The sequence below is a fragment of the Actinacidiphila sp. bgisy167 genome, assembly GCF_965342175.1.
Taxonomy (GTDB): domain Bacteria; phylum Actinomycetota; class Actinomycetes; order Streptomycetales; family Streptomycetaceae; genus Actinacidiphila.
In genome coordinates this window covers 1-55,134 of the sequence record NZ_CBDRBL010000037.1, presented here as the reverse complement: position 1 = coordinate 55,134, position 55,134 = coordinate 1, and the positions used below count along the sequence as shown (strand labels likewise).

Annotated in this window: 29 protein-coding genes; 15 read left to right on the top strand and 14 right to left on the bottom strand. The window is 74.1% G+C overall.

The window, feature by feature from the left end; all coding sequences use genetic code 11:
- Positions 1-45: 45 nt before the first annotated feature.
- Complete coding sequence (locus ACRWND_RS16410) at positions 46-3,852, bottom strand: GH92 family glycosyl hydrolase (protein ID WP_431949907.1); 3,807 nt, start codon at positions 3,850-3,852, stop codon at positions 46-48.
- Between the two features lie 376 nt (positions 3,853-4,228).
- Here ACRWND_RS16410 and ACRWND_RS16405 point away from each other — a divergent pair, with 376 nt between their 5' ends.
- Both ACRWND_RS16405 and ACRWND_RS16400 read left to right on the top strand, forming a co-directional pair.
- Complete coding sequence (locus ACRWND_RS16405; RefSeq protein ID WP_431949905.1) at positions 4,229-4,732, top strand: hypothetical protein; 504 nt, start codon at positions 4,229-4,231, stop codon at positions 4,730-4,732.
- A gap of 17 nt (positions 4,733-4,749) precedes the next feature.
- The gene (locus ACRWND_RS16400) at positions 4,750-4,950 is read left to right on the top strand and encodes a hypothetical protein (protein ID WP_431949903.1); all 201 of its coding nucleotides are present in this window, start codon (positions 4,750-4,752) and stop codon (positions 4,948-4,950) included.
- Positions 4,951-5,093: 143 nt separating this feature from the next.
- Here the strand turns inward: ACRWND_RS16400 and ACRWND_RS16395 are convergent, their stop codons facing one another.
- On the bottom strand, positions 5,094-7,130 hold the full coding sequence (locus ACRWND_RS16395; protein ID WP_431949901.1) for an alpha/beta fold hydrolase: 2,037 nt from the start codon (positions 7,128-7,130) through the stop codon (positions 5,094-5,096).
- Positions 7,131-7,578: 448 nt separating this feature from the next.
- Between ACRWND_RS16395 and ACRWND_RS16390 the strand changes: the two genes are divergently transcribed.
- Complete coding sequence (locus tag ACRWND_RS16390) at positions 7,579-8,442, top strand: hypothetical protein (protein WP_431949899.1); 864 nt, start codon at positions 7,579-7,581, stop codon at positions 8,440-8,442.
- Between the two features lie 248 nt (positions 8,443-8,690).
- Here ACRWND_RS16390 and ACRWND_RS16385 read toward each other — a convergent pair whose 3' ends face one another.
- The 3 genes from ACRWND_RS16385 to ACRWND_RS16375 all read right to left on the bottom strand — a co-directional run bounded on the left by ACRWND_RS16385 (position 8,691) and on the right by ACRWND_RS16375 (position 11,100).
- Positions 8,691-9,083 carry a hypothetical protein gene (locus tag ACRWND_RS16385; protein ID WP_431949897.1) on the bottom strand — a complete coding sequence of 131 codons (393 nt, stop codon included), beginning with the start codon at positions 9,081-9,083 and terminating at the stop codon, positions 8,691-8,693.
- 258 nt (positions 9,084-9,341) lie between these two features.
- The gene (locus ACRWND_RS16380) at positions 9,342-10,061 is read right to left on the bottom strand and encodes an FAD binding domain-containing protein (protein ID WP_431949913.1); all 720 of its coding nucleotides are present in this window, start codon (positions 10,059-10,061) and stop codon (positions 9,342-9,344) included.
- A 205-nt stretch (positions 10,062-10,266) separates the two neighbouring features.
- Positions 10,267-11,100 (bottom strand): siderophore-interacting protein, encoded by an 834-nt coding sequence (locus tag ACRWND_RS16375; protein ID WP_431949895.1) that lies wholly within the window; start codon positions 11,098-11,100, stop codon positions 10,267-10,269.
- A 78-nt stretch (positions 11,101-11,178) separates the two neighbouring features.
- Between ACRWND_RS16375 and ACRWND_RS16370 the strand changes: the two genes are divergently transcribed.
- Genes ACRWND_RS16370 through ACRWND_RS16360 form a run of 3 tightly spaced genes read left to right on the top strand, consistent with a single transcriptional unit; the run spans position 11,179 to position 15,116 of the window.
- Positions 11,179-12,051, top strand: coding sequence for an ABC transporter ATP-binding protein (locus ACRWND_RS16370; RefSeq protein ID WP_431949893.1), 873 nt, complete (start codon positions 11,179-11,181; stop codon positions 12,049-12,051).
- Positions 12,048-13,025, top strand: coding sequence for an ABC transporter substrate-binding protein (locus ACRWND_RS16365; RefSeq protein WP_431949891.1), 978 nt, complete (start codon positions 12,048-12,050; stop codon positions 13,023-13,025). The genes ACRWND_RS16370 and ACRWND_RS16365 overlap by 4 nt, the downstream gene beginning before the upstream one ends.
- A 6-nt stretch (positions 13,026-13,031) precedes the next feature.
- The gene (locus ACRWND_RS16360; RefSeq protein WP_431949889.1) at positions 13,032-15,116 is read left to right on the top strand and encodes an iron ABC transporter permease; all 2,085 of its coding nucleotides are present in this window, start codon (positions 13,032-13,034) and stop codon (positions 15,114-15,116) included.
- Positions 15,117-15,477: 361 nt separating this feature from the next.
- Here ACRWND_RS16360 and ACRWND_RS16355 read toward each other — a convergent pair whose 3' ends face one another.
- Complete coding sequence (locus tag ACRWND_RS16355) at positions 15,478-16,821, bottom strand: lysine N(6)-hydroxylase/L-ornithine N(5)-oxygenase family protein (protein WP_431949887.1); 1,344 nt, start codon at positions 16,819-16,821, stop codon at positions 15,478-15,480.
- 81 nt (positions 16,822-16,902) lie between these two features.
- Here ACRWND_RS16355 and ACRWND_RS16350 point away from each other — a divergent pair, with 81 nt between their 5' ends.
- Both ACRWND_RS16350 and argB read left to right on the top strand, forming a co-directional pair.
- Entirely contained in the window at positions 16,903-17,850 is a 948-nt protein-coding gene (locus ACRWND_RS16350; protein ID WP_431949886.1) for a methionyl-tRNA formyltransferase, read from the top strand.
- A gap of 86 nt (positions 17,851-17,936) precedes the next feature.
- Positions 17,937-18,707 (top strand): acetylglutamate kinase, encoded by a 771-nt coding sequence (gene argB / locus ACRWND_RS16345; protein ID WP_431949911.1) that lies wholly within the window; start codon positions 17,937-17,939, stop codon positions 18,705-18,707.
- Positions 18,708-18,731: 24 nt separating this feature from the next.
- Here argB and ACRWND_RS16340 read toward each other — a convergent pair whose 3' ends face one another.
- Positions 18,732-19,976 (bottom strand): MFS transporter, encoded by a 1,245-nt coding sequence (locus tag ACRWND_RS16340; protein WP_431949884.1) that lies wholly within the window; start codon positions 19,974-19,976, stop codon positions 18,732-18,734.
- Positions 19,977-20,112: 136 nt separating this feature from the next.
- Between ACRWND_RS16340 and ACRWND_RS16335 the strand changes: the two genes are divergently transcribed.
- On the top strand, positions 20,113-21,057 hold the full coding sequence (locus ACRWND_RS16335) for a LysR family transcriptional regulator (protein ID WP_431949882.1): 945 nt from the start codon (positions 20,113-20,115) through the stop codon (positions 21,055-21,057).
- A gap of 150 nt (positions 21,058-21,207) precedes the next feature.
- Here ACRWND_RS16335 and ACRWND_RS16330 read toward each other — a convergent pair whose 3' ends face one another.
- From ACRWND_RS16330 to ACRWND_RS16315, 4 genes are read right to left on the bottom strand one after another with little or no spacing between them, the layout of a single operon-like run.
- Positions 21,208-22,401 (bottom strand): ABC transporter permease, encoded by a 1,194-nt coding sequence (locus ACRWND_RS16330; protein ID WP_431949880.1) that lies wholly within the window; start codon positions 22,399-22,401, stop codon positions 21,208-21,210.
- Positions 22,398-23,111, bottom strand: a complete 714-nt coding sequence (locus ACRWND_RS16325; RefSeq protein WP_431949878.1) for an ABC transporter ATP-binding protein — start codon at positions 23,109-23,111, stop codon at positions 22,398-22,400. The genes ACRWND_RS16330 and ACRWND_RS16325 overlap by 4 nt, the downstream gene beginning before the upstream one ends.
- Complete coding sequence (locus tag ACRWND_RS16320) at positions 23,108-24,232, bottom strand: hypothetical protein (RefSeq protein ID WP_431949876.1); 1,125 nt, start codon at positions 24,230-24,232, stop codon at positions 23,108-23,110. The genes ACRWND_RS16325 and ACRWND_RS16320 overlap by 4 nt, the downstream gene beginning before the upstream one ends.
- Positions 24,216-24,830 (bottom strand): hypothetical protein, encoded by a 615-nt coding sequence (locus tag ACRWND_RS16315; protein ID WP_431949874.1) that lies wholly within the window; start codon positions 24,828-24,830, stop codon positions 24,216-24,218. The genes ACRWND_RS16320 and ACRWND_RS16315 overlap by 17 nt, the downstream gene beginning before the upstream one ends.
- Before the next feature lie 123 nt (positions 24,831-24,953).
- Between ACRWND_RS16315 and ACRWND_RS16310 the strand changes: the two genes are divergently transcribed.
- From ACRWND_RS16310 to ACRWND_RS16300, 3 genes are all read left to right on the top strand, one after another.
- Positions 24,954-25,652, top strand: coding sequence for a response regulator transcription factor (locus ACRWND_RS16310; RefSeq protein ID WP_431949872.1), 699 nt, complete (start codon positions 24,954-24,956; stop codon positions 25,650-25,652).
- Entirely contained in the window at positions 25,649-27,442 is a 1,794-nt protein-coding gene (locus tag ACRWND_RS16305; protein WP_431949870.1) for a sensor histidine kinase, read from the top strand. The genes ACRWND_RS16310 and ACRWND_RS16305 overlap by 4 nt, the downstream gene beginning before the upstream one ends.
- Before the next feature lie 810 nt (positions 27,443-28,252).
- Positions 28,253-28,813, top strand: a complete 561-nt coding sequence (locus ACRWND_RS16300) for a hypothetical protein (protein WP_431949868.1) — start codon at positions 28,253-28,255, stop codon at positions 28,811-28,813.
- A 121-nt stretch (positions 28,814-28,934) separates the two neighbouring features.
- Here ACRWND_RS16300 and ACRWND_RS16295 read toward each other — a convergent pair whose 3' ends face one another.
- The 3 genes from ACRWND_RS16295 to ACRWND_RS16285 are packed head-to-tail and all read right to left on the bottom strand — an operon-like array spanning position 28,935 to position 31,840.
- On the bottom strand, positions 28,935-29,777 hold the full coding sequence (locus ACRWND_RS16295) for an ABC transporter ATP-binding protein (protein ID WP_431949866.1): 843 nt from the start codon (positions 29,775-29,777) through the stop codon (positions 28,935-28,937).
- A 3-nt stretch (positions 29,778-29,780) separates the two neighbouring features.
- Positions 29,781-30,842, bottom strand: coding sequence for a FecCD family ABC transporter permease (locus tag ACRWND_RS16290; RefSeq protein ID WP_431949864.1), 1,062 nt, complete (start codon positions 30,840-30,842; stop codon positions 29,781-29,783).
- Positions 30,839-31,840, bottom strand: a complete 1,002-nt coding sequence (locus tag ACRWND_RS16285; RefSeq protein WP_431949909.1) for a FecCD family ABC transporter permease — start codon at positions 31,838-31,840, stop codon at positions 30,839-30,841. Before ACRWND_RS16285 ends, ACRWND_RS16290 begins: the two co-directional genes overlap by 4 nt.
- A gap of 226 nt (positions 31,841-32,066) precedes the next feature.
- Here ACRWND_RS16285 and ACRWND_RS16280 point away from each other — a divergent pair, with 226 nt between their 5' ends.
- From ACRWND_RS16280 to ACRWND_RS16270, 3 genes are all read left to right on the top strand, one after another.
- Positions 32,067-53,993 (top strand): non-ribosomal peptide synthase/polyketide synthase, encoded by a 21,927-nt coding sequence (locus tag ACRWND_RS16280; protein WP_431949862.1) that lies wholly within the window; start codon positions 32,067-32,069, stop codon positions 53,991-53,993.
- Positions 53,993-54,199 (top strand): MbtH family protein, encoded by a 207-nt coding sequence (locus tag ACRWND_RS16275; RefSeq protein WP_431949860.1) that lies wholly within the window; start codon positions 53,993-53,995, stop codon positions 54,197-54,199. Before ACRWND_RS16280 ends, ACRWND_RS16275 begins: the two co-directional genes overlap by 1 nt.
- A 280-nt stretch (positions 54,200-54,479) precedes the next feature.
- A complete protein-coding gene (locus ACRWND_RS16270) occupies positions 54,480-55,028 on the top strand; it encodes a DUF1062 domain-containing protein (RefSeq protein WP_431949858.1) in 549 nt (182 codons plus the stop codon).
- Positions 55,029-55,134 lie beyond the last annotated feature (106 nt).

The following is a 55,134-nucleotide window of genomic DNA, read 5'->3' as shown; positions in this document are numbered from 1 at the left end:
CCCCCCCCCCCCCCCCCCCCCCCCCCCCCCGTCGCTCCGAGCCGATCAGGCGAGCAGTTCCACCTCCGCCAGGGTCGACTCGGCGTCCAGGACCAGGCGGTAGTGCGTGTAACCGCCCGGCGAGGCGACCGAGAAGGCCCGGGTCTGGCGGTCCCAGGTGAAGGACTCACCGGAGCGCCTGTCGAGCGTCTTCCAGTGCTCGCCGTCCGAGGAGCCCTGCAGCGTCCAGCCGGTGGGCGCCTTGGCGCGGTCCGCCGACGAGGTCAGCGTGTACTGGACGGCCTTGGTGCGCCCGGCGACCGGGAGGTCGACGGCGGTCACCGCGGCGGCCGTCGCCGAGGTGTTGTCGAACAGCGCGCCGTCGCCCGTGACGGCGTCCGCGCGGGGCGCGGGCACCTTGTCGTCCTGGGTGATCGAGACCGGCGCGTCCTTCTTGCCGGTGCCCCAGGAGGAGGGCTTGGGGCCCATGTCGAACTCCAGGACGCCGCCCTTGGCGAGCAGCGAGTGGGGCAGGGAAGTCGACTTCCAGGGGCGGCCGTCGACCTTGAGCCCCTGCACGTACACGTTGCGCGTGCTGTTCTTCGGCGCCTTGACGACCAGGTCCTCGCCGTTCTCCAGGTGGACCGTCGCCTTGGTGAACAGCGGGGAGCCGACGGCGTACTCGCCGCTGCCCATCACCAGCGGGTAGAAGCCGAGCGAGGAGAAGAGGAACCAGGCCGACTGCTCGCCGTTGTCCTCGTCGCCGTGGTAGCCCTGCCCGATGTCGCTGCCGGTGTAGAGGCGCGACAGCACCTCGCGGACGTTCTTCTGCGTCTCCCAGGGGCGGCCCGCCGCGTCATACATGTACGTCACGTGGTGGGCCACCTGGTTGGAGTGCCCGTACATGCCCATCCGCACGTCCCGCGCCTCCGTCATCTCGTGGATGACGCCGCGGTAGGAGCCGACGAACTCGGGCGAGGCGGTCTCCGGGGTGGAGAAGTAGGTGTCGAGCTTCTTCGCCAGGCCGTCACGGCCGCCGTACAGGTTGGCCAGACCGCGGCTGTCCTGCGGGGCGGTGAAGGCGTAGCCCCAGCCGTTGGTCTCGGTGTAGTCGTAGCCCCACACCCGCGGGTCGTACGTCGCGGAGTCCACCCGCCAGTTCCCCCCGGCGTCGCGCCCCTGGAAGAAACCGGCCTGCGGGTCGAAGAGGTTCACGTACTCCTGGGCGCGGTTGAGGAAGTACGCCGACTCCTCCTTGTAGCGCTTCTCGCCCGTCTTCTCGTAGAGGGCCTTGCCCATCTCGGCGATGCCGTAGTCGTTGAGGTAGCCCTCCAGCGCCCACGACAGGCCCTCATGGGTGTCGGTGCTGGTGTACCCGAGGAAGGGGGAGGTGTCCATGCCCTTACGGCCGACGCCCGACTGCGGCGGGACGACCGTCGCGTTCTTCACGGCCGCGTCGTACGCCGCCTCGGCGTCGAAGTCCACGCCCTTGACGTAGGCGTCGGCGAAGGCCACGTCCGAGGACGTGCCCGTCATCAGGTCCGCGTAGCCGGGGGACGACCAGCGCGACGTCCAGCCGCCGTCCTTGTACTGCTGCACGAAGCCGTCGACCATCTCGCCCGCCTGGCCGGGCGTCAGGAAGGAGTACGCGGGCCAGGTCGTCCGGTAGGTGTCCCAGAAGCCGTTGTTGACGTAGACCTTGCCGTCCACGATCTTCGCACCGGTGTGCGTCGGGGTGTCGGGACCGGTCATCGCGGTGAACGGGGACGCGTACTGGTACTTCCCGCCCACTTTCTCGAAGCCCGAGTTCGGGTACAGGTACAGCCGGTAGAGGCTGGAGTAGAGCGTCGTCAGCTGGTCCGGAGTGGCGCCCTCGACCTCGACGCGGCCCAGGAGATCGTCCCACTGCTTCTGCGCGCGGGACGTGACCGCCTCGAAGGAGGTGCCCTGAGGGATCTCCTGGCGCAGGTTGTCCTTCGCCTGGTCGACGCTGATCAGCGAGGTGGCCAGGCGCAGCGTCACGGTGCGGTCCTCGCCCGCGTCGAAGCGCAGGTAGCCCTTCACACCGCTCGACGTGCCCTCCGTGACCGGCGCGTCGAACTCCCCGTACACGAACAGCCGGGTGGCGCCTGTGGACAGCCCCGACTTCACGTCGGAGTAGCCGGTGAAGGTGCCGGTCTCCTTGTCGAGCGTCAGGCCGGCCTGCTCGGTGACGTTGTCGAAGAGCACGCTCGCGTCGTCACCGGGGTAGGTGAAGCGCATCGCGGCCGCGTGGTCGGTCGGCGCCATCTCCGTCTTCAGGCCGTTCTCGAACCGCACCCCGTAGTAGTAGGGGCGGGCGGTCTCGTTCTCGTGCCGGAAGGGCAGCGCCCGCGCGCGGCGGTCCGTGTCCGGCGTCCCCGAGGCGGCGGACGGCATCACCTGGAAGGTCTGCCGGTCGCCCATCCAGGGGCTGGGCTCGTGGCTGGCGCTGAACGCCTGGATCGTGGGCAGGTTGTCGGCGTTGTTCGCCTTGGCGTAGTCGTACAGCCAGTTGAGGGTGCCCGCGTTGGTGACCGGGGTCCAGAAGTTGAAACCGTGCGGCACGGCCGTGGCCGGGAAGGTGTTGCCGCGCGAGAAGTCGCCGCTGGAGTTGGTGCCGCGGGTGGTCAGCGCGTAGTCCGACAGGTGCGCCTTCCGCTTCGGCTGCGGGAGCGGCTTCAGCGCCACGTCGTCCAGCCAGCCGCGGAACTGCGACGGGCCCTTGGGGGAGTCGTACGCGAGCACGATGCGGTCGACGGTCTTGCCGGCCGCGACCGACCCGATCCGGGAGACGACGTCGTTCCACTGGTTGACGTAGAGCACCTTGGACGCGCCCTGCCCCTGCGGGGTGAGGGGGAAGCCGTGCTGGTCGGTGGCGCCCAGGCGGCTGAGCGAGGTGCCGTCGGTGAAGACCAGGTCCACCGCGACGTTGGTGGCGTCGTAGTCGAGCTCGCCGTCCGCCATCGCCGGGTAGATCCGGTACGACAGCGCGGTGTCCCGGCGGACGGGCACGTCGACGTCGAAGACCTTGTTGTACGAGTACGCACGGCCCTCGGCGGTGTGCCGGCCCGCGTAGCGCAGCGCCCGCTTGCCGGTGAAGCCGGCGCCCGACTTCGCCGTCGGCGAGCCGATCGGGCCGCGGTCGACGAGCGAGAGCATGTCCGGCGGCACGGGCACATTGTCCTTGCCCGTCGAGAACTGCAGGTCGGCGAGCTGGATGATGTTCGTCGAGCCGTTGTTCTTGGTGATGTCGATCCGGAAGTGCTGGTACTCGGCGGGCGCCGCGAGGTCGTACGAGTTGGTCTTGAACCGCTCGGAGAAGGACTCACCGGAGCGGGTGTCCAGGGTCTTCCAGTCCTTGCCGTCGGTGGAGCCCTGCAGGGTCCAGTCACGGGGGTCGCGTTCGGGGGCGTCGTTGGCCGACGTCAGCGCGTAGCTGACGACCTTCGCGGGGGCGTCGAGGTCGAACTCCACCCAGCCGGTGGTCGCGAAGACCAGCCACTTGGTGCCGGACTCCGCGTCGACGAGGTTCTCCTTCACCTCGCCCGCGTCCGTGTACTCGTCGTTGGCGCGGACGGCCTTGACGTGGTCGTTGAGGTTGCCGGGTATGCCGGTGCTGTAGCCGCCGTCCACGCCTGAGGCCCGCTTGGACCCGTCCGGCGCGGTGTCCACCGTGTCGCGCCAGTCGGGCGCGGGGTCACCCGACTCGAACGACGAGGTGAAACTGCCGACGTGCGACGGGGGTTCGGGAACGGCGACCGCCGCCTGCTGCGTGGCCGCGGCCAGAGCCAGTGCGGTCGCCAACACGACCGCCGAGGAACTCCATCTGTACCGGGCAGCTCTCTGCTGCATATGCACCCTCTCTGCGCCTGGACAACGTTGTCAAGTTCGCTGTGCAAGGGCTAGTAGGGGGTCAAGGGGCGTTTGATGTCAAGGGTGTTGATGCGATTCCCGGGCCGGCGGTGGTATATGGGCGGTTGTGAGCTCGCCACCGGGCCGCCGACGGGCCGTGGCGCGCGCCGACGTGGGCGGTTCGGTGGACCCAGGGCCGGGGTCGCGGGTGCGGCGCGGGACGCCCGGCGAACCACTCCTCCAGTGCGCGTCCACGTGGTGACGGCTGCCGCCGGCAGCCCCGAGGCGCAGACACCCGTGCCCCGCCCGCGACGGGCGCCGACTGGTAGCCTGAGGTCTTCGCCGGTCACCCGGACGGAGTCCCCGACAGGTCCTGATGTCCCGTCAACTGTCACTTCTGAGCGCGCTCGACGCCCTGGACCTCGCCTTCGCCGGCGAAGCGCCCTTCCCCGTCACCGGGTGCCTGCGCTGCTACAGCGAGCACGATCTCGCGCTGCTCTCCGGGCCACTGCACGACATACCTGACGAGCTGGTGGTTTCGGTCGCGGTGAAGACGCCCGACCACTGGGCCGACTTCCCGCGTCTGTACCGCCGTCTTGTTCCCCGGATCGTCCGCCCTCTCGTCACCGGCCGACACCACATCGATGCGGAGATCGTCGCGTCCCGGCTGCTCCATGCGGAGTGGACCATCTGGGACGCGCGTCTGACCGAAGTCCTGGGCGACGTCTGGGACGTCCGGTGGGAGACTTCCTTGCACGCCTGCCCCGGTCCCGTGCCGATCCGGGCAACGCTCGGCGTCGTCACCGTGGTCACCGGCGGGCTGTCCCCCTGGCTGGACGATGGACCGGCGTCCGCACCACGACCGCGGACGCCCAACTGACCGCGCTCCTCGACGACGTGCTGGTCGAGTCCCAGTTCGCCGACCTGAGCTTTGGCTTCTACGACGAGTACCACGCCACCGCGGAGCTCGTGGAATGGCTTGTCACCGATGTGCGCGAGCGCGTCGCCCGCGTCCGCCCCGATGCCCTGCGCCGCCTCGAGTGCTTCCGCTCCGGGTCGTGGTCCGACGCTGCTCCCCCTGCCGATGGCGAAAGCTGAAGCGGCCGGCGGACCTCGTCTCACCTCCGCCGCCCACCACGACCCGCTGATGACCACGACTCCCCACGGGCCCTGGTGACGGCGCACGCCGCCGGCGCCCGGTACGGACCGGGCCCCGGCGGCGTGCGGGGGAGCGGGGGGTGTCAGACCAGGTCGGGGCGCTGCCACTCCTCACCCAGGACGTGGTGCGCCAGGAAGTTCAGCACCGTCGTATACCACAGCCGGACGTTGTTGGGCTTGAGGATCCAGTGCCCCTCGTCGGGGAAGTACAGGAACTTCGCCGGGACCTCGAACCGCGCCAGGTCGTTCCAGAGCGCCAGGCCCTCGCCGATCGGCACGCGGTAGTCCTTGTCGCCGTGGATGACCAGCATCGGCGTGGTGATCCGTGCGGCCCGCAGGTGAGGGGACTCGCGCTCGTACCGCTCGGTGGTGACCAGCGGGTCGCCCTGGCGCCGCATCCAGTACGCCGGGAAGTCGGTGACCTGCGCGAAGCTGTACATGTTCCACAGGCTCGCGTGGGTGACGATCGCCTTGAAGCGGTCGGTGCGGGTGGCGATCCAGTTGGCCATGTAGCCGCCGTACGAACCGCCCATCATCGCGGTGCGCTCACCGTCCAGGTCGTCCCGCAGCAGTGCTGCGTCGGTCAGCGCCATCACGTCGTCGTACGGAGTGCCGCCCCAGTGCGTCCAGCCGCGCTCGTGCATGTGCTGGCCGTATCCGGTGGACAGGGCCGGGTCCGGCATCAGGACCGCGTAGCCGGCGGCCGCCGCCACCCACGGGCTCCAGCGCCAGGACCAGGCGTTCCAGCTGTTCTGCGGGCCTCCGTGCACCCACAGCAGCAGCGGCGCCGGGTTCTCGGGGCCCGCGCCGTCCGGCAGCACGAGCCAGGCCCGCAGCGCCGTCCCGTCCTCGGCGGTGGTGTGCACCTCGGTGAGGCCGCCCGGCAGGACCGTGTCCTGCCCGGGGCAGGGCAGGGCGACGGGCTGCTGCCCGGCCGCCGCGGCGTCGAGGCGCACCGGAGTCGGCGGACTGTCGACGGCGGAGCGCAGCGCGTACACGGTGCCGCCGTCCGGGCTCACCACGACGTCCGAGTACGTTCCCGAGGCGGTGAGCGCGACCAGCTCGCCGCTGCCGGCGGAGAGCCGGAACACCGGGCCGTGGCCGTTCTCGTCGGCGGTGAAGTACACCACCGGGGCGCCGTCGTCATCGGGCACCGGGGAGACGACCGGCGCGCCCGGCCACTGGTCGAAGTCGGGCAGCAGGTCGCGTCCGGCGTCCTGCTCGTCCGTGGCGCTCGCCAGCCACAGCGTGACGTCGCCTGGGGCGTCCCAGGTCACCCGCCGGCTGCGGGAGCACACCAGGTCCCGGCCGTCGGGGGTGAACGCCGGGGCGTCGAACTCCGCTTCGGGGGACTCCAGCATCCGCAGCGGCTTGCCCGTCTCGGCGTTCGCGACGACGACCACGGAGCGGATCTCGTCGGGGAGCGAGCCCACCGCCGTCGCGTACGCCACCAGGGACCCGTCGGGGGAGAGCGCGACGCCCTGGGCGATGGCGGCGCGCCGCGCGCCGCAGTCCACGGCGGCGGCCCCGCCCTCGGCGGCGTCCGCGACGGTGAACATGTGCGGGACGGCGGGACCCAGATCCTGGTCCCAGTACCTCACCGGCACCGACTCGTGCAGGATCGCCGACACCTTGGCCTTGCGGCGGGCCTCGCGCAGCCGCTCGTCGTGCTCCGCGTCCGTCGCGCCCGGCAGGAGGGAGGCCCCGAAGGCGATACGCGCGGAGCCGGTGGCCGTGGTGTACTCGCCGATCCCGCCGGCCCTGGCCAGGAGCTGAGACGCCTCGCCGCCGCCCGCCGGCAGGCTCCACAGCGCCGCCTCCTGCTTGTCCTCCTCGCCCTCACCGGGGTCGGCGACCGGACGCGAGGACAGGAAGAGCAGCGTGCCGTCGGGCAGGAACCGGGGCGCGGACTCGCCGCGCCCGGAGCGGGTGAGCCGCCGCGCCGGGCGCTGTCCGGCCGGATCCACCTCCCACAGGGCGCCGACGAACCGCGTACCGTCGGCGGACAGCTCCTGAACGGCGGTGACCAGACGCGTCCCGTCGGGTGACAGCGCCAGCGAGGAGACGCGGGGCAGCGCGAGGAACGTCGCCAGGTCGTGGAATGCAGTGGATTCGGCCATGAGGATCATCCTGCTTCTTCCAGGCGGCCCCGCACCAGTGCTTTTGCCGGCAAAACCTGGTCAAGGAGGCGGAGCGCGGCCTCTCGGGAGGGTGCGCCGCACCGAGGCCGCCCGGCGCCCGAAGGGCCGGCACGGACGAACACCTTGTGTCGCCGGCCGGACACACCTGGCCGCGGGTGACCGACGCGACCGCGAGAGACGCCGAGGGCGGCCCAGGAGGCCGAGGAGGATCTCCTGTGCGTGCGGCTTCCTGCTGAGGTTCTGCCTTTCGAGGCCACGACGGGCGCCGACCTCGTCATGGACGGCGGCCGCCGGTGTCGAACGCGGCGTCCGGGCCGGGGCCACCCCAGGCCGCTGCGTCCCTCGATCGAACGTCCCGTCGAGCGGGCCACTTCGGCGGCCGACCGCACCGGCCGCCGCAGCCCGCGCAGCGGCTAGCATCACTCCCATGCCGACACCCGAGGGGAACGGGCGCGCCGAGGGGGCGGACCCGGGTCCGTGGCGCGTCGCCGTGATGGACCGTCGCAGCGAGGTCGGGCGGCCGCCGTACCCGTCGCCGCCCGACGGGCGGCCGCTGGCGCGCCGGGACGACCTGCGCATCCAGGGGGCGACCGGGAGGATCAGCTGTGTCGACGCCTCCGGACGGACGCGCTGGACCTATGCCTTCGACGGACGCCCCAACGCCGCGCACGTCTCCGGGGGCAGGGTGCTGGTCACCACCGACTCCCTCGAGTACACGCCCTGGGGGTTCCTCGGCCCGGCCCTCCTGCTCGACCTCGCGGACGGCACCCTGATCGCCGAACTGCGCGGTGCGCGCGGCGCCGCGCTGCGGGGCGGACGCTTCCTGCTCGGGCTGGAGGGCTACGACTTCTTCGACACCTGGGAGCACGACCGCGACGGCGCCACCGTGGACTCCTGGCGCAGCTACGGCCACTACGTCGTCGGAACCGGCGTCCGTGTCGTCGAGGCCGACCGGAGGCATCCCACCGGGAGCCGCGTCGTCCGTCTGCTGCCCGGAGGCGGGATCGAGCGGGGTCCGCGGCTCACCGCCTCGGTGGTGCCGCGACCGGTGGTGCTGGAGGACGGCACGATCCTGGTGCTCGACGCGGGAGTGCTCCGCGCCGTCGACCGCGGCCTGGCGGGCACCGTCCTCGCCGAGCTGCTGCCGCTCGCCCCCGACAGGGCGTCCGGGTGCATCAGCTCGCTGCGGCGCGACGGCGACCGCCTCACCGCGGTCATCGCCGAGCCCCGGCCGGGCCACCCGACGACGCACACCGTTCACACCTGGACCCTCGCCCTGACCCGGCCCTGACCACGCGGGCCGGGAAGCGGCGTCAGCAGCGGGAGGCAGACGCGTGTCGGCCGTCACCCATGGACAGGCCCTCGAACGTCTTGAGAGGGGCACGCTCGCGCTTGCTCCGCGGTGTCGCGGGGCGCCCTGCCCCTGCGGGCGTCCGTGATCCGGGGGCGGCGGCGAAGGCGCCCGGCGGGAGCGGCGCCGGAGCCGGTCGTGGCGGCCGGCGGGTGACCGATCCCGCCGGCCGGCCTCACCCGTCGGGTTCAGAGTTCCGCCGCGCATGCCTCCAGCCTGGCGAGCAGCCGCGCCAGCGCGGCGTTCCACCGCTCGGTGCCCCGCTGTTCCTCCAGGAGGGCGCACAGCGCCCGGACCTCGTCGGCGGCGAAGGACTCGCGACCGGGGTTGTACTCGAACTGCAGGAACGCCACCCGCAGCTCGAAGTACCGGCAGGGGTCGACGTCGCGGAGCCAGCGGTGCAGCGCCAGCGCGGCGACGCCTTCCGCCCGGGCGCACCGGAGGCTGACCGACGGTTCCAGGACGAACTCGACCGTGGTGACGCCGTCGCGTGTGATGAGGCACATCCGCGCCGGGTCCGCCCCGCCGCGGTCCACGTCGAACCCGGCCGCGTACCCCGGGTCCTCCCGTCTGTCAGCCATCTCTTCCCTCGCCTCTTCCGATCCGGTGGGGGCGGGCGTGTGCCGTACTCCGGCGTGCGGCACGCGCTCTCGCACACCTCAACAACCGGGAACGCCCGGGCATACCCGATGTGGCGGAAGAGATCGCAAAATCTGCGAGGCTCCGCGGAAGCACCGTGCCGACGATTCCGTGCGGCCTCAAGCACGGGCTCCTCGCGGGCCCGCCGCGGAGACCCGGGCCCGGCGCGGACTGCCCGGGACCGCGCGGGCCCGGCGCGCTCAGGAGCCGCTGAGCCGGCCGGCGAGTGCGGTGACCTGCCGGCGCGCCGTCTCCCACGCCGCGGGGCCGAGCGCGGCGAGGTCCGTCTCCTCCAGCGCCCGCAGGGCCGCTTCCGTGTCGCCGTCGAACGGGACGCTGCCGCAGCGCACTTCGTAGCCCTCGCGGGTGGCCACGCGCAGGCCGCGTCCGCCGCCGTCGACGTGCACTGCGGAGGCGACGACCGGGGGCGGGGGTCCGCCCGCCTCGCCGGGCGCCTTGTCGTAGGCGCTGACCAGTGGCTCCCGCCAGCGGATGCCGAGCAGGAGGTGCTGTTTGGCCACGGCCTCGGACAGGTCGGTCTCCTGGGTCCGCTCCGGCTCCAGCGTGACCGCTCGGGAGTCGAGGACGAGCGCGGCGGGCAGCAGGCAGCGCAGAGTGCTGCCGACGAGGTTGCCGCCGACGGTGGCCGTCCGCCGCACGGCGCCGGTGCCCACGCCGGCGGCCGCCCGGCGCAGCGCCTCGGGAACCCGGTCGTCTATCCGGTTCAGGACCACCGCCGCGCCGAGGGCCTCGCGTTCGATCACGCCCGCCTCCGGCAGGTCGCGCAGCGACATGGCCCGTTCGGGGAACCCGTCGCGCTGCCAGGTGGCCCATACGAGCGTCGCCCCGCCGACGGGCACCGCCCCCTGGGCCATGAACTCCTGAGCTTCGGACACGGACGTGGGCAGGTGCAGCAGCACGGCGATCGCCCCGCCTTCCGGGAGCCGGTGACCGGACGGCGAGCCTTCCGGTCGCGTGGGTGTGTGGGTGGGCGCCACGCATTCTCCCCGTACGGGCGGGAGCGCGTACAGGGCTCAACCGTTCTCCTTGTGCGCCCGTTCGTGCGGGGAACCGCCGGATCCGCGCGTGGGACGGCGGGGGAGCCGCCCTGACCCGTGGCGGCGGTCAGGCGCCCTCGTGGCGTGCTTCGTGGCGTGCTTCGTGGCGCCAGAAGCCGGAGAAGGTGATGCGGTCCTTGGGCAGGCCCGCGCGGTGCAGGTGCCGGCGGCCCTTGGTGGCGAGGCTCTGCTCGCCGACGACGAAGGCGTATCCGCTGGGCTTCGCCGGTGTGTGCCGCCGCAGTTCGGCGAGGGCGGCCGCGCCGGGAACGGCGTGCGGGTCCTCGCGCACGACCCAGGTGACGGCCATTCCGGCGGGGGCGTCGAGCTCGCGCCGGTCGTCGGGGGTGGGCACCTCCTGGATCAGCCGGCCCACGGTGGCGCGGGGGAGGGAGCGCAGGATGCCGGTGGCGGCGGGCATCCCGCTCTCGTCGGCCACGACGAGGACATCCGAGGCGTCCTGCGGGCAGTCGAACATCACGCCCTGGTCGAGGAGCGCCAGCGCGTCCCCGGGCCGGGCGTCGCAGGCCCATAGCGCGGCGCGGCCCTCGAGTTGGCCGTTCGGGGCGCGGTGCACGACGAACTCGATGTCCATTTCAGGGGTTTCGGGCCGGAACGCGGCGACGGTGTAGTTCGAGTAGTGCGGGCGCTCAGCCGTGGGGATGGCGAGGTAGGGCTGCCACCACCGCGCTCCGGAGAACTCGGGCAGCCTCAGGGTGTCCTGGTGGGGGAGCTGCATGAAGAGGCGGAACCAGTGGTCGTAGCCCTTCCACGGGAAATCGGCGAGGTCCGGGCCCGTGACCGTCACGCGGTGAAGGGAGGGGGTGACGCGCTCGGTCCTGACGACCTCGGCGCGGAACATCCTGGGGTTCTGCGGCATGAGCCGCGGGGTCTTCGCCATGTAGGAAGGTTAGCCTAACTTAACGTATGCGGGAGGGGTGGTTCATGGAGTTAGTTAGGTTAGGCTAACCTTCCTTCCGTGAGTTCTTCGGAAGAGACCGCCACGGTCCGCGTCCCGCGCGGACTCGGGCTGGCGGCACACGGCGTGACCGCGGCGTACGACGGGACCGACGTGGTCCACGACGCGTCGATCACCCTGCGGCCCGGCCAGGTGACCGCCCTCGTGGGCCCCAACGGCAGCGGCAAGTCGACGCTCCTGCGTACGGTGGCGCGCCTGCAGGGCGCCCGCCGCGCCACGCTGACCCTCCACGCGCACGACGGGACGACCGCCGACGGCCTCGCCCTGACGGCGCGCGAGTTCTCCCGCCGCGTGGCCATGCTGACGCAGGGTCGCCCCACGCCGAGCGGGCTGACGGTACGTGACGTCGTGGACTTCGGCCGCTACCCCCACCGAGGCCGCTGGGGACGCCCCGACCCGGGCGGCCCGGCCGCGGTGGACCGGGCGCTGGCGATGACCGGTGTCGCGGACCTCGCCGACCGCGGCGCCGAGCACCTCTCCGGCGGACAGCTCCAGCGCGTCTGGCTGGCGAGCTGCCTCGCCCAGGAGACCGGCGTGCTCCTTCTCGACGAGCCCACCACCTACCTCGACCTGCGCTACCAGGTCGAACTCCTGGACCTGGTCCGGGACCTGGCCGACCGGCACGGCATCGCCGTCGGCGTCGTCCTGCACGACCTGGACCAGGCGGCCGCCGTGGCCGACCGGATCGCCCTGCTGCGGGCCGGCCGGATCGTCGCCGACGGCCGCCCCGAGGACGTGCTGACACCGCGACTCCTCACCGACGCCTACGGGATACGGGTCGACGTCGACACCGACCCCCTGACCGGCCTGCTGCGCACCCGCGCCGTCGGCCGCCACCACGCACGCAACGAAAGGCCCCTGACCACCCCATGAGCCGCTCCATCGCCATCACCGCCGCGGCGTCCGCTGCCGCCGTCCTCGTCCTCGCCGGCTGCGGCACGACCGAGCCGGCCGCGGACAGCGCCGCCAAGGACACCCGGCGCATCACCCTCACCGACGCGAGCGGAACGAAGGTCACCCTCGACAAGCCGGCCGAGAAGGTCGTCGGCACCGAGTGGAACGTCGTCGAGTCCCTGGTGACGCTGGGCGTCGACCCGGTCGGCGTCGCCGACGTCAAGGGCTATAGCGCGTGGGACTCCGCCGTCCCCCTGAAGAACCAGCCGAAGGACATCGGCACCCGCGGCGAGCCGAGCATGGACACCATCGCCTCGCTCTCCCCGGACCTGATCGTCGCCACCACCGACCTGCCGACCGCCGCCGTCAAGCAGTTGAAGAGGATCGCCCCGGTCCTGGAGGTCCGCTCCGCCGACGCCTCCGACCCCGTCGGGCAGATGAAGGAGAACCTCGACCTCATCGCCGAGGCGACCGGCACCGCCGCCGCAGCCGACGCGGCGAAGAAGGCCTACGACACCAAGGTCGCCGAGGGCCGCAAGGCCCTCGCCGACGCGGGGCTGGCCGGTGCGCGGATCGCCTTCGCCGACGGCTACGCCGCTTCCCACCAGGTCTCCGTCCGCCCCTTCACCAGCGGCTCCCTCATCGGCGGCGTCAACACGGCGCTCGGCCTGGAGAACGCCTGGACGGTCAAGGGGGACAAGGACTACGGTCTGGCCACCACCGATGTCGAGGGGCTCACCGAGCTCGGCGACGCGCGGTTCGCCTACATCGGCAACGACATCGAGGGCCGCGACGTCTTCACCGACGACCTCGCGAAGAACTCCGTGTGGAAGTCGCTGCCCTTCGTCAAGAAGGGCGAGGTGCACCGACTGCCCGACGGGATCTGGATGTTCGGCGGTCCGCGGTCGATGGAGGCGTACGTCGACGCCCTCGTCGGCGCCCTGACGAAGTAGCGCACCGTGGCCGTCACCGCTACGACCCCCGCCACCCGTCCGCACACGGCCGCCTCCCGGACGGGAGCGGCCGCGGTGACGGCCGCGCTCGTGCTCCTGGTCGCCGCCCTCGCGGTCGCCGACATCACCCAGGGCACCGCGGCCGTCGGCCCCGCCGAGGTCTGGAAAGCTCTCACGGGCGGGGCCGCCCCGGGCGACGCGTCCGTCGTGATCGCCTCCCGCCTGCCCCGCATGACCGCCGGACTGCTGGTCGGCGCGGCCCTCGGCATCGCCGGGGCGTCCCTGCAGGCCGTCACCCGCAATGTGCTGGCCGCGCCCGACACGCTCGCGGTGAACGCCGGTTCGTACCTGGCCCTGGGCGTCCTCATGGTCACCGGGACGTCCCTGCCGCTGCTCGCCTCCTCCGGTGTGGCGTTCGCCGGCGCACTCGCGGCGGCGGCCGTCGTCCTGTCGCTGTCCGGACCGGCCGCCGGCACCGTACGCCTCGTCCTGGCCGGCAGCGCGCTGACCCTGGGCCTGACCTCCGTCACCGAGGGGCTGATCCTGCTCTTCCCGCAGCAGACCGACGGCCTCTACCAGTGGAGCCAGGGCAGCATCAGCCAGAACGGCTTCGACGGCGTGGCGCAGATGGCACCCGTCGCCACTGTCGCTGTCGCCGGACTGCTCCTGGTGGCGCCCCGCGTGGACGCCCTCGCCCTGGGCGACGACGCCGCCCGCGGGCTCGGCGTCCCCGTCCGCGGCACCCGGATCACCGTCGTGGTCCTCGCGTCGCTGCTGTCCGCGGCGGCCGTGACCCTCGCCGGCCCCGTCGGCTTCGTCGGCCTGTGCGCGCCGGCCCTCGTACGACCGCTGGCCCGGCGCCTGCGACCGCTGACGCGCGGCCGCTCCGCACTGCCCGTCATGGGCCTGGCGGGCGCCGGTCTGGTGCTCGGCGCGGACGTCCTGCTGCGCGCCGTGATCCCGGCGCAGACCGCCGTCGCCGTGCCCACCGGAGTCGTCACCGGCCTGCTTGGCGCGGTGTTCCTGGTGGTGATGGCGCTGCGCGCCCCGGACCCGGCGGGGGTGAGCGCGCCGGAGCGGACGCGCATCCCCGGACGCGCCGCCTTCCTGACGACCGTGGGCCTCCTGGTCGCCGCCCTGGTGGGGGTGACCGCCGCCGGAGTGCTGCTGGGGGACACCGCGCTGCTCCTCGGCGACGTTTTCAACTGGGCGCGGGGCACGGCCGGCCGGACGGTCTCCTTCGTCCTCGACACGCGGGTGCCCCGGGTGCTCGCCGCGCTCCTCGCGGGGGCGGCCCTCGCCCTGGCCGGCACGCTGGTGCAGGCCGTCACGCGCAACCCCCTCGCGGAGCCCGGTGTCCTCGGCGTGTCGGGCGGCGCGGCGCTCGGCGCGGTGCTGTTCGTCACGACCGTCCCGGCCGCGGGGGCGTGGAGCGTGGCGGGCGCCGCGTTCGCGGGCGCCGCGGTGACCGCCGGCCTCGTGTTCGGGCTCGCGGCGCGCGGCGGCTTCCGGCAGACCCGACTCGTCCTCGTCGGCGTCGGCGTGTCCACGGCCGCGGCGGCCCTGATCAGCCTGCTGATCGTGCTCACCGACCCGTTCAACGCGACGAAGGCCCTCACCTGGCTGTCCGGTTCCACCTACGGGCGGACCGTGCCCGACGCGCTGCCCGTGGCGGCCGCCCTCGTGCTGGGTCTGGCTGTCGCGGTCGCCCGCCGCACCGAACTCGACCTGCTGGCGCTCGACGACGACACCCCGGCACTGCTCGGGCTGCGCCGAGGGCCGGCCCGGCTCGGATTCCTCCTCACGAGCGTGCTGCTCACAGCGACCGCCGTGGCCGCCGCGGGCACCATCGGTTTCGTGGGGCTGGTCGCCCCGCACGCCGCCCGGGCTCTGGTCGGGCGCCGGCACGTCAGGGTCGTCCCGGTCGCGGTGCTCCTGGGCGCCGCGCTGGTCTGCACGGCGGACCTCCTCGGGCGCACCGTCATCGCCCCGGCCCAGCTCGGCGCGGGACTGATGACCGCGGTCGTCGGCACGCCGTACTTCCTGCACCTGCTGCTGCGCACCCGGCGCGCGGCCTCGCCGGGGAAGTAGCGCCGGGACGCGGGGAGGAGAGACGCCCGAACCGGGGGCGCCTCCTGCCGGCGCGGGGGGCGGCGCGGAGCCGTCGGGCGGGCTCCTCCATGCCCCCGGGCGTCATCAGGATGCGGCGGCGCAGCACATGCGACCGGTCGCGGGCGCCGGCCAGTGTCTCGACGAGGAAGCTCTGGTCGGCCGGCTCGATGACGGTGTCGCGGTACGGGTCGACGGCGGCGATTCGATGCCGTTCTCGGCGGCCTCGTCAAGGCCGCCCTCGTCTGATGCCGCGGGCAGAGCGGCGCGGACCGAGGGGCGCGGGCAGGAAGAGCGCTACGCCCTGGGGGCCGCCGGCCGACCGGCGGCCCCCGAAGCCGTTTCAGACGCGGGCCGCGGCCGCCGCGGCCGCCTCGTCCAGGCGGGCGGCGAGCGAGGCCAGGATCTCGCCGGCCCGGACCGCGGTGGTCGACAGCAGCGTGGAGGACAGCCCGTGCGTGTGCTCGGTGCCGCCCTGCACATAGATGCCGGCCCGCACCTCGGGGGCGACCTCGACGCGGTGGTCGCGGCCCACGCGCAGCGCGTCGCCGTCGTCGCGCAGGCAGAGCTTGGCGGACTCCCCGAGGAGCGAGCCGACGTCCTGCGAACGGTAGCCGGTGGCGTGCACGAGCACGTCCGCCTCCAGGACCTGCCGCTCGCCGGTGGGCAGGAACTCCACCGTCACCTCGAGGCCCTTGTCGGAGACGTCCACGTCACGTATGCGGGAGACGTTGAGGAAGCGCAGCCGTTCGCGGCCCTGCACCTTCTCGCGGTAGGAGGTCGCGTACAAAGCCTCGATGAGGTCCATGTCGACCACCGAGTAGTTGGTGCCGCGGTGGTAGTCGTAGAGGGACTGCTTCACCTCCGACGGGGAGCCGAAGTAGAGGTCCACCGCCTCGGGGTCGAAGATCCGGTTGGCGAAGGGGCTGTCGTCGGCGGGCGTGTAGCCGTACTTGGCGAACACCGCGCAGACCTCCGCCTCGGTGAAGGCGCGGTGCAGGAAGTCGACCGCCTCGGCCGCGCTCTGCCCCGCGCCGAGGACGACGGCCCGGCGCACCGGGGCGCCGGACGCGGTGAGTTCGGCGGTCCTGGGCAGCAGCTGGCTGGTGTGCCAGACGCGGTCCGACAGCTCGGTGCCCGGAGGCAGGTGCGGCTCCAGGCCGACGGCCACGCTGATGTTGCGGGCCCGGTGCGTCACCGTCCGCGCCGGGTCCTCCGGGTCCCGGCAGGTCACGTCGAGGTGGTCGACGCCGCCGCCGGCGCCGCGGACCGGGGCGACCGACAGCACGTGCGAGGAGTAGTCGACGACGTCCGCGACGCGGGCGGCGGCCCACTCGAAGTAGTCGTGGAACTCCACGCGGAGCGGGAAGAGCGTCTTCTGGTTCAGGAAGTCGACCAGCCGTCCCCGCTCGCGCAGATAGCACAGGAAGGAGAAGTCGCTGGTCGGATTCCGCATGGTGACCAGGTCCTTGAGGAAGGACACCTGCATCGTCGCGTCGTCGATGAGCATCCCCCGGTGCCACCCGAAACGCGGCTGGCGTTCCAGGAACCGGGCGTTGATCCGCCGGGAGGCGGGGACCCGGGCGTTGTGCTCCCCGATGGCTATGGCCAGCGCGAGATTTGACGGCCCGAAACCGATTCCCAGGATGTCGTGGATGGTGTCCGGACCAGTGCGCGGTGCTGTCACCGTTGCATCGCCTCCCTCAGCGCGGCACATCTTAGATAAGGTAAGGCTAACCTTGCAATCATCGCTGAAGGGAAGACCGCCATGCGGGTCGTCATGTTCGGTTATCAGACCTGGGGACACCGGACGCTGCAGGCCCTGCTGGAGTCGGAGCACGAGGTCGCCCTCGTCGTGACGCACTTCAGGAGCGAGCACGCGTACGAGAAGATCTGGGACGACTCGGTCGCCGAACTGGCGGAGAAACACGGCGTGCCCGTGCTGCTGCGCACCCGCCCGGACGACGCCGAACTGCTGGAGGCGATCAAGGCGGCGGCCCCCGACCTCATCGTCGCCAACAACTGGCGCACCTGGCTGCCGCCGGAGATCTTCGACCTCCCTCCGCACGGCGCCCTCAACGTGCACGACTCGCTGCTCCCCGCCTACGCGGGCTTCTCCCCGATCATCTGGGCGCTCATCAACGGCGAGGAGCGGGTCGGCGTCACCGCGCACCGCATGAACGGCGAACTGGACGCGGGCGACATCCTGTTGCAGCGCTCGGTCCCCGTCGGCCCGGAGGACACCGCCACCGACCTCTTCCACCGCACCTGCGACCTGATCGCGCCCCTGGTGCGCGAGTCCCTGGATCTGATCGCCTCCGGCCGCGCCGAGTGGACGCCCCAGGACCGCTCCCGCGCGAGCTTCTTCCACAAGCGCTCCGTCGAGGACAGCCGCATCGACTGGAACTGGCCGGCGCAGGACCTGGAGCGGCTCGTGCGGGCGCAGTCCGACCCGTACCCCAACGCCTTCACCTACCACCGCGGCGAACGCATCCGGATCGTCTCCGCCGCCGTCTCGCAGGCCCGGTACGGCGGCACGCCCGGCCGCGTCTTCATCCGCGAGGGCGACGGGGTCGTCGTCGTCGCCGGCGCGGACGCGCGCGGCGGCCACCGCGAGGGGCTGCTGGTGCGCACGATCCGCACGGACGACGGCGCCGAACACGCTGCCACCGACTGGTTCCGCACCATGGGCGGCTGCCTGACGGACCGCCCGTGACGACGGCACCGGTCACCCCGGGGACGCCGGCCGCCCTGCGCGCGTTCGCGGACCGCACCGTCGTCGTGAAGGTGGGCGGGCACGCCATGGGCGGGGAGCCGCTGCTGCGCGATGTCGCCCGGGACGTCGTGCGCCTCCGGGAGGCCGGCGTGCGGATCGTGGTGGTCCACGGCGGCGGCCCGCAGATCAGCGCCCAGCTCGACCGCGAGGGCATCGAGGACCGCTTCGTCGGCGGGCTGCGGGTCACCACCGCCGAGGTGCTGGACGTGGCGCGCATGGTGCTGGCCGGCCGGGTGCAGCGGGACCTCGTCGGGCTGCTCAACGAGCACGGCCCGTACGCCGTGGGGCTCACCGGCGAGGACGCGCGCACGCTGACCGCGCGGCGCCGCTACGCCGACGTCGGCGGCGAGCGTGTGGACATCGGCCTCGTCGGCGAGGTGACCGAGGTCAACACGGCGGCCGTGGACGTCCTCCTGGACCACGGCCACATCCCCGTCGTCTCCTCCCTCGGCCGGGGCGCGGACGGCCAGGTCTACAACGTCAACGCGGACGCGGCGGCCGGCGCCCTGGCCGCCGCGCTCGACGCGGAGGCGCTGGTCGTCCTCACCGACGTGCCCGGGCTGTACGCCGACTGGCCGCGCCGCTCGCGGGTCGTGGAGCGGATCACCGCGACCGAACTGGCGGCGGTGCTGCCGGCGCTCGACGGTGGTATGGCGCCGAAGATGGAGAGCTGCCTGCGCGCCGTCCGGGCGGGCGTCCGCGCGGCGCGGGTGCTGGACGGCCGCGTCCCGCACGCCCTGCTGCGCGCGCTGACCGCGGGACCGGGGGGCGCCGGCACGACCGTTCTGCCGGGGTAGTCCGGTCGGTGCGCCGGGGGCGCCTCATGAGTGGCCGACGGACGGTTCCGACAGAGGATGAGGCGTCCGGTCGCGCCGGGGCAGCAGGAGCGGGGTGGCGAGGGCGAGCACTCCCGCGACCGCGAGAGCGGTGCGCGGGCCGGTGGCGTCGGCGAGCAGCCCGCCGAGCGCGGTGAGGACGGCGACGGCCGCCTGCTGGCCGATCGCCCAGGCCGTCAGGGTGCGGGAGACGAGGTGCGCGGGGGTGTGTTCGAGCCGGTAAGCGGCGAGCACCGGGCTGTACAGGCTCATGGTGACGATGATCGCCGACTCGACGGCCATCACGGTGGCGAGGCCGAGGACGCCGGGACGGACGAGGGCCAGACCGACCAGCCAGCAGGCGCGCAGCGTGCCGGCGGTCCGCAGGACCCGGTCGCGGCCGAAGCGGGCCACGGCGCGGCGGGCCAGCCGGGAGCCGATGAGTCCGCCGAGACAGGGCGCTGCGAAGGCGAGGCCGTACTGCCAGGGCGGGAGACCGAGCCGGCGCAGCAGGAGCACGGCCAGCAGGGGCTCGGTGGCCATGACCAGACCGGCGACGGCCATCTGGTTGAGCCACAGCGGCCGCAGAGCGGGGTGGCCCAGGATGTGCCGCCAGCCGTCGAGCAGCGCGCCCGCCCGGACCGGGCTCCCGCCGGTTTTTCGCGGCACGTCCTCCTGGCCGCGGATCGCGGTGAGGCCCAGCGCGGAGAGCAGGTAACTGACCGCGTCGGCCGCCACGGTGACGACCGGCCCGAACAGGCCGATCGCCGCCCCGCCGAGCGGCGGCCCCACCACGATGGAGCTCCAGTTCGTTGACTCCAGCCGCGCGTTGGCGACGAGCATGTCGTCCGGCCGGAGAAGGGCCTTGAGGTAGGCGCCGCTTGCCGCGTTGAACGCGATCTTGGCCGCGGCGACCACGGCCGAGACCGCGAGCAACTGGACGAAACCCAGCAGGCCGAGGGCGTAGGCGACCGGGATGGACGCCATGGCCGCGCAGCGGGCCAGGTCCATCGTGATCATGACCCGGCGCTTGCGCCGGAACTCCACCCACGGCGCGAGCGGCACCGCGATCAGCGCACCCACCGCGGGCCCCACCGCGGACAGCGCGGACACCTCGGCGGGGCCGGCGTGCGCCACCAGCACGGCGACCAGCGGCAGAGCTCCGAACCCCAGACCGGACCCGTACGCGCTCACCGCGTAGGCCGCCCGCAGCCAGCCGAACGACCGGCCCAGCGGTCTCCTGCCCACCATGCCCGGCGTCTCCCTTGACGTGCACCCGCACAAACCGACGTTGACCGACCAGAGCCAAGTCGGCAGGTGGGCTGCACGTCAAACAACCGACCTGGCCGTACGCCACAACCATCGGTTGTTCCGTAAGGTGGCCGGCGTGGATCTCGAAGCAGTACGGACCTTCGTCGCCGTCGCGGAGTCGGGCCAGTTCCAGAGGGCCGCCGTCGACCTGTCGGTCACCCAGCAGGCCGTCTCCAAGCGCGTCGCCGCGTTGGAGAGCGACCTCGGCGTGCGCCTGTTCACCCGCGCCGCCCGCGGCGCGGAGCTCACCATCGACGGGCAGGCGTTCCTGCCCCACGCACGCGAGCTGCTGCGCGTCGCCGAGCGCGCGGGCGAGTCCGTGCGCCCCGGCCGCCGTCCGCTGCGCGTCGACGTGATCGCCTCGCGCAGCGCGCAGTCGAGGCTGATGCGCGCATTCCACCGGGCCTTCCCCGAGATCGCCCTCGACGTGGTGATGCTGTTCGACATCGACAAGGCCGTCAGTGCGCTGCGCTCCGGCGCGATCGACGCGTCCTTCCGCGCCGTCGCCGCGCCCGGCCGTCCCCTTCCCGAGGACATCGAGGCCGTCCGCGTGCTCGACGAGCCGCTGCAACTCCTCACCGGTCCCGGGCACGCGCTGGCGGACGCCCGGTCGGTGACCCTCGCCGAGCTCACCGGGCACCGGATCTGGATGCCCGGCATCGCGCCCGGCACCGAGTGGGGCGCCTACTACGACGACCTCGTCGCCGCGTTCGGCCTCACCATCGAGGCGACCGGCCCCAACTTCGGCTCCGACGCACTCCTCGACACCATCGCCGACACCCCGGCCCTGGCCACCTTCATGGGCGAGCACACCCGGCTCATCTGGCCCGCCGACCACGGTCTGCGCCGCATCCCGGTCACCGACCCGACGCCCGTCTACCCCCACTCACTCCTCTGGCACCGCGACAACCCCCACCCGGCACTGGCCACCCTCCGCACCCACCTCGCCGCCGTGACGGCCGGCAGCGACGCCGTCGGGACGTGGACACCCGCCTGGACGCTTCCCGGCGACGTCCGTTGAGAGGACTCCGACGGCTGCGGTTCCGGCTGTTCTCGACCGCCGCCCCATGCGTCACCGCCGAACGGGGCCGCGTCCTCCCCTCGGCTCTTCATCCGCTGTGATGACTCGCCGGCTTCAGTGAGGGTGGTTCCCGGTGCCGCCCGGCCGATGTCAGACCGCCGACAGGGCTTGCGTCGGGGGCAGCCGTGAGGCGCGCACTGCCGGGTAGACGCCGGCGACGGCTCCCACGACGATCGCGCCGGCCAGACCGCTGCCGAGCGCGAGGGGTGGCAGGACCGGCGGCCACGACTGCCAGAGTGCGTAACCGACCGTGCCCGCCGCGCCCAGCGCGGTGCCGCTCAGCCCGCCCAGGACGGACAGCATGACGGATTCGGTCAGGAACTGGCCCCGTATCTGGCGGCGGTTGGCGCCGAGAGCGCGGCGCAGGCCGATCTCGCGGCGTCGTTCGAGGACGGAGACGAACATGGTGTTGGCCACTCCGATGCCGCCGACCAGCAGGGCGACCCCGGCGAGGCCGAGGAACAGGGAGGAGAAGGTGTGCTCGGTGGCGCGCTTGGCGGCCAGGGCGTCCGAGGGCCGGCTGACCTGGACGAGTCCCGGCAGTTCGGGGTTGACGGTGGCGGGCAGGACGGCGCGTACCGCCTCGATCTGCGACTCGCGCGCCTTCACGTAGACCACGGTGGGGTGGCCGTCGAAGGCGAGGCCGTCGCGTGCCGCGGGCCAGCCGACCAGTACGGAGCTCTCCAGGTCGGGAGTGAGGGGCGTCGGCCCGAGGATGCCGATCACGGTGAACGATCGGGTGCCGATCGTCACCAGCGGCTCCCGTCCCGGGGTGACGCGGTCGATGCCGAGTCGCGCCGCGGAACGTGGGCCGAGGACGGCCGCGGGGAAGCGCTCGGTGGCGCGGTCGAGGAACCGGCCGGAGCGGACGGTGCCGCCGACGGTGGCCAGCAGGTTGGTCCTGGCGGCCAGCACGCTCAGCCCGATCGAGTCGTTGGGGTCGGCCAGGTCGGAACGCCGCACGGTGGTGTGGACGTTGGCCACCGCGGTGGTGCTGGTGACGGGGCCGATCCGGGCCGCCATGACGTCGGCGGCCTCGGGGAGCAGCGCCTTCTGTCCGGCGTCGGGCTGCGGCTGGGCGCGGAGCATGTTGGTGCCGAGCGCGGACAGCTCGTCCATGAGGGCCCGTTGGCTGGACGCGGGGATGCCGGTGACGACGACCAGGGTGGCGATGCCGATCGCGATGCCCAGTGCGGACAGCGCGGCACGCGTCCTGCGGGTGTGCAGACCGAGCACGCCGAGTCGCAGGACGTCGAGGGGGGACAGTCTGATCGGTCGGTTCATGCCGGGCTCCAGGCGTCCGCGCGGGTGGCGCTGTCCGAGGCGATGCGGCCGTCGCGCAGTCGGATCCTGCGCGGCATCCGGGCGGCGATGTCCAGGTCGTGGGTGATGACCGCGATGGTGGTGCCCTCCTCGTTCAGTCCCGTGAGCAGGTCGAGCACGGCGCGGCCGTTGGCGCTGTCGAGCGCCCCGGTCGGTTCGTCGGCGAGGACGAGTGCGGGTTCGTTGACCAGTGCGCGGGCGATGGCGACACGTTGCCGTTCGCCGCCGGACAGTTGCTGGGGGAGGTGGCGGACGCGGTGCGCGAGGCCGACCCGGGCGAGCGCCTCTTCGGCGCGGGGGCGGCGCAGCCGCCGTGGCACGCCCGCGTAGAGCAGGCCGGTCGCGACGTTGTCGGTCGCGTCGAGGCCGTCCGTGAGGTGGAAGTGCTGGAAGACGAAGCCCAGCAGCCGGGCGCGCAGGGCGGACAGCCGCCGGTCGGGCAGTCCGGCGGCGGCGTGGCCGGCGATCTCCACCGTGCCGCTGGTCGGCCTGTCGAGGGTGCCCATGATGTGCAGCAGCGTGGACTTACCGGAGCCGGAGGGCCCCACGATCGCCAGGAGCTCGCCTTCCATGACGGTGAGCGACACCTCGCCCAGGGCGGTGACGTCGCCCGCGTAGGTCTTGGTGACCTTGTCGACCACGAGGGCGGGGGCCGGGCCTGCGGTGTTCACGAGGCGGTCACCACCGTCATGCCCTCGTTGACACCCGTGCCGCTCACTTCGACCATTCCGTCGGCGAACACCCCCGTCTCCACCGGGACCAGAGTGGAGTCGGGGCGCTGCAGCGCGTAGCCGCCCTCCCTCAGGGCGAGGAGCGCGGTGACCGGGACGGCCAGGACGCCCTTGCGGTCGGTGGCGGAGAAGCGGACCTGGACGGAGGCGGAGTCCAGCCCCTTCACGTCGCCGGCGTGCCGCGGGGTGACGGTGACGGCGACCGTGGGAGGTCCTGCCTGCGCGGTCTGGTCGTCGGCGGAACCACCCTGGACGGCGCCTGCGACGGAGGCGACGGTGCCGGGGATCTCCCGGCTGTCGGGAAGGGTGATCGTCACGCTCTGCCCCGTGTGGAGGGCGCCGACCTCGGCGGCGTCCACGCTCACGGCCACCGACTTCGCGGTGGTGGTGTAGGTCAGCACTTCTCCTTCGGCCGGGTCGCCCGGGGCGGCGGTCACGGTGTTGACCCTCACCGGGCCCGGCAGGACGAGCGCCCGGCCGGGTGTGAGCGTGCCGGTCGCCTCCTGGCCGGTGTCGCGCTGCCACCGCTTCAGGGCCGCGCCGAGCTCGACGGTGAACTCGGTGCCGCCCGGCGCGTGGCGCGTGGGCGCGCGGTCCGTGGTGGGCCCGATGTCGTAGCCGAGGGCCCGCAGATTGTCCGCCAGGACCGTGACGTCCCGCCCGCGCAGCCCCGGCTTGTCCAGCGCTCTGAAGAAGGGCGTGTCACCGAGGAAGACGGTCACTGGCTGGTCGTTCACCCAGTACAGGGGCTTGCCCCGGACGGCTGTCGCACCGGGCGACGGCAGCTTGGTGAGCACTCCGGGGCCCGTGCCCTTGAGGGCGCGCAGCGGGCCGTAGCCGAGTGTGCCGGGCAGGGTCCTGTCGGTGGACAGGTCGGTTTTGGTGACCTTGACGGTGTCGAGCCGGATCGGGTGTTCCGGCGCGGTCTGCCCGCCGCCCTGCCGCGCGCTCCAGGCGGCGGTGGCGCCTCCCGCGCCGCCGGCGGTCAGGAGGACGGCCAGGGCCACGGTGAGCCGGCGCCGGCGCCGCCTGGGGAGGCGGTGATCAGCGGTTCTTGTCACCGAAGGCCTCCATCGTGCAGCTCTTGTCGAGCTTGGCCTGCTCGGCCTCGCTCATCGCGGGCTGGCCGTCGAAGGTCCACCCGGAGTTGTCGGGCAGCGCGGTGACCTTGAGTCCGTGCGAGTTCAGGCACGTGATGTAGACGCGGTAGTCGTCGTCGTAGTGCGGGTTCGATTCGCGGCGCAACTCGGGCGGCTGGAGGGGGAGTTTGCCGGCGCACGTCTTCTGTGCGGCCTTGGCGGTGGGGCTGTTGTCGTGCTGGTCGACGGAGTAGGGGCCGCGGGCCAGGATCATCTTGTGGCCGTGGTCCTTCAGACAGGCGGCGTAGGCGTTCCAGTAGCGGTCGCGCTCGGCGTCGGAGCTGTCCAGGCGCAGCTGCGGACGGCCCTGCTCGCTGTCGGCGGACGGCGTCGTGGACGACGGCACCGGCGCGGCCGAGGGGGCGCCGGTCGCCAGCGAGGCGACGTCCTGGTCCCCGGACTGCTTGCCGGACGTCGTGCCGGCGCCCCCGGTGGAGCCGCCGCAACCGGTGAGCAGGACGGCGCAGACGAGCGCGGCGGCCGCGCCGGCCGCGCGGAGCGGGAGGTGTGGGTAGGTCATGCCGACCGATGGTGGCCGGTGAATGTCGGAATCCTGTCAGGAAGCCATCGGCATCCCGTGGTCCCGCGCGGACGGAGCCCCGATGTCGGAATTGCGAAACTTGGCGTACTTATACTTCCGGCCATGAGCGCACACATACTGGTCGCCGAGGACGACGAGAAGCAGGCCCAACTGGTGCGGGTGTACCTCGAGCACGAGGGGCACTCGGTCACTGTCGTCCACGACGGCCGCGCCGCACTGGAGGAGCTGCGCCGCGACCCTCCGCAGCTGCTCGTGCTGGACGTGATGATGCCGAAGGTCGACGGGCTCGACGTCTGCCGCATCCTGCGCCGCGAATCCGACCTGCCGGTGCTGATGCTCACCGCCCGCTGCACCGAGGACGACCTCCTGCTCGGCCTGGACCTGGGCGCCGACGACTACATGACGAAGCCGTACAGCCCCCGGGAGCTGACCGCCCGAGTGCGCACCCTGCTGCGCCGCGCCCGGCCCTCGGGTCCGCCCGCCCCGGAACCCGACCCGACGCTGACCGTCGGCGGCCTGAGCATCGACCCCTCCCGGCACGAGGTGGTCTGCGACGGCAGCAGCGTGGACTGCACCCCCGGGGAGTTCCGGCTGCTGGAGACGCTCGCCGCCGAGCCGGGGCGGGTCTTCACCCGCGAGCAGATCCTCGGGCAGCTCCACGGCACGGGGCGCTACTTCACCGTACGGACGGTGGACACCCATGTCATGAACCTGCGCCGAAAGATCGAACCCGATCCCGCCCGCCCGGTGCGGCTGCTCACCGTCTACGGCGTCGGCTACGTCCTGTCCGACACCGCATGAGCCGCCGCTTCCACAGCAGCCTGGTGGTGCGGCTGCTCGCCCTGTCGGTGCTGGTCTCGGTGTGCTCGATCGCCGCCACCGCCTGGCTCGCGGCCCGTACGACCACCCGGGCGATCCGGCAGGAGCAGGGGCAGGCGATCTCCGACGACGCCCGGATCTACAAAGCCCTCCTGGGCCGGGCCGCCACGCACACGGACTGGCGGGGCGTGCAACCGCTGGTGGACCGCCTCGCCCGGGAGACCGGGCACCGCGTGGTCCTCACCACGCAGGACCGCCGTCCGATCGCCGACTCCGCCGACGCCCGCCACCGGACCCCGCTGCCGGACCGGGCGTCGGCGACCGTGGACCCGCTCGCCGTCGACACCGGGATCTCGGGGGCCGACGGCGGCGACCGCATCGACCCCCGTGCCGTCGGCCCCTTCCGACTGACAGGGGCGGAACGGACGCGGCTGACCGCCCTCGCGCAGCGCCGCGTCAGCTGCCTTCGCAGCCTCGGCCTGCCCGCCGCCTCCACCACTGCTCCCGGCGGACGTCCGCACGTGGACCCGCCGGGCTACACCGGCGGCCGCTGCGCCGACGGGGTACTGGACCAGCCCACCCGAACCGAGTCCCGTGCCCTCGCCCGGCTCGACTCCCTGGTCGACGCGTGCCTCGGCCGCCGGGGCAGCGGTCCCGTACAGCTCGCGCTGGACCTGACATGGACGCCCACGCGGAGCCGCGACCCGGTGGACGGGGCACTGGTCGCCTCGTGCCTGGACAGCGCCCGCCGCGAGCAACTCGCTCCGTACGTCGCCCCGGCCGCGCTGCTGTTCATCGGCTCCCCGGAGAACGCCGCCGCCGCGTCCCCGTTCGACCTCTCCGCACCCAACCGCCTCCGCATGGCCGGGGTCGTGGCGAGCGTGCTCCTGCTGACCGTCATGGTCACCATCGGCCTCGGCCTGCAACTGGTCAGACCACTGCGCGCCCTCACGGCGGCCGCTCAGCGCGTGAAGGCGGGCGATGTCGCCGCGCGCGTGCAGGTGAGCGGCAGGGACGAGATCGGGCGCCTCGCGGAGGTGTTCAACGAGATGTCTCAGCAGCGGGCGAAGCTGGAACGGCTGCGCACCGAGATGGTGGGCGACATCGCCCACGAGCTCCGCACCCCGCTCAGCAACATCCGCGGCTGGCTTGAAGCCGCCGACGACGGCGTCGTCCCGGCCGATCGCGCCCTCGTCGGTTCGCTGCTCGAAGAGGCGCTCCTGCTGCAGCACATCGTCGACGACCTCCAGGACCTCGCCGCCGCCGACGCGGGCGCGTTGCGCCTGCACAAAGTGCGGTGCGACGTCGGTGAACTCCTGCGGCAGGTCGCCGCCGCCCACGGCGGACGCGCCGACCACGCCGGCGTCGCGCTGTCCGTCGACGTTCCCGCCGACACCGGCACCGTGGTCGCCGACCCGGTCCGTCTCCGCCAGGCCGTCTCCAACCTCGTGTCCAACGCCGTCCGCCACACCCCGCCCGGTGGCACGGTCATGGTCACGGCACGCCGCGAGGACGGCGCGCTCGCCATCGCCGTCGCCGACACGGGCGCCGGTATCCGGCCGGAGGATCTGCCGCGGGTTTTCGACCGCTTCTGGCGCGCGGAGAAGTCCCGCAGCCGCAGCACGGGCGGCAGCGGTCTCGGCCTCGCCATCGTCCGCAACCTCGCGCAGGCCCACGGAGGCACCGTCACCGTCGAGAGCACCCACGGCAAGGGATCGCTGTTCACCTTGCGGCTGCCCGGCGACGGACCGGAAGGGCAGGACGTCCGCTGAGCACCCCCGCCGGAGGCGGGAGGTACCTGTACCGGGGGTCCGTCATCGACCCCGTCTCGCGCCGCCTGGCGAGCTGAGCGATCTCGGTCGCATGCGCACCGACCTCGTCACCGACGTTCCGGCCGCTGCTGAACACACCCGCGGCAGCCTGGCCGGAGCGGTCCTGCACATGGGTCACGGTCGCCGCGACATCCCGACTGCGGAGGTGCCTATGGCGCGGCGCCGGCGCCAGGCAACGCCATCACCCGGCCTGGTCACCGAACATGCACATCATGTGACGGGCAGTCATTCTTGCTGTGGGTCTGCTGCTGTCGATGACAGCTTTCCTCAGTCGGTAGCGGCGCGTGCCGCAACGCGGGCCCCTTCCCTGGAGGTGACGTGTTGTCCCGAAGAGCCGTACCTCGGGCGTGGTGGGCAGTGGGCGCGATCGTGGCACTGGCGTCCGGCTCCCTGACAGGTGCCGCGTACGCGGGCAGCGTTGACAGCGGCCGAACTGGTGTCGTGACATCGGGCGCACAGGCCGGTCTCGCCGACCCATGCTTCCGGATCCCGTACGTGCTGGGATATTGCCCCAGTCGCCCCGGGTACCACTGGCCGGGCCGCCCCGGCATCCCGGGCCCTCCGGGGCCTCCCGGGCCGCCGGGACCACAAGGCGACCCCGGCCAACAGGGGGCTCCCGGCCTGCAAGGCCCTCCTGGCGAACAGGGGCCTGCCGGTCAGCCGGGGCCTGCCGGTGAGCAGGGACCGCCGGGTCTGCAGGGGCCTGCCGGTGAGCCGGGGCCGCCCGGAGTCTCTCCCGCTCACGGCCTGGTGGACTTCACCGCCGACGGTCAATTCGCACCGCCCGACGGGGTCACCACGGTCTTCGTCCAGGCATGGGGCTCCGGCGGGGGCGGTTCGGGAAGTGATGGCAGCCTCTTCACCGGATCCGGCGGCGGTGCCGGGGGCTTCGCCTGGTGCGTCCTTCCCGTCCAACCGGGCACACCGGTGACGGTGGACATCGGCGCCGGAGGAGCGGGCGGAGCCGAGCTCGGGAACGGCCAGCCAGGCACACCCACAACGGTGACCAACGGTCTCGGCGGCGTCGCGATCGCGAACGGTGGCAGCGGCGGGCGGTTCGCCTCGTCCGGCGGCACGGGTGGTACCGGCGGCTGTCCCGCTCAGGGCACGGCCCGCCAGGGCGCGGTCGGTGGGGCCGGGTCCAGTGGCGTCAACGCTTCACCGGGTCTGGGAGGCCGTCCGGCCGTGGACGGCGTCACCCAGCCGGCACCACCGACTGCCGGCATCGGCGGCAACGGCGGCCCTCATCCGCCCCCCGACAACTACAGCGGCCTGCCCGGCGGACCCGGATATGTCGTCATCTGGTGGTGAAGCGGCGCGCCCGGTTTGCGCCCCGCCGCAACGCGGCGGTCCGGGACCCCGGGAGGGTCCGGACCGCCGCGCTGCGCCACCGCTTGACTGCGCCGCCGGAGGCGGCGTGATCGCCGCCGCGTCACTCGGCGGCCGGGACCGCCTCGTGGTGGCGGCCCATGGGGATCACCAGCGGGGTGCCGCTGACCGGGTCCGTGGTGACCTGGCAGCGCAGGTCGAAGACGTCCTCGACCGTCTTCGCGGTGATCACCTCGGCCGGCGGCCCCTCCGCGGCGATCCGCCCCGCCTTCATCGCGATGACGTGGTCGGCGTAGCGGCAGGCCTGGTTGAGGTCGTGCAGGACCATCACCACCGTGCGGTGCTCACGGCGGTTGAGGTCGGTGACGAGGTCCAGCACGTCGATCTGGTGGGCCAGGTCGAGGTAGGTGGTCGGCTCGTCCAGCAGCAGGACGGGGGTGCCCTGGGCCACGGCCATGGCGATCCAGGCCCGCTGCCGCTGGCCGCCGGACAGTTCGTCCACGGCCCGGTCGGCGAGTTCGGTCAGGCCGGTCGCCGCCAGCGCCTCGTGGACGGCCCGCTCGTCGGCCTCGGACCACTGCCGCCACCACGTCTGGTGGGGTGAACGGCCGCGGCTGACCAGGTCGATGACGGTCAGTCCCTCCGGGGCCACCGGCGTCTGCGGCAGGATGCCCAGCCGCTGGGCGAGTTCCCGGGTCGGTACCGACCGCAGGGCCCGGCCGTCGAGCTCGACGGCGCCCTGCCGGGGCGCGAGAAGCCGGGCCAGGGCCCGCAGCAGGGTGGACTTGCCGCAGGCGTTGGCGCCCACGACGGCCGTGATCCGGCCGGAGGGTATGACGAGGTCGAGGTCCTCGACGACCAGCCGGTTGTCGTACGCCAGGTGCAGCCCGCGCGCCCGCAGGTCGGGGCCCGCGACGGCGCTGGGGGTGGGGGTCGTGGTCGCCATGGTTCAGCCTCCTGAGCCCGCGCGGTTGGCACGGATGAGCAGCCAGAGCAGGACCGGCGCGCCGATGACGCCGGTGACGATCCCGACCGGGAGTTCCGTGCCGGGGATCGCCTCACGCGCGATGAGGTCGGACCCCAGGACGACCAGTGCGCCGGTCAGTCCCGAGGCGGTGAGCGGCGGCCACGCCGTGCCGGCCAGCCGCTGGGCGATCTGCGGGGCGGCCAGGGCCACGAAGGCGACCGGGCCCGCGGCGGCCGTGCCGAAGGCGATCAGCCCGACGCCGACCAGCAGCAGGGCGAGGCGCACCGGTTGCACGGGGGTGCCGAGGCCGGCCGCCACGTCGTCGCCGAGTTGCAGGGTCCGCGTCCAACGGCCCATCCCGAGGGCCAGGGGGACGAGCACGCCCGTGGCGACCGCGAGGTGTGCGACCTGGTCCCAGGTGCGGCCGTTGAGGTTGCCCACCAGCCAGCCCAGGGCGGCCTGCGCCTCGAACCGCTCGCCGCGCGCGACCAGGTAGTCGGTGGCGCTGGTGCACATCCAGGACACGCCGATGCCGACGAGGATGATGCGGTAGCCGCTGGCGCCGCCCTTCCAGGCCAGGGCGTACACCAGCAGCGCCGTGAGCAGCGCCCCGAGCAGGCCGAGGCCCTGGGCGCCCAGGCCGCCGTCCCAGCCCAGCACGACGCCGGCGACGACGGCGGTCCCCGCTCCCGCGGTCAGGCCGATCATGTCGGGGCTGGCCAGGGGGTTGCGGGTCATGGTCTGGTACAGCGCGCCGGAGACGCCGAAGGCGATGCCGACGAGCAGTCCCACGAGGACGCGCGGCAGCCGCAACTCCCGGACGACCAGCACCGTTCCGGGGTCGCCGGTGCCGGTCAGCGCCCGGACGACGTCGGCGTACCCGAGGGGGTAGTCGCCGATGGCCACACCCCGGCAGAAGAGCAGGAACACCGCGGCCACCAGGGCGGCGCACAGCACGACCAGGCGGGGCCGGACCACTCCGGAGACCGGTGGGACGGCCAGCCGGAAGGGCCGGCGGCGGCGCGGCGGGGCGAGCGCGGTCATGCCGGGACCTCCGCGAGTCTGCGCCGGCGGACCAGGGCGATGAAGAACGGACCGCCGATGAAGGCGACGAGGACGCCTGCCTGTATCTCGACGGGCCGGGCGACGATCCGGCCGAGGATGTCCGCGGTGAGCAGCAGGCAGGGGGCGAGCAGCGCGGACAGCGGCAGGAGCCGGCGGTGGTCCGGGCCGATGCCCGCGTACTGGGCGAGCACCCGGGCGGCATGGGGCACCACCAGCCCGAGGAAGACCACCGGGCCGATCACGGCGACCGACGCGCCGGTCAGCAGCATCACCGCGACGACCCCCTGCAGGCGTACGAGGCCGAGCCGGCGTCCGAGGGAGGCGGCCACGTCGTCGCCGAGGGCCAGGCTGTTGAGCGCGGGCGCGGTGGCCAGCGCCAGCACCGCGCCGACCGCCAGGAAGGGCAGCAGGCCGCGGACGACGGCCCCGTCCTGGTCGGCGAGGGTGCCCGCGGACCAGAAGCGGTAGCGGTCCAGGGCCTCGGGATCGGTGAGGACGATCGCGTTGGTGAGCGAGAACAGCAGGAAGGTGACGGCGACTCCGGCCAGCGCGAGCTTGACCGGCGTCGTGCCCGAGCGGCCCGTCCCGCCGAGCAGGAAGACGAGCACGCTGGTGCAGAGCGCACCGGCGAAGGCGAACCAGATCGCGCCGTACAGCGAGCCGATCCCGAACAGGGCGACGGCGACCACGATCCCGAAGGACGCGCCCGCGCTGACGCCGAGGATGCCGGGGTCGGCCAGCGGATTACGTGTCAGGGCCTGCATGAGCGCTCCGGACAGTCCCAGAGCCGCGCCCGCGCTGACGCCGAGGACGGTGCGCGGCACGCGGACGGTCCAGACGATGTTGTCGACGAGACGGTTCGGGGGGTGGCCCAGCAGCGTCCGGACGACCTGGTCCGGGGGGACGTCGACGGCGCCCAGCCCGATCGACAGCACGCACAGCGCCGCGAGTACGGCCGCGAGCAACACGCTGATCAGAGCTGGGCGCAGGCTTCTGCGCGGGGTCACCGGCCTGGCTCCACGGCCACCATCCTTAGGTTAGGCATACCTTAACCCTAAGGCCGCGGGTTGTGTGTGTGCCCCGCGGGAAGGGCTATCGAGTTAGGTAATGCTTACCTTAGTATGGCGGGCGGTCACGGCTCGGCCGAGTCGGTTCCGCACGTCTGGGGAGGCACGGGCACCTGTGTCGGGTAACGAAGAACTGATGGCGAAGGCAAGGGACTTCTGGCGCGAACGGCTTATTCCGCTCGCACAGGAGACCGTCCTCCCCCTCGACCGCCCGTATCCGCAGCGTTCCGGGGAACCGGCCGCCGTCCGCACCCGCTCCCGCGTCCTGCCCGGCGCCGGGGCGGGGGAGGCGGAGCACCTCGCGGCGTATGTCGCCCTGCTCCACCACTACGGCGGCGGCGCCACCGACCTGCTCCTCGCGCACGACGGGCTGCCGCTGCGCGTCGCCCTCACCGCGGACACCACCTTCGCCGACCTCACCGCGCGGGTGGCCGGCGCCGCGGAGCAGGCCCGCGCCCACCGCGTCCCCGCCACCGCCCTCGCCGCCGAACTGGGCGCGCGCCAGGGGGGAGAGGCGGCCGCCGCGGTCACCCGCGGCGGCGGACTGCTCTGCGCCACCGGCTTCGCCGCCGGGGACTGGGCCGGCGGCCCCCTCGACCTCGAGCTGCGGGTGACCCCCGGCGAGGTCCACGCCGCCTACCGCCGCGACCTCTTCGAGGCCGCGACCGTCGACCGGATCCTCGGCCACTACGCCACCCTGCTCGCCGACGCCGTCGCGCGCCCCGGCCGCGCCGTCGGCGACCTCGAACTGCTGGACGACGACGAGCGGCACCGCCTCCTGCGCGAGTGGAACGACACCGCCCACGACGTTCCGCTCGCCACCTGGCCGCAGATGTTCGCCGCGCAGGTCCGCGCCCGGCCCGAGGCGACCGCCCTCGTCTTCGAGGACGCCCGGCTGACCTACGCCGAACTCGACGCCCGCGCCAACCGTCTGGCCCACGCCCTGATCGCCCGGGGCGCCGGACCCGAGACGGTGGTGGCGCTCGCGGTGCCGCGTTCGGCCGAGCTCATCGTCGCCGAGGTGGCCGTGCTCAAGTCCGGCGCCGCCTACCTGCCGGTGGACACCGACTACCCGGCCGACCGCGTCGGCTACATGCTCGCCGACGCCGCGCCGGTCTGCCTCCTCACCACCTCCGAGGCCGCCGCCGACCTCCCCGGCGAGGTCCCCACCGTCGTCCTGGACGCCCCCGGCACCGCCGCCGAGCTCGCCGGGCTGCCGGACCACGCCCCCGACCTCGACGGGCGGCTGACGCCGGCGAACGCCGCCTACGTCATCTACACCTCAGGCTCCACCGGCCGGCCCAAGGGCGTCGTCCTCACCCACGCCGGCGTCGCGAAGCTCGTCGCCACCCAGAGCGAGCGCTTCGGCATCGGCCCGCACAGCAGGGTGCTGCAGTTCGCCTCCCCGAGCTTCGACGTGGCCTTCTGGGACCTGTGCCTCGGCCTGCTCTCCGGCGGACGGCTCGTCGTCGTACCCTCGCAGCGGCGTGTCCCCGGGCCGCCGCTCGCCGACTACGCGCTCGCCCATGGCATCACCTTCATGATCCTGCCGCCCGCGCTGCTCGCCGCCCTGCCCGACGGCGTGCACCTGCCCGAGAAGGCGACGCTGCTCGCCGGCACCGAGCGCGTCTCACCCGAACTCGTCGGCCGCTACGCGCGCGGGCGCATGATGTTCAACGCCTACGGCCCGACCGAGGCGACCACCAACTCCACCCTCGGCCTGTGCGATCCCGACACCCCGGCCGGCGCCATCGTGCCCATCGGCGTGCCCGACCCCGGCACCCGCGCCTATGTGCTCGACGCCCGGCTGCGGCCGGTGCCCGCCGGTGTCGCGGGAGAGCTCTACCTCGGCGGCGCCGGGCTCGCCCGCGGCTACCTCGGGCGGCCCGGCCTGACGGCCGAACGCTTCGTCGCCGATCCCTTCGGCGCGCCGGGGGAGCGGCTGTACCGCACCGGCGACCTCGTGCGCTGGAGGTCCGACGGGCGGCTGGAGTTCCTCGGCCGCGTCGACAGCCAGGTCAAGATCCGCGGCTTCCGCATCGAACCCGGCGAGATCGAGTCCGTGCTGCGCGCCCACCCCGCCGTCGCCCAGGCGGCCGTCGTCGTCCGCGAGGACCGGCCCGGCGACCGGCGGCTGGCCGCCTACGTCGTGCCCTCGCTCGACGGCGAGGCCGAGGTCGGCGAGTGGAAGGACCTGCACGAACTCCTCTACTCCGCCGCGGGCTCCGAGGGCTTCCAGGAGAACTTCGCGGGTTGGAACAGCATGTACGACGGGCTGCCCATCCCCCTCGAGGACCTGCGCGAGTGGCGGGCGGCCACCGTCGACCGCATCGCCGCGCTCGCCCCGCGCCGGGTCCTGGAGATCGGCGTCGGCAGCGGCCTGCTGCTGTCCCGCCTGGCGCCCGGCCGCGAGACGTACTGGGGCACGGACGTCTCGGAGGAGGCTGTCGCCGCCCTGCGCGAGCAGATCCGCGACGTACCGGAACTCGCCGGGCGTGTGGAGCTCCAGGCCCGCCCCGCGCACGACACCGCCGGGCTGCCGGAGGGCTTCTTCGACGTCGTCGTCGTCAACTCCGTCGCCCAGTACTTCCCGAGCGTGGACTACCTCGAGGACGTGCTGCGCAAGGCCGCCGCGCTGCTCGCGCCCGGCGGCGCCCTCTTCGTCGGCGACGTGCGCAACCTGCGGCTGCTGCGCACCCTGCGCGCGGCCGTGGAGAGCCGCCGTGTCGCCTCCGGCGTCTCCGCTGCCGACTCCGGCGACAAGGAGGGGCTGCGCGCCGCCGTCGACCGCTCGGTGGCATGGGAGGGCGAACTCCTTCTCGACCCCGACTGGTTCGCGGGCCTCGACGGCCTCACCGCGCAGGTGCGGATCAAGCGCGGCACCCGCCAGAACGAGTTGACCCGCTACCGTTACGACGTCGTCCTGCGCCCGGCGGCGGACACCGCTGCCGACGCGGGCGAGGAGATCGCCTGGGCCGCCCTCGGCGGAGCGGACGCCCTCGCCGCCCGGCTCGCCTCCCGCCCGCGGCGGCTGCGCGTCACCGCCGTTCCCAACGCCCGGCTCACCGAGGACCTCGAGACCCTCGCCGCACTCGACGACAGCAGCCGCCCCGGCGCCGACGGCGGAGTCGACCGTGTCGATCCTGAGTCCCTGCACGAACTCGCCGCGCGGCACGGCATGTCCGCCGCCCTGACGTGGACCGGCGACGCCGACGACGGAAGCCTCGACGCCGTGTTCGTCCCCGAGGGCGCCGACCCCGGCCCGCTGTACCGGCCCGGCGGCGGCCGCCCGCTCGCCAACCGGCCCGCGCCCTTCCGCGACGTCACCGCACTGATGCGCACCCTGCGCGCGCACGCCGCCGAGTTGCTGCCCGAGTACATGGTCCCCGCGGCCCTCGTGCCCCTGGAGCGCTTGCCCGTGACGCCCAGCGGCAAGCTCGACGGCGCCGCGCTGCCCGTCCCCGACTACGCCGCCCTCAGCTCTGGCCGCGCCCCGCGCGACGCCCGCGAGGAACTGCTCTGCGCCCTGTACGCGCAGGCCCTCGGCGTGCGGACCGTCACGGTCGACGACGACTTCTTCGCCCTCGGCGGCGACAGCATCGTGGCGATCCAGTTGCTCGTGCTCGCCCGCCGCGCCGGCCTGCGCCTCACCCCGCGCGACGTCTTCCGGCACCGCACCGTCGCCGCGCTCGCCGAGGTCGCCCAGAGAGGCGGTCCGGACGACGGCCTCGACGGAGCTCCGGACGAGCCCCTGATGACCCTCACGCAGAACGAACTCACCTCGCTGGGGGGAGAGTCCGCGGTCACCGTCGACGAGGTCCTGCCGCTCGGCCCGCTGCAGGAGGGCTTCTTCTTCCATGCCCTCCTCGACGGCGCCGACCGTGACGCCTACGTCGTCCAGCAGGCCGTCGAGCTGTCGGGTCCCGTCGACGGCGCCGCCCTGCGCCGTGCCATGGAGCGGCTTCTGGAGCGGCACGGGTCGCTGCGCGCCTGCTTCCGCCAGCTCCCGGACGGCCGGCCCGTCCAGCTCGTCACCAGCGGCACCGTGCTGCCCTGGCGAGAGGTCGACCTGTCCGCACAGGCCGATGCCGTCCGGCGCGGCCTCGCGGACGCTGTCGCCGCCGACGAGCGGGGCCGCCCCTTCGACCTCGCGCGGCCGCCCCTGCTGCGGTGCGCCCTCGTCCGGCTCGGCGCGGACCGCAGCCGCCTGCTGCTGACCTTCCATCACATCATCGCCGACGGCTGGTCCCTGCCGGTCCTGCACCGCGAGCTGATGGCCCTGTACGCCCCCGACCCGGCGCCCCTTCCCGAGGCGCCGGCCCTCGCCGCCTACCTGCGCCGCGTCGCCGCCGCCGACCGGGACGCCGCCCGCGCCGCGTGGCGCACCGCGCTCGCCGGCGTCGAGGGCCCGACCCGCCTGGTGGACACGCCCGCCGACGGCGGCCCGATCGAGCCCGCGCAGATCCGCGTCGAGCTCTCCGAGCGCCTCACCGCCCGCCTCGCGGCCCGCGCCCGGGAACTCGGCGTCACTCTCGGCACCGTGGTGCAGGGCGCATGGGGCCTGCTGCTTGGCCGGCTGACCGGGCAGCAGGACGTCGTGTTCGGCACCACCGTCTCCGGACGCGACGTCGCCGTCGACGGCGTCGACTCCATGGTGGGCCTGTTCATCAACACCCTGCCGACCCGGCTCGTGTGGACTCCGTCCGCCGGCCTCGGCACGCTGCTGCGCCGGCTGCAGGACGACCAGAGCGCCCTGCTGGGCCACCAGCACCTCGGCCTCGCCGAGATCCAGCGCGCCGCCGGGCACGCGGGTGGCGGCGAACTCTTCGACACCCTCGTCGTCGTCGAGAACTACCCCTCCGCGACCGGCCTCGCCGACGCCTCGGGCACCGTGCGCGTCACCGGGCACGCCTTCCACGACACCGTGCACTATCCGCTCGCGCTCATCGTCAAGCCCGGCCGCCGGCTGGACCTGAGGCTCAAGCACCACGCGCGCAGGATCGACGCCGGCGCCGTCCGCGCCCTCGGTGGCCGGCTGCTGCTGCTGCTGGAGGCGGTCGCCGACGACCCGGGCCGCCCGGTGGCCTCCGTGGATCTGCTCAGCCCACGCGAGCACGACACCGCCCACATCGAAGGCGCCGTCCGCGACGTCCCCGCCACCACCCTGCCCGCCGCCATCGCCGCGCAGACCGCCCGCACGCCCGGTGCCGCCGCCGTCGTGTACGACGGCACCACCCTGACGTACGCCGAACTCGACGCGCGCGCCGAGGCGCTGGCCGCACGGCTGCGCACCCGCGGCGCCGGCCCCGAGCGCATCGTCGCCGTCGCCGTGCCGCGCTCCGCCGAGCTGATGGTGGCGCTGCTCGGCGTCCTCAAGTCCGGCGCGGTGTATCTGCCCGTCGACCTGGACTACCCGGCCGAACGCGTCGCCTACATGCTCGCCGACTCCGGCGCGACCGTCGTCGTCACCACGGCGGCCGACGGGCCCCGGCTGCCCGCGGTGGAGGGCCTGACGCCGCTGCTGGTCGACGCCCCCGCCGAAGACGCCCCCGAAGACACCGCGGAGGAGCGCACGCAGACCTCCGCGGACGAGGCGGCCGGGCCGGAGCACCCGGCGTACCTGATCTACACCTCCGGCTCCACCGGCCGCCCCAAGGGCGTCGTCGTCACCCACCGCGCCATCGTCAACCGCCTCGCCTGGGCCCAAAGCGCCCACGGCCTGACGACCGACGACCGCGTCCTGCAGAAGACCCCGTCGAGCTTCGACGTCAGCGTGTGGGAGTTCTTCTGGCCGCTGTGCGAGGGCGCCGCCGTCGTCCTCTCCCGGCCCGACGGGCACCGCGACCCCGCCTACCTCGCCGGGCTCGTCCGCGACCAGCGGATCACCACCCTGCACTTCGTGCCCTCCATGCTGGAGGCGTTCCTCGCCACCCCGGAGGTGATCGCCGACGCGTCGTGGGCGGCGAGCCTGCGCCGTGTCCTGACCAGCGGGGAGGCCCTGCCGGGCAGTGCTGCCGCGCGCTGGCAGGCGCTCACCGGAGTGCCGCTGCACAACCTCTACGGCCCCACCGAGGCCGCCGTCGACGTCACCCACCACCCCTTCGACGGCGTCCCGGACACCACTGTCCCCATCGGCCGCCCGGTATGGAACACGGGCCTGCGGGTGCTGGACGCCTGCCTGCGCCCTGTGCCGCACGGCGTGCCCGGCGAGCTCTATCTGACGGGTGCGCAGCTCGCCCGCGGCTACCACGGACGCTTCGCGCTCACCGCCGAGCGCTTCGTCGCCGACCCGTACGGCGCCCCCGGCAGCCGCATGTACCGCACCGGCGACCTGGTGCGGCGTGGAACCGACGGCGCCGTGGAATACCTGGGCCGCACCGACCGCCAGGTCAAGCTGCGCGGCAACCGCGTCGAACCCGGCGAGACCGAGGCCGCCCTCGTACGGCTCCCCGAGGTCGCCCAGGCCGCGGTGACGGTGCGCGGGCAGCGCCTCGTCGCGTACGTCGTCCCGGCGCGCGCGGCCCGCCCCGACACCGGCGCCCTGCGCGCCGCCGTGGCCGGCGTGCTTCCCGCGCCGCAAGTCCCCGACGCCGTCGTCGTGCTGGACGCGCTTCCGCTGACCCCCAGCGGCAAGCTCGACCGGGCCGCGCTGCCCACCCCCGAGGCCGAGCGCGCCCCGGCCCGCGCCCCCAGCACCGACCGCGAGCGGACCCTGACGGAGGTCTTCGCGGCCGTCCTCGGGCTGCCGGACGCCGGCCCCGACGACGACTTCTTCCTCCTCGGCGGTGACAGCATCAGCTCCATCGGCGTGGCCGGCCGCGCCCGCGCCGCCGGTCTCCAGCTGACCCCGCGCGACGTCTTCGAGCACCGCACCCCCGCCGCCCTCGCCCGGGCCGCCCGCGCCACCGGCGCCGCCCCGGCCGACCGCACCGGGCCCGCCCGTCCTCCGCTGACGCCCGAGGAGACCGAGCGCGTCCACCGCGCCGCCGGGGAAGCGGTCGCCGAGATCTGGCCGCTCGCCCCGCTCCAGGAGGGCCTGTTCTTCCACTCCGCGTACGACGACGGCGCCCTGGACGTCTACACCGTCCACGAGTCCTTCGACTTCGCCGAGCGCCTGGACGAGGACCGGCTGCGCGCCGCCGCCCGCACCCTGCTCGACCGCAACCCCGCCCTGCGCGCCGGGTTCACCAGCGACGGGCTGCGCCGGCCGGTGCAGTTCGTCGTCGCCGAGCCCGAAGTGCCGCTGGAGACGGTCGACCTGTCGGGGCTGCCCGCCGCCGAGCAGGAGGCGCGGCTGCGCGACCTGATGGACGAGCAGCGCGTCCGCCGCTTCGACCTGTCCGCGCCGCCCCTGTTCCGCATGCTGCTCGTGCGCCGCGGCGCGGAACTCGGCGACCGCCTCGTCATCGGCCGCCACCTGGTCCTGTGGGACGGCTGGTCCGCCTGGCTCCTGCTCGACCAGCTCTTCGCCCTCTACACGGGCGGCGGCGACGACACCGGCCTGCCGCGCCCGGTCTCCTACGGGGACTACCTGGCCTGGCTCGGCACCCAGGACGACGCCGCCGCGACCGCCGCCTGGCGTGCCGCGCTGACGGGCCTGGAGGAGCCCACCCTGCTGGTGCCGGCCGCGGCTGACGCGGGCCTGCAACCTGTCGTACCCGAGCAGTTGGACACTCTGCTCCCCGCGGAGCTCGGCGACCGCGTCCGCGAGCAGGCCCGTGCCCACGGCCTGACCCTCAACACGGTGCTCAACGCCGCCTGGGGCCTGAGCCTGGCCTCCGCGACCGGCCGCACCGACGTGGTGTTCGGCACCACCGTCGCCGGCCGGCCGGCCGAGGTGCCGGGCGTGGGGCAGATCATCGGCATGTTCCTCAACACCGTGCCCGCCCGCGTCCGCCTGGAGCCGGCGGAGCCCGTCCTCGACCTGCTGCGGCGTCTGCAGGGCGAGCGCCTGGAGCTCATGCCGTACGAGTACCTGGGCCTCGGCGTGCTGCAGGCCGAGAGCGGCCACCGCAGGCTGTTCGACACCCTCTTCGTGCTGCGTGACAACGACACCGAGGACCGACTGGAGCGGCTGCGCACCGAGCACGGCGCCACCGCCGTCGCCAACGTCGACGCCACCCATTACCCCGTCAACCTGATCGTGACCCCCGGGCGGCGCGTCCGGGTCACCCTCGCCCACCGCCCCGACGTCGTCCCGCACGACGCCGCCCGCGCCCTGCTGGACCGCTTCACCCTGCTGCTGGAGCGCATGGCGGCGGACCTGACCGCGCCCGTCGGCCGGCTCGACCCGCTGCTGCCCGCCGAGCGCGCCGCCCTGCGGCGGGAGTGGACCGGCAGCCGCGTGCCCGCGCCGACCGAGACCATCGCCGACCTCCTCGCCGCGCAGGCGGCCCGCACACCGGACGCCACCGCCCTCGTCTTCGGCGAGCGCACCCTCACCTACGCCGAACTCGACGCGGCCGTGAACCGCACGGCCCGGCTGCTGCTCGCCCGCGGCGCGGGCCCGGAGAAGGTCGTCGCGCTCGGTCTGCCGCGTTCCGCCGAGATGGTCGTCGCCCTCTTCGCGGTGCTGCGCACCGGCGCGGCCTACCTGCCGCTGGAGCTCGACCACCCGGCCGGCCGGCTCTCCCTGATGCTGGAGGACGCCCGGCCGCTGCTGCTGCTGACGAACGCCGCCGTCTCGGCGACCCTGGACGCCGGCACGCAGCGCCTGCTCCTCGACGACCCGGCCGTCGCCGCCGAACTCACCGGACTCTCCGACGCCCCGGTCGAGGTCGAGTTCAGCCTGGAGCACCCGGCGTACGTCATCTACACCTCCGGCTCCACCGGCCGCCCCAAGGGCGTCGTCACCCCCTACCGGGGACTGACGAACATGCGGCTCAACCACCAGAAGGAGATCTTCGCCCCGGCGATCGCGTCGGCGGGCGGGCGGCGGCTGCGAGTCGCGCACACCGTCTCCTTCGCCTTCGACATGTCCTGGGAGGAGCTGCTATGGCTCGTCGAGGGCCACGAAGTGCACGTCTGCGACGAGGAGTTGCGGCGTGACGCGCAGGCCCTGACCGCCTACTGCGAGCGGCACCGCATCGACGTCGTCAACGTCACGCCGACCTACGCCCGGCTGCTCATCGAGGAGGGGCTGCTCGAAGGGCACGTCCCGCCGCTGGTGCTGCTCGGCGGCGAGGCCGTCCCCGAGACGGTCTGGACGCGGCTGCGCGACACGGAGGGCACCTACGGCTACAACCTGTACGGCCCGACCGAGTACACCATCAACACCCTCGGCGGCGGCACCCGCGACAGCGCGACCCCCACCGTCGGCCGCCCCATCCGCGGCACCCGCGCCCACATCCTCGACTCCTGGCTGCGCCCGGTGCCGGACGGCGTCCCCGGCGAGCTGTACATCGCGGGCATCGGCCTGGCCCGCGGCTACCTCGACCGGCCGGGGCTCACGGCCGAGCGCTTCGTCGCCGACCCCTTCGGCGAGCCCGGCGAGCGGATGTACCGCACCGGCGACCTGGTGCGGCGGGGCCCGGAGGGCAACCTGGACTTCCTCGGCCGCACCGACGACCAGGTCAAGATCCGCGGCCACCGCGTCGAGCCCGGCGAGATCGAGAGCGCCCTCAGCCGCCACCCGCGCGTCGCCCAGGCCGCCGTCGTCGTCCGCGACGACCGGCTGACCGGCTACGTCGTACCCGCCCCCGCCGGCGCCGCCGAACGCGCCATGACCGAGCACGCCCAGGTCGGCGAATGGCAGGAGATCTACTGCGACGAGTACGAGGAGATCTCCACCGCCGTCCTCACCGAGGAGTACGCGGGCTGGGACAGCTCCTACGACGGGCGGCCCATCCCCTTCGACGAGATGCACGCATGGCGCGAGGCCACCGTCGCCCGCATCCGCGAACTGCGCCCGCGCCGCATCCTGGAGATCGGCGTCGGCTCCGGCCTGCTGCTGTCCCGGCTGGCGCCGGACGCCGAGGCGTACTGGGCGACCGACTTCGCCGCCCCCGTCATCCGCAAGATCGGCGAGGAGCTGCGGCGCGCCCCGGACCTCGCCGCCAAGGTCGAGCTGCGCTGCCGCCCCGCCGACGACCTGGAGGGGCTGCCCACCGGCTCCTTCGACACCGTCGTCGTCAACTCCGTGATCCAGTACTTCCCGAGCGCTGCCTACCTGGAGACGGTCCTGCGCGGCGCCATGGACCTGCTCGCCCCCGGTGGCGCGCTCTTCGTCGGCGACGTCCGCAATCTGCGGCTCGCCCGCACCTTCCACACCGAGATCCAGCGCGCCCGCGGCGCCGCCGGCGCGGAGCTCGAGCGGGCCGTGGAGCGCGGCCTGCGCCTGGAGAAGGAACTCCTGGTGGATCCGGACTTCTTCGCGGGCCTCGGCTACGGCCTCGACCTGCGCACCAAGCGCGGACGCCACCACAACGAGCTGACCCGGCACCGCTATGACGCCGTGCTCTACCGCGGAGAGCCAGCTCTCCGGCTCGGCGACGAGCCCGAGGCGGCATGGTCGCCCGGTCTGCCCGACCGGCTGCGTGAAGAGCGGCCGGAGCGGCTGCGCGTCACCGGCGTGCCGGACGGCCGGCTGCGGCCCGACGGCGTCGACCCGGAGGCCCTGCACGACCTGGGCGCCGGTCTCGGCTACCGCGTGCTCACCACCTGGGGCGCGGAGACGGGCACCTACGAGGCCGTGTTCGTGCCCTCCGGCACCACGGGGACCACCGCCGGGCTGTACCGGCCGGGCGGCGGCAGCGCCCCGTACACCAACGACCCGGCGGCGGCCCGCGACGCGAGCGCCCTCGTCCGCGTGCTGCGCGAGGACCTCAAGCGCGTCCTGCCCGAGTACATGGTCCCCTCGGCCTTCGTCACCGTCGAGCGGCTGCCGATGAACGCCAACGGCAAGCTCGACGTGCGGGCGCTGCCCGACGCCGAGCCGGCCGGGGCCCTCGGCGGCGGGCGCGGGCCGTGCACCCCCCGGGAAGAGGTGCTGTGCCGCCTGTTCGCCGAGGTGCTCGGACTGGCGTCGGTGGGCGCCGAGGACGACTTCTTCGACCTCGGCGGCCACTCGCTGCTCGCCACCCGCCTGGTCAGCCGGGCCCGCGCCGAGCTCGGCGCCGAACTCGCCGTCCGCGACCTGTTCGAGGCCCCGACGCCCGCCCGCCTCGCGGACCGCGCGGACCCGGCCAGGACCGCCCGTCCCGCGCTCACCGCGGCCGCCGAACGGTCCGGGCACGTGCCGCTGTCCGCCGCGCAGCGCCGCCTGTGGCTCGTGGAACGCCTCACCGGCGGTGGCGCCGCCTACACCTTCCCGCTCGTCTTCCGGCTGCGTGGCGCCCTTGACACCGACGCGCTCCGCCAGGCCCTGGCCGACGTCGCGGGCCGCCACGAGGCGCTGCGCACCCTCGTCGGGGAGGCGGAGGGCGAGCCGTACCAGCGGATCGTCCCCGCCGGCGACGCCGTGCCCGCGTTCACCGTCGCCGACTGCGCCGAGGCCGACCTCGCGGGGCTCATCGAGGCCGCCCAGCGGCGCCCCTTCGACCTGGCGCGGCAACTGCCCCTGCGGTGCGAGGTGTTCCGGGTCGGCGCCGACGACCACGTGGTGGCCGTCGTGCTGCACCACATCACCACCGACGAGTGGTCCGACCGCCCCTTCCTGGCGGACCTGTCGGGCGCCTACGCCGCCCGTGCCGCGGGCTCCGCCCCCCACTGGCGGCCGCTGCCGGTCCAGTACGCGGACTACACGCTCTGGCAGGAGCGCCTGCTCGGCGCGGTCGGCGACGCACAGCTCGCCTACTGGACCGAGCGGCTGCGCGACCTGCCCGAGGAACTGGCGCTGCCGCTGGACCGGCCGCGTCCCGCCGCGCCCACCGGCTCCGGGGCGGTCGTGCGCGGCGCGCTCCCGGCCGACCTGGGCCGGGAACTGCGGGAGCTGGCCGCGGCGAGCGGCACGAGCATGTTCATGCTCTTCCAGGCCGCGACCGCCGCGCTGCTCCACCGGCTCGGCGCGGGTACGGACATCCCGCTGGGCGCGCCCATCGCCGGCCGCACCGACAGCGGCCTGGACGACCTCGTCGGCTTCTTCGTCAACACCCTCGTGCTGCGCACCGACCTGTCGGGCACGGACCTGACCTTTCGCCAGCTTCTCGCCCGAGTGCGAGAGTCGGCTCTGGAGGCCTTCGAGCACCAGGACCTGCCCTTCGACCGGGTCGTGGAGGCGGTGAACCCGCCGCGCGCGGCCGGCCGCAACCCGCTGTTCCAGGTGATGCTCGGCTACCACCACCGCCCCGACGGCGACCCCGACGTCCTCGGCCTGCCCACCGAGTGGCACGACACGCACACCGGTACGGCCAAGTTCGACCTCGACTTCACCTTCGTCGACCACGGCGAACGGCGCCCGCCGGCCCTCCTTCTGGAGTACGCCACCGACCTCGCCGACGAGGCCACGGCCGCCCTGCTCGTGGAGCGGCTCGTCCTGCTGCTGCGGCAGGCCGCTGCCCGTCCCGACCTCCCGCTGGCCGCGTATGATTTGCTCACCTCCGCCGAGCACGAGGCCGCCGCCGTCACCTGGAACGACACCGCGCGGTATCCCGCGGAGGACCGCGCGGTGCCCGAGATCCTCGCCGACACCGTCCGGGCGCACCCGGAGCGCACCGCCCTGGTGACCGCCTCCGGCGCGCTGACCTTCGCCGAACTGGGCGAGCGGGTCACCGCCCTCGCCGCCCTGGTGCGCCGTCACGGCGCCGCCGAGGGCGCCGTGGTCGGCCTCGCGCTGCCGCGGCACGCCATGGTTCCCGCGATCCTCGGCGTCCTCGCCTCCGGCGCCGCCTATCTGCCGCTGGACAGCGCCCTGCCCGCCGAGCGCCTGGAGTTCATGCTGCGTGACGCGGGTGCGGTCTGCCTGCTGACCACCGCCGACCTCGCCGGACGCCTCCCGGCCGCCCCCGGCACCGCGCGGGTGCTGCTGCCGGACGGGCCGCAGCCCGGGGCCGGCTTCGCGCATCCGGACCGATACCCGGCCCTGGGCGCCGCGTACACGATCTACACCTCCGGTTCCACCGGCACCCCCAAGGGCGTCGTCGGCACCCACCGGGGCCTGTCCAACCTCTACGGGGCGCACCTGCGCGACATGATCGCGCCGGCCGTCCGCGCCACCGGCCGCGAGGTGCTGAAAGCCGCGCACACCGCGTCGTTCGGTTTCGACGCCTCCTGGGACCCGCTGCTGTGGCTGCTCGCCGGGCACGAACTGCACGTCGTGGACGAGACGGCGATGACCGACCCGGCCGCGCTCCTCACGCACCTGGCAGCGATCGGCGCCGACTACGTCGACCTCACCCCGACCTACCTCGCCGAGCTCACGCACCACGGCTTTCTCGCCCCGGGCGGTTACGCGCCCGCCGTCCTCACCGTCGGCGGCGAGGCCGCCCCGCCCGCCCTGTGGCGGCGGCTGGCCGCGCTCCCCGGCACCCAGGCGCACGACCTGTACGGGCCCACCGAGTGCTCCGTCGACGCCTACGGGCGGCACAGCGGCTCCCCCGAGTCAGCGGCGCCGCTGGACAACACCCGCGCGTACGTCCTCGACGAGCGGCTGCGCCCGGTGCCGCCCGGCGTGCCCGGCGAGGTCTACCTCGCGGGACCGGGCCTGGCCCGCGGCTACCTGGGCCGGCCGGACCTGACGGCCGAGCGCTTCGTCGCCGACCCCTTCGGGGAGCCCGGCGAGCGGATGTACCGCACCGGTGACCTGGCGCGGCGGGACGCGGCAGGGGCCCTGCACTTCCTGGGCCGCACCGACGACCAGGTGAAGATCCGCGGCTTCCGTGTGGAGCCCGGGGAGATCGAGTCCGTGCTGACCGCCGCACCGGGCGTGTCGGCGGCCGCCGTCGTCGTCCGCGAGGACACCCCGAGCGTGCCGCGCCTCGTCGCCTACCTCGTCCCCGTCTCCGGCCACGCCCTGGAACCGGCAGCGCTGCGCGCGCACGTCGCCGCCGCCGTGCCCGAGCACATGGTGCCCACGGCGTTCGTCACGCTGTCGGCCCTGCCGCGCACCGTCAACGGCAAGCTGGACCATGCCGCGCTGCCCGCGCCGGACCTGTCACCGGTGGCCGGGGGGCGCCTGCCCCGCACACCGCGCGAAGAGCTGCTGGCCGGGGAGTTCGCCGCCGTGCTGGGGCTGGACCGGGTCGGCGTCGACGAGGACTTCTTCGCACTCGGCGGCCACTCGCTGCTCGCGATGCGCCTGGCCGGCCGCATCCGCACCGCGCTCGGCGCCGAGGTGACGCCGCGCGCCGTGTTCGACGCCCCCACCGCCGCCCGGCTCGACGCCCTCCTGGACGGTCCCGGCGCCGAGGAGCGTCCGGCCCTGACCCCGGGCCGCGCCCTGCCCGAGCGGCTGCCGCTGTCCTCGGCCCAGCGCCGCCTGTGGCTGCTGCACCAGGTCGACCCCGCCGATCCCTCGTACCACCTCCCGTCAGCCTGGCGCCTGACCGGCGCCCTCGACCGCGCCGCGCTGGAAGCCGCGCTGAACGACCTCGTCGCCCGCCACCCCGCCCTGCGCACGGTCTTCCCGGCCGTGGACGGCGTTCCCCATCAGCACGTGCTCGCCCCGCAGCAGGCGCGTGTGACGCTCGGCACCGCCGCGCCCGGTGAGCTGTCCGCCCTCGCCGCCCGGCCCTTCGCCCTGGAGCGGGAACTCCCGCTGCGCGCGGCCCTGTCCGCGACCGGTCCGGACGAGCATGTGCTGCTGCTGGTCCTGCACCACATCGCCACCGACGAGTGGTCCGACCGGGCCCTGCTCGCCGACCTCGGCGCCGCCTACGCCGCACGCACCGCCGGCCGCGCCCCCGACTGGGCGCCGCTGCCGGTGACCTACGCCGACTACACCCTCTGGCAGCGCGAGCTCCTGGAGCACTCCGGCGACGACCTGCTCGCCCACTGGACGCGCACCCTGCGCGACCTCCCGGTCGAGCTGGCGCTGCCCACCGACTGGCCGCGCCCCCAGGAGCCCTCGCACACCGGCGGCACCGTGGGCTTCACCGTCCGGCCCGAGCAGGAACGCGCCCTGCGCGCGCTCGCCCGCCGCGAGGGCGCCACCCTGTTCATGGTCTGCCAGGCCGCCGTCGCCGCCCTGCTCCACCGGCTCGGCGCGGGCGACGACATCCCGCTCGGCGCGCCCGTCTCCGGACGCGCCGACGAGCGCCTGGAGGGGGTGGTCGGCTTCTTCGTCAACTCCCTCGTGCTGCGCACCGACCTGTCCGGCGACCCGGGCTTCGCGGAGCTGCTGCGCCGCGTCCGGACGGCCGACCTGGCCGCGTACGAACACCAGGAACTGCCCTTCGAGCGGCTGGTCGAAGCGATCAACCCGGACCGCTCCCTGGCCCGTCACCCGCTGTTCCAGGTGATGGTCGTCCACCTCGCCGAGCGGTCCGGCGTGCCCGTGCTGCCGGGCCTTGCGGTGCGGCCGGAGCCGCTCCCCGAGGGCACCGCCAAGTTCGACCTCGGCTTCGACTTCGCCGAGCAGGGCGAAGGCCACGGCATCCAGGGGTGGATCGAGTACAGCGCCGACCTCTTCGACCGCCCGACCGCCGAACTCCTCGCCCGCCGCATGGAACGGCTGCTGGAGCAGGTCGCGGCCGAGCCGGAGCTGCCGGCCGGCCGGATCGACGTCCTCGGCGAGGAGGAGCGCGCCCGCGTGCTGGAGGAGTGGAACGCCACCCACCACGCCCTGCCCGTCCGCACCCTGCCCGAGCTGTTCCGCGCCCAAGTCGCCGCCACCCCGTCCGCGGTCGCGCTGGTCGTCGAGGACACCGCCGTCACCTACGCGGAGCTGGACGCCCGGGTCGAACGGCTCGCCCGCGTCCTCGCGGGCGCGGGCGTCGGGCCGCAGTCCACGGTGGCCGTCGCCCTGCCGCGCTCGGCGGCCCTGGTCGTCGCCCTGCTCGCCGTGCACCGCGCGGGCGGCGCCTACCTCCCGCTGGACACCGAATACCCCGCCGAGCGGCTGGCGTTCATGCTCGCCGACGCCCGCCCGGTGTGCGTGGTCACCACCGACGGCGTCGCCCTGCCGGACACCGGCGCGCCGCGCCTGCCCGTCGACGCCGACGGCGCTCCGGCGGCGGACGCCCCCACCGGCGCGCTCCCGCAGGCGTACGACCCGCGCCACCCGGCGTACGTCATCTACACCTCCGGCTCGACCGGCCGCCCCAAGGGCGTCGTCGTACCCCAGGAAGGCATCGCCAACCGCCTGCTGTGGATGCAGGACGCCTACGGCCTGACCGCCGATGACCGCGTGCTGCAGAAGACGCCGTCGAGCTTCGACGTGTCGGTGTGGGAGTTCTTCTGGCCGCTGACCACCGGCGCGACACTGGTCGTGGCCCGCCCCGAAGGCCACAAGGACCCGGCCTACCTGGCGCGGCTGATCCAGGACGGCGGCGTCACCACGGCCCACTTCGTGCCGTCGATGCTGCGCGCCTTCCTCGACGAGCCCGCCGCGGCCGGCTGCACGGGCCTGCGCCGCGTGATCTGCAGCGGCGAGGCGCTGCCCGCCGCGCTGGCCGGCCGCTTCCACGAGGTGCTGGGCGCCGCCGCGCTGCACAACCTGTACGGCCCGACGGAGGCGTCCGTCGACGTCACCGCCCACCGCGTCGCGCCGGGCGCGGCCACGGTGCCGATCGGCCGCCCGGTGTGGAACACCCGCGCCTATGTGCTGGACGCCTCGCTGCGCCCGGTCCCCCCGGGCGTCCCGGGGGAGCTGTACCTCGCCGGGGTCCAGCTCGCGCACGGCTACCTCGGCCGCCCCGGCCTGACCGGTGAACGTTTCGTCGCCGACCCCTTCGGGGAACCCGGCAGCCGCATGTACCGCACCGGCGACCGCGCCCGCTGGACCCGCGACGGCGAGCTGGAGTACCTGGGCCGCGTCGACGACCAGGTCAAGCTGCGCGGCTTCCGCGTCGAACCGGGCGAGATCGAAGCCGTCCTGGCCCGGCACCCCGCGGTCGCCTCGGCCGTCGTCGTGCCCCGCGAAGGTCGCCTGGTGGCCTACGCCGTCCCCACCCCGCGGCAGCAGCCCGACCCGGCGGAGCTGCGCGCCCACACGGCCGCCGCGCTGCCGGAGCACATGGTGCCCGCCGCCTTCGTCGCCTTGGACGCCCTCCCGCTCACGCCGAACGGCAAGCTCGACCGTGCCGCGCTGCCCGCGCCCGACTTCGCCGCCGAGGTCGGGACGGCCGAGCCGCGCACCGCCCGCGAGGAGCGCATGTGCGAGCTCGTCGCCGCCGTCCTGGGCCTCGAGCGGGTCGGTGCGGACGACGACTTCTTCCGGCTGGGCGGGGACAGCATCGTCGCCATGCAGCTCGTCGTCAGGGCCCGCGCCGCCGGCCTGACGATCACCCCCCGCGACGTCTTCCGCCACAAGACCCCCGCGGGCCTGGCCGCCGTCGCCGTGGACACCGTCCGCCCGGACACCGCCGACGACGCCGTGCCGCTGCCGGACCTCACCGACGCCGAACGCACCGAACTCGCCCGTTTCGGGGCCGTCGAGCCTCTGCCGCTCACCCCGCTCCAGACCGGTCTGCTCTTCCACGCCTCCTTCGACTCCGGCGCCTCCTTCGACTCCGGCGACCAGCAGCACCCCGACGTCTACACCGTCCAGGTGTCCTACGACATCGAGGGCGCGCTCGACCCCGAGCGGCTGCGGGCCGCCGGACAGGCCCTGCTCGAGCGGCACGAGAACCTGCGCGCGGGCTTCCGCCACCTGTCCTCCGGCCGCCCCGTGGCCGTCGTGCCGCGCTCCGCGCCGCTGCCGTGGCGGCACATCGACCTCACGACGGCCACCGACCCCGACGAGGAGTGGGAGCGCCTGCTGCTGCAGGAGCGGCGCCGCTTCGACCCCGCGGAACCGCCGCTGCTGCGGCTGCTGCTGGCGCGGACCGGCGACGGCGACCACCGCCTCGTCCTCTCGCACCAGCATCTGCTGCTCGACGGCTGGTCGGTGCCGCTGCTGGCGGCGGAACTCACCGCCCTCCACGACGGGACCGCGCCGCCCCCCACCGCCCCCTACCGCGACTACCTGCGCTGGCTGTCCCGCCAGGACAAGGACGCCGCCGCCGCGGCCTGGTCCGCCGCACTGGCCGGGCTCGACGAGCCCACCCGCCTGGCGCCCGCCGACTCCGGCCGGTCCCCGGTCGTCCCGCACACCCGCACCGTTGAGGCCGGGGAGGAGCTGACGGAGGCGCTCCGCGCGCTCGCCCGCCGCCGCGGGCTCACCGTCAACACCCTCGTACAGGCCGCCTGGGCGGTCGTGCTGTCCCGGCTCACGGGCCGCGACGACGTGGTGTTCGGCGCGACGGTCGCGGGCCGGCCACCGGAGCTGGACGGCGTCGAGGCCATGATCGGCCTGTTCATCAACACCGTGCCGGTACGCGTCCGGCTCAGCGACCGGGAGCCGGTCGGCGCCCTCCTGGACCGGCTGCAGGACGAGCAGGCACGGCTGCTGCCGCACCAGCACCTGGGCCTCGCCGACATCCAGCGCGGCGCCGGGCTCGGCGACCTCTTCGACACGCTGATGGTCTTCGAGTCCTACCCGGTCGCGGAGGACGCCGACGAGGCGGGCCTGCGCCTGCGCGTGCGCGAGCACGACGACGCCACCCACTACCCCTTCGCGTGGGCTGTCGAGCCCGCCGAACGCCTGCGTCTGACCGCCGAGTTCCGCCCCGACCTGATCGCCGCCGCGGCGGCCGGGCGCATCACGTCGGCCATGCTCGCCGTCCTTGCCGCGATGGCCGCCGACCCGGACACCCCCGTCGGCGGCATCGACATCCTCACCGGCGCCGACCGGCGCCTGCTGCTGGAGACCTGGAACGGCACGGACCTGCCCCAGCGGTCCGGCGAGGGCACCGTCCCCGCCCTGTTCACCGCGCAGGCAGCCGCCTCCCCGGACGCGGTCGCCGTCACCGACGCCTCCGTCACGTGGACCTTCGCGGAACTGGCCGCACGTGTCGGCAGGCTGGCGCGCGTGCTGGCCGGTGCGGGCGCGGGCCCCGAGGAGTTCGTGGCCCTGGCGCTGCCGCGTACCGCCGACCACATCACGGCGATCCTGGCCGTCCTGGCGGCGGGCGCCGCCTATCTGCCGATCGACGCCGACCTGCCCGCCGACCGTGTGCGCGACATGCTCGCCGACGCCCGCCCTCGGCTGATCCTCACCGCGACCGGACTCGCCGCTTCGCTGCCGGACACGGGCGTGCCCGTGCTCCACCTGGACGCCCTCGACGGGCTTCCCGAAGCGGAGCCGCAGGCCCCGGAGCCCGACCACCCGGCGTACGTCATCCACACCTCGGGCTCGACGGGCCGTCCCAAGGGCGTCGTCGTCACCCACCGCGGCCTCGCCGACCTCTTCCACAGCCACCGCCACGACCTCCACGACCGCGCCAAGGAGCTGACGGGCCGCCGCCGGCTGCGGGTCGGGCACGCCTGGTCGTTCTCCTTCGACGCCTCATGGCAGCCGCAGCTGTGGCTGCTCGACGGGCACGCGCTGCACCTCGTGGACGACGAGACGCGCCGCGACGCGGAGCGGCTCGCCGCCCTCGTCCGGGCCGATGAGCTGGACTTCATCGAGGTCACCCCCTCGCTGCTCGCGCAGATGGCGGACGCCGGCCTGTTCCAGGACGGCCACCGCCCGCCCGCCGTGGTCGGCGTCGGCGGTGAGGCCGTGCCGGACGCCCTCTGGGCGCGCCTGGCGGCACTGGAGTCCACCGAGGCCTTCAACCTGTACGGGCCGACCGAGGCCACCGTCGACGCCCTCGTCGGGCGGGTCCGCGACAGCGAACGCCCGGTGGTCGGCCGCCCGGTGCACGGCACGCGGGCGTACGTCCTCGACGCGTCGCTGCGCCTGGTCCCGCCCGGCGCCACCGGCGAGCTCCACCTGTCCGGCCCCGGGCTGGCCCGCGGCTACCTTGGCCGACCGGACCTGACGGCCGAGCGCTTCGTCGCCGACCCCTACGGTCCGCCCGGCGCGCGCATGTACCGCACCGGCGACCTCGCCCGGTGGACCGAGCAGGGGCATCTGGAGTACGCCGGCCGCTCGGACGACCAGGTCAAGATCCGCGGCTACCGGGTCGAGCTCGGCGAGGTCGAGACCGCCCTTGCCGCGCACGGCACCGTCGCACAGGTCGTCGTGACCGCCCGCGAGGACCGGCCCCGCCTCCGGCAGCTCGTCGGCTACGTCGTCCCCGCCGCAAGCCGGACGGCCGACCCCGCCGCGCTGCGCGCCCACGTGGCGGCCACCCTGCCCGAGTACATGGTCCCCGCGGCCGTGGTCGTCCTGGAGCGGCTGCCGCTGCTGCCGAACGGCAAACTGGACCGCGGGGCGCTGCCTGCCCCGGACTTCACCGCCGGCACCGGCGGCCGCAGGCCAGTCAACGCCACCGAACGCACCCTGTGCGGCCTCGTCGCCGAGGTACTCGGCCTGCCCGCGGCGGCCGTCGGCACCGACGACGACTTCTTCGCCCTCGGCGGCGACAGCATCGTGGCGATGCAACTCGTCAGCCGGGCCCGCGCGGCAGGGCTGCGGATCACCCCCCGCCAGGTCTTCCGGCACCGCGACGTGGCCTCGCTCGCCGAGGCCGCCGTCCCGGTCGCAGGCGACGCACGCGTACGCGCCCACGACGACGGCACCGGCCTCGTCCCGCTCACCCCGATCATGCACGCCCTGCGCGAGCGCGGCGGCCCGATCTGGGGCTACCACCAGGCCGCCCTCCTGCGCACTCCGGCCACGCTGGACGAGGACGGCCTGCTGGCGGTCCTGCGCGCCGTGGCCGACCGGCACGACATGCTCCGCGCCCGCCTGGAACGCACACGCACCAGGCCGTGCCATGAGGGCGAGCGCGGCGAGCAGTGGGCGCTGCGCGTACCCGCCCCGGACGCCGTCGACGTGGCGACCTGGCTCGCCCGCGCCGATGTCGCGGGCATGGACGACACCGGCCTGAGGGAGGCGGTCTCCGCCCACGCCCGCACCGCGCGGGCCGGACTCGACCCGGACACCGGCGCCATGGTGCGCGCCGTGTGGTTCGACTCCGGCCCCGGGCAGCCCGGACGGCTGCTGCTGCTCCTGCACCACCTCGTGGTCGACGGCGTGTCCTGGCGCACCCTCCTTCCCGACCTGGAGGCCGCCTGGGCGGCCGTAGCGGCGGGCCGCCCCCCGCAGTTGCCGCCCGTGGACGTCTCCTTCCGGCGCTGGAGCGAACTGCTCGCCGCCCGCGCCCTCGAGCCCGCCCGCGAGGACGAACTGCCCCGCTGGGCCTCGGTCCTCGCCGACGGGGCGCGCCTGCCGCTGGCCCGCCCGCTGGACACGGAACGCGACACCGTGGAGAGCACCCGCTACCTGACGCTGACCCTGCCCGCCGACATCACCGGACCCCTGCTCGGGCGGGTGCCCGCCGCGTACGGCGCGAGCGTCAACGACGTGCTGCTGACCGCCTTCGCGCGGGCCGTCGCCGACTGGCGGACCAGGGTGCTCGGCGCGCAGCCCGGCAGCGCCGTCCTCGTCGACCTCGAAGGCCACGGCCGCGAGGAGGAACTAGCGGGAGACGCCGATCTGTCCCGCACCGTCGGCTGGTTCACCAGCGTCGTCCCCGTCCGCCTCGACCCGGGCCCCGCGGGCCTCGACCCCGACGAGGCCGTCGCCCGCGTCCGCGAGCACCTGACCGCCCTGCCGGCGGGCGGCGTCGGACACGGCCTGCTGCGGCACCTCAACCCGGTCACCGGCCCCGAACTGGCCCGGCTCGCCGAACCGCAGATCGAGTTCAACTACATGGGCCGCTTCGACGTCCCCGAGGCCGCCGACTGGTCGTACGCGCCGGAGGGCGACGCCGCCGACCTCGACGCCGACCCCGGGATGCCGATGTCCCACGCCCTCACCCTCAACGCCCTCACCGAGGACCGCCCCGGCGGCCCCGAACTGAGCGCCCACTGGGCCTACGCCGGCGAACTCCTCACCGAGGAGGCCGTCCGGGATCTGGCGCAGACCTGGTTCCGGGCCCTCGAGGCCCTGGTCACACGGAAGGAAACCACCTGATGAGCACCAACCCCTTCGAGAACCCCGACGGCGTCTACTCCGTCCTGGTCAACGCCGAGGGCCAGCACAGCCTGTGGCCGGACTTCGTCGCCGTCCCGGCGGGCTGGACGGTCGCCCACGGGCCGGCCGCCCGCCAGGAGTGCATGGAGTACATCGAGACCCACTGGACGGACCTGCGCCCGAAGAGCCTCGTCGAGGGCCGCTGAGAAGGCGCCCGCGGCACAAGGGGGCCGACCCGCGCCATGCGGGCCGGCCCCCTTGTGCCGCAGCGAGTCCACCGACGTCACGGCAAGAGCGCCGGCCGCGAGGAAAACCAGTGGAGCGGAACCGGGGACCGCCCTTATGGTGCTGCCGGACCGAGCCGCCCAGGAAAGGACGTCCGTTGTACACCGTGTGAGACCTCCCCGAGTGCTGATCTGTCGCGCGTCGCACCTGTGCTCCGCGCTGCTTTCTGCTGCGGACTCTCACTGAAAACGGTGTACTTCTGTGCTCGACAACTGGGTGGTCGTTCCCACCTGCCTGCCACTCGTTCTCCGGCGTTGCCACGCGTGCCCGTCCGGACGATTCCGGCCGAACGGCAAGTTCCGCGTCAACGCCAACCACAAACTCCTCGACGCCTGGCTCCTGATGCTCTGCACCGGGTGCGGGGAGACGGCGAAGCTCACGGTCTTCGAGCGGGCGCATGTGCGCTCCGTCCGCTCCGGACTGCTGGACCGGCTGCACGACAACGACGCCGGTCTGGCAGCCGTACTGCTCCAGGACGCGGTCGTGCGGCGCCGCAACCGCATCGCCCTCGACTGGGACGGCGCCTGGCGTCTCGACACGGGCGGATCGGATCGTGCGGACCGCGAGGTGCTCGAGGTCTCGGTCCGCTTCGCGGCGCGGATCCCCGTCCGGCCGCTCCGTCTGATCGCCGAGGGGTGCGGTCTTTCGCGGGCCGGGGTCGAGAGACTGGCGGAAGAGGGGAAGATCGTCTCGGCGGCCCGGCTGAGCGGCAAGCGCTCCGGTGACTTCACCTTCCTGCTCAAGCGCTGAGCTCCCTGGCGCCTGAGGGCCTGTCCGGCGCCTCTGTGCCGGTGACCGACCGGGACACGTCGCACAGGAGGCCGGGCGGTGTGCGCGACAGCGCACACCCCCCGGC

Excerpts from the sequence above, each read along its gene's own strand:
- ACRWND_RS16410 (WP_431949907.1), bottom strand. The coding sequence starts at position 3,852 with ATGCAGCAGAGAGCTGCCCGGTACAGATGGAGTTCCTCGGCGGTCGTG.
- ACRWND_RS16405 (WP_431949905.1), top strand. The coding sequence starts at position 4,229 with ATGTCCCGTCAACTGTCACTTCTGAGCGCGCTCGACGCCCTGGACCTC.
- ACRWND_RS16395 (WP_431949901.1), bottom strand. The coding sequence starts at position 7,130 with ATGGCCGAATCCACTGCATTCCACGACCTGGCGACGTTCCTCGCGCTG.
- ACRWND_RS16390 (WP_431949899.1), top strand. The coding sequence starts at position 7,579 with ATGCCGACACCCGAGGGGAACGGGCGCGCCGAGGGGGCGGACCCGGGT.
- ACRWND_RS16385 (WP_431949897.1), bottom strand. The coding sequence starts at position 9,083 with ATGGCTGACAGACGGGAGGACCCGGGGTACGCGGCCGGGTTCGACGTG.
- ACRWND_RS16375 (WP_431949895.1), bottom strand. The coding sequence starts at position 11,100 with ATGGCGAAGACCCCGCGGCTCATGCCGCAGAACCCCAGGATGTTCCGC.
- ACRWND_RS16365 (WP_431949891.1), top strand. The coding sequence starts at position 12,048 with ATGAGCCGCTCCATCGCCATCACCGCCGCGGCGTCCGCTGCCGCCGTC.
- ACRWND_RS16350 (WP_431949886.1), top strand. The coding sequence starts at position 16,903 with ATGCGGGTCGTCATGTTCGGTTATCAGACCTGGGGACACCGGACGCTG.
- argB (WP_431949911.1), top strand. The coding sequence starts at position 17,937 with ATGGGCGGGGAGCCGCTGCTGCGCGATGTCGCCCGGGACGTCGTGCGC.
- ACRWND_RS16340 (WP_431949884.1), bottom strand. The coding sequence starts at position 19,976 with ATGGTGGGCAGGAGACCGCTGGGCCGGTCGTTCGGCTGGCTGCGGGCG.
- ACRWND_RS16330 (WP_431949880.1), bottom strand. The coding sequence starts at position 22,401 with ATGAACCGACCGATCAGACTGTCCCCCCTCGACGTCCTGCGACTCGGC.
- ACRWND_RS16315 (WP_431949874.1), bottom strand. The coding sequence starts at position 24,830 with ATGACCTACCCACACCTCCCGCTCCGCGCGGCCGGCGCGGCCGCCGCG.
- ACRWND_RS16310 (WP_431949872.1), top strand. The coding sequence starts at position 24,954 with ATGAGCGCACACATACTGGTCGCCGAGGACGACGAGAAGCAGGCCCAA.
- ACRWND_RS16305 (WP_431949870.1), top strand. The coding sequence starts at position 25,649 with ATGAGCCGCCGCTTCCACAGCAGCCTGGTGGTGCGGCTGCTCGCCCTG.
- ACRWND_RS16295 (WP_431949866.1), bottom strand. The coding sequence starts at position 29,777 with ATGGCGACCACGACCCCCACCCCCAGCGCCGTCGCGGGCCCCGACCTG.
- ACRWND_RS16290 (WP_431949864.1), bottom strand. The coding sequence starts at position 30,842 with ATGACCGCGCTCGCCCCGCCGCGCCGCCGCCGGCCCTTCCGGCTGGCC.
- ACRWND_RS16280 (WP_431949862.1), top strand. The coding sequence starts at position 32,067 with ATGGCGAAGGCAAGGGACTTCTGGCGCGAACGGCTTATTCCGCTCGCA.
- ACRWND_RS16275 (WP_431949860.1), top strand. The coding sequence starts at position 53,993 with ATGAGCACCAACCCCTTCGAGAACCCCGACGGCGTCTACTCCGTCCTG.